45 protein-coding genes, 1 tRNA gene and 1 pseudogene (2 of these 47 only partly in view) are annotated in these 57,671 nt (G+C 65.8%); 26 read left to right on the plus strand and 21 right to left on the minus strand.

Annotated elements, in window-relative coordinates:
• Positions 1-852, minus strand: partial view of an arginase gene (gene rocF, locus QA609_RS13850; protein WP_278303205.1) — the 5' portion only. The gene continues 69 nt to the left of window position 1, outside the view; 852 of the gene's 921 nt are visible here — the first part of the coding sequence; its start codon is at positions 850-852; its stop codon lies off the left edge, out of view.
• Positions 853-948: 96 nt separating this feature from the next.
• Between rocF and QA609_RS13855 the strand changes: the two genes are divergently transcribed.
• From QA609_RS13855 to QA609_RS13865, 3 genes are all read left to right on the plus strand, one after another.
• Positions 949-1,629: a metal-dependent transcriptional regulator gene (locus tag QA609_RS13855; RefSeq protein ID WP_278303206.1), complete on the plus strand. Its 681-nt coding sequence runs from the start codon at positions 949-951 to the stop codon at positions 1,627-1,629.
• Positions 1,630-1,770: 141 nt separating this feature from the next.
• The gene (locus QA609_RS13860) at positions 1,771-2,700 is read left to right on the plus strand and encodes a metal cation transporter (protein WP_278303207.1); all 930 of its coding nucleotides are present in this window, start codon (positions 1,771-1,773) and stop codon (positions 2,698-2,700) included.
• Between the two features lie 146 nt (positions 2,701-2,846).
• The gene (locus tag QA609_RS13865) at positions 2,847-3,380 is read left to right on the plus strand and encodes an Rrf2 family transcriptional regulator (RefSeq protein ID WP_278303208.1); all 534 of its coding nucleotides are present in this window, start codon (positions 2,847-2,849) and stop codon (positions 3,378-3,380) included.
• A gap of 76 nt (positions 3,381-3,456) precedes the next feature.
• Here the strand turns inward: QA609_RS13865 and gyrA are convergent, their stop codons facing one another.
• Both gyrA and gyrB read right to left on the minus strand, forming a co-directional pair.
• The gene (gene gyrA / locus QA609_RS13870; RefSeq protein WP_278303209.1) at positions 3,457-5,943 is read right to left on the minus strand and encodes a DNA gyrase subunit A; all 2,487 of its coding nucleotides are present in this window, start codon (positions 5,941-5,943) and stop codon (positions 3,457-3,459) included.
• 59 nt (positions 5,944-6,002) lie between these two features.
• A complete protein-coding gene (gyrB, locus tag QA609_RS13875) occupies positions 6,003-7,934 on the minus strand; it encodes a DNA topoisomerase (ATP-hydrolyzing) subunit B (protein ID WP_278303210.1) in 1,932 nt (643 codons plus the stop codon).
• Between the two features lie 337 nt (positions 7,935-8,271).
• Between gyrB and QA609_RS13880 the strand changes: the two genes are divergently transcribed.
• The 7 genes from QA609_RS13880 to QA609_RS13910 all read left to right on the plus strand — a co-directional run bounded on the left by QA609_RS13880 (position 8,272) and on the right by QA609_RS13910 (position 17,052).
• A complete protein-coding gene (locus QA609_RS13880) occupies positions 8,272-9,507 on the plus strand; it encodes a divalent metal cation transporter (protein WP_278303211.1) in 1,236 nt (411 codons plus the stop codon).
• 138 nt (positions 9,508-9,645) lie between these two features.
• Entirely contained in the window at positions 9,646-10,425 is a 780-nt protein-coding gene (locus tag QA609_RS13885; RefSeq protein ID WP_278303212.1) for a sulfite exporter TauE/SafE family protein, read from the plus strand.
• 96 nt (positions 10,426-10,521) lie between these two features.
• The gene (locus QA609_RS13890; protein ID WP_278303213.1) at positions 10,522-10,944 is read left to right on the plus strand and encodes a universal stress protein; all 423 of its coding nucleotides are present in this window, start codon (positions 10,522-10,524) and stop codon (positions 10,942-10,944) included.
• Between the two features lie 81 nt (positions 10,945-11,025).
• Positions 11,026-12,273, plus strand: a complete 1,248-nt coding sequence (locus tag QA609_RS13895) for a hypothetical protein (protein ID WP_278303214.1) — start codon at positions 11,026-11,028, stop codon at positions 12,271-12,273.
• Between the two features lie 130 nt (positions 12,274-12,403).
• Positions 12,404-13,453 (plus strand): potassium channel family protein, encoded by a 1,050-nt coding sequence (locus tag QA609_RS13900; protein ID WP_278303215.1) that lies wholly within the window; start codon positions 12,404-12,406, stop codon positions 13,451-13,453.
• 57 nt (positions 13,454-13,510) lie between these two features.
• Entirely contained in the window at positions 13,511-15,964 is a 2,454-nt protein-coding gene (locus QA609_RS13905; protein ID WP_278303216.1) for a DNA topoisomerase VI subunit B, read from the plus strand.
• The gene (locus tag QA609_RS13910; protein WP_278303217.1) at positions 15,961-17,052 is read left to right on the plus strand and encodes a DNA topoisomerase IV subunit A; all 1,092 of its coding nucleotides are present in this window, start codon (positions 15,961-15,963) and stop codon (positions 17,050-17,052) included. The genes QA609_RS13905 and QA609_RS13910 overlap by 4 nt, the downstream gene beginning before the upstream one ends.
• Before the next feature lie 52 nt (positions 17,053-17,104).
• Here QA609_RS13910 and QA609_RS13915 read toward each other — a convergent pair whose 3' ends face one another.
• The 3 genes from QA609_RS13915 to QA609_RS13925 form a co-directional block, all read right to left on the minus strand.
• Positions 17,105-17,980: a zinc-ribbon domain-containing protein gene (locus tag QA609_RS13915; RefSeq protein WP_278303218.1), complete on the minus strand. Its 876-nt coding sequence runs from the start codon at positions 17,978-17,980 to the stop codon at positions 17,105-17,107.
• A gap of 127 nt (positions 17,981-18,107) precedes the next feature.
• Complete coding sequence (locus QA609_RS13920; protein ID WP_278303219.1) at positions 18,108-18,806, minus strand: MBL fold metallo-hydrolase; 699 nt, start codon at positions 18,804-18,806, stop codon at positions 18,108-18,110.
• Between the two features lie 46 nt (positions 18,807-18,852).
• Positions 18,853-19,590, minus strand: a complete 738-nt coding sequence (locus QA609_RS13925; RefSeq protein ID WP_278303220.1) for a fumarylacetoacetate hydrolase family protein — start codon at positions 19,588-19,590, stop codon at positions 18,853-18,855.
• Between the two features lie 160 nt (positions 19,591-19,750).
• On the opposite strand from QA609_RS13925, the gene QA609_RS13930 reads away from it, so the two are divergent.
• The 7 genes from QA609_RS13930 (at position 19,751) to QA609_RS13960 (ending at position 27,346) form a co-directional block, all read left to right on the plus strand.
• Positions 19,751-19,825 (plus strand) — tRNA-Glu (locus QA609_RS13930).
• Between the two features lie 720 nt (positions 19,826-20,545).
• Positions 20,546-21,316 carry an SCO family protein gene (locus QA609_RS13935; RefSeq protein WP_278303221.1) on the plus strand — a complete coding sequence of 257 codons (771 nt, stop codon included), beginning with the start codon at positions 20,546-20,548 and terminating at the stop codon, positions 21,314-21,316.
• Between the two features lie 2 nt (positions 21,317-21,318).
• Positions 21,319-21,858, plus strand: coding sequence for a TlpA disulfide reductase family protein (locus QA609_RS13940; protein WP_278303222.1), 540 nt, complete (start codon positions 21,319-21,321; stop codon positions 21,856-21,858).
• Positions 21,855-22,526 (plus strand): cytochrome c biogenesis protein CcdA, encoded by a 672-nt coding sequence (locus tag QA609_RS13945; protein WP_278303223.1) that lies wholly within the window; start codon positions 21,855-21,857, stop codon positions 22,524-22,526. The genes QA609_RS13940 and QA609_RS13945 overlap by 4 nt, the downstream gene beginning before the upstream one ends.
• Positions 22,527-22,626: 100 nt before the next feature.
• A complete protein-coding gene (locus tag QA609_RS13950; RefSeq protein ID WP_278303224.1) occupies positions 22,627-23,049 on the plus strand; it encodes a universal stress protein in 423 nt (140 codons plus the stop codon).
• Positions 23,050-23,241: 192 nt separating this feature from the next.
• Positions 23,242-26,331 (plus strand): bacterio-opsin activator domain-containing protein, encoded by a 3,090-nt coding sequence (locus QA609_RS13955; protein ID WP_278303225.1) that lies wholly within the window; start codon positions 23,242-23,244, stop codon positions 26,329-26,331.
• A 319-nt stretch (positions 26,332-26,650) separates the two neighbouring features.
• Positions 26,651-27,346, plus strand: coding sequence for a helix-turn-helix domain-containing protein (locus QA609_RS13960; protein WP_278303226.1), 696 nt, complete (start codon positions 26,651-26,653; stop codon positions 27,344-27,346).
• Positions 27,347-27,374: 28 nt separating this feature from the next.
• Here QA609_RS13960 and QA609_RS13965 read toward each other — a convergent pair whose 3' ends face one another.
• Together QA609_RS13965 and QA609_RS13970 are read right to left on the minus strand one after the other, a co-directional pair.
• Positions 27,375-27,566 carry a DUF5786 family protein gene (locus QA609_RS13965; protein ID WP_278303227.1) on the minus strand — a complete coding sequence of 64 codons (192 nt, stop codon included), beginning with the start codon at positions 27,564-27,566 and terminating at the stop codon, positions 27,375-27,377.
• 78 nt (positions 27,567-27,644) lie between these two features.
• Positions 27,645-29,711, minus strand: a complete 2,067-nt coding sequence (locus tag QA609_RS13970; RefSeq protein WP_278303228.1) for a cation:proton antiporter — start codon at positions 29,709-29,711, stop codon at positions 27,645-27,647.
• Positions 29,712-30,399: 688 nt separating this feature from the next.
• On the opposite strand from QA609_RS13970, the gene glmS reads away from it, so the two are divergent.
• The gene (glmS, locus tag QA609_RS13975) at positions 30,400-32,214 is read left to right on the plus strand and encodes a glutamine--fructose-6-phosphate transaminase (isomerizing) (RefSeq protein WP_278303229.1); all 1,815 of its coding nucleotides are present in this window, start codon (positions 30,400-30,402) and stop codon (positions 32,212-32,214) included.
• Positions 32,215-32,247: 33 nt separating this feature from the next.
• Here the strand turns inward: glmS and glmU are convergent, their stop codons facing one another.
• A complete protein-coding gene (glmU, locus tag QA609_RS13980) occupies positions 32,248-33,429 on the minus strand; it encodes a bifunctional sugar-1-phosphate nucleotidylyltransferase/acetyltransferase (RefSeq protein WP_278303230.1) in 1,182 nt (393 codons plus the stop codon).
• Positions 33,430-33,807: 378 nt separating this feature from the next.
• On the opposite strand from glmU, the gene QA609_RS13985 reads away from it, so the two are divergent.
• Entirely contained in the window at positions 33,808-34,017 is a 210-nt protein-coding gene (locus QA609_RS13985) for a hypothetical protein (protein ID WP_278303231.1), read from the plus strand.
• Between the two features lie 39 nt (positions 34,018-34,056).
• On the opposite strand, the gene glmM is transcribed toward QA609_RS13985, so the two are convergent.
• The gene (gene glmM / locus QA609_RS13990) at positions 34,057-35,397 is read right to left on the minus strand and encodes a phosphoglucosamine mutase (RefSeq protein ID WP_278303261.1); all 1,341 of its coding nucleotides are present in this window, start codon (positions 35,395-35,397) and stop codon (positions 34,057-34,059) included.
• A gap of 282 nt (positions 35,398-35,679) precedes the next feature.
• Between glmM and QA609_RS13995 the strand changes: the two genes are divergently transcribed.
• On the plus strand, positions 35,680-35,922 hold the full coding sequence (locus tag QA609_RS13995) for a MarR family transcriptional regulator (protein WP_278303232.1): 243 nt from the start codon (positions 35,680-35,682) through the stop codon (positions 35,920-35,922).
• Between the two features lie 36 nt (positions 35,923-35,958).
• Here the strand turns inward: QA609_RS13995 and QA609_RS14000 are convergent, their stop codons facing one another.
• On the minus strand, positions 35,959-36,969 hold the full coding sequence (locus QA609_RS14000) for a GNAT family N-acetyltransferase (RefSeq protein WP_278303233.1): 1,011 nt from the start codon (positions 36,967-36,969) through the stop codon (positions 35,959-35,961).
• Positions 36,966-38,591, minus strand: a complete 1,626-nt coding sequence (locus QA609_RS14005; protein ID WP_278303234.1) for an alkaline phosphatase family protein — start codon at positions 38,589-38,591, stop codon at positions 36,966-36,968. Before QA609_RS14005 ends, QA609_RS14000 begins: the two co-directional genes overlap by 4 nt.
• Before the next feature lie 237 nt (positions 38,592-38,828).
• Here QA609_RS14005 and QA609_RS14010 point away from each other — a divergent pair, with 237 nt between their 5' ends.
• On the plus strand, positions 38,829-39,983 hold the full coding sequence (locus tag QA609_RS14010) for a DegT/DnrJ/EryC1/StrS family aminotransferase (RefSeq protein ID WP_278303235.1): 1,155 nt from the start codon (positions 38,829-38,831) through the stop codon (positions 39,981-39,983).
• Here QA609_RS14010 and QA609_RS14015 read toward each other — a convergent pair.
• Positions 39,923-41,527, minus strand: coding sequence for a DUF87 domain-containing protein (locus tag QA609_RS14015; protein ID WP_278303236.1), 1,605 nt, complete (start codon positions 41,525-41,527; stop codon positions 39,923-39,925). The two genes, QA609_RS14010 and QA609_RS14015, sit on opposite strands and share 61 nt — an antisense overlap.
• Positions 41,528-42,180: 653 nt before the next feature.
• A complete protein-coding gene (locus QA609_RS14020; RefSeq protein ID WP_278303237.1) occupies positions 42,181-42,978 on the minus strand; it encodes a helix-turn-helix domain-containing protein in 798 nt (265 codons plus the stop codon).
• Between the two features lie 387 nt (positions 42,979-43,365).
• Here QA609_RS14020 and QA609_RS14025 point away from each other — a divergent pair, with 387 nt between their 5' ends.
• Entirely contained in the window at positions 43,366-44,172 is an 807-nt protein-coding gene (locus QA609_RS14025; protein ID WP_278303238.1) for a helix-turn-helix domain-containing protein, read from the plus strand.
• Between the two features lie 526 nt (positions 44,173-44,698).
• On the opposite strand, the pseudogene QA609_RS14030 reads toward QA609_RS14025, so the two are convergent.
• A pseudogene (locus tag QA609_RS14030) lies at positions 44,699-44,908 on the minus strand (RNA-guided endonuclease TnpB family protein); the annotation flags it as partial.
• A 280-nt stretch (positions 44,909-45,188) separates the two neighbouring features.
• Positions 45,189-47,135, minus strand: coding sequence for a DEAD/DEAH box helicase (locus QA609_RS14035; RefSeq protein WP_278303239.1), 1,947 nt, complete (start codon positions 47,133-47,135; stop codon positions 45,189-45,191).
• 101 nt (positions 47,136-47,236) lie between these two features.
• Here QA609_RS14035 and QA609_RS14040 point away from each other — a divergent pair, with 101 nt between their 5' ends.
• Positions 47,237-47,413: a hypothetical protein gene (locus QA609_RS14040; RefSeq protein ID WP_278303240.1), complete on the plus strand. Its 177-nt coding sequence runs from the start codon at positions 47,237-47,239 to the stop codon at positions 47,411-47,413.
• Here the strand turns inward: QA609_RS14040 and QA609_RS14045 are convergent.
• Positions 47,406-48,365 (minus strand): transcription initiation factor IIB, encoded by a 960-nt coding sequence (locus tag QA609_RS14045; RefSeq protein ID WP_278303241.1) that lies wholly within the window; start codon positions 48,363-48,365, stop codon positions 47,406-47,408. The two genes, QA609_RS14040 and QA609_RS14045, sit on opposite strands and share 8 nt — an antisense overlap.
• A gap of 732 nt (positions 48,366-49,097) precedes the next feature.
• On the opposite strand from QA609_RS14045, the gene QA609_RS14050 reads away from it, so the two are divergent.
• Complete coding sequence (locus QA609_RS14050; protein WP_278303242.1) at positions 49,098-49,694, plus strand: ArsR family transcriptional regulator; 597 nt, start codon at positions 49,098-49,100, stop codon at positions 49,692-49,694.
• Positions 49,695-49,998: 304 nt separating this feature from the next.
• On the opposite strand, the gene QA609_RS14055 is transcribed toward QA609_RS14050, so the two are convergent.
• The 3 genes from QA609_RS14055 to QA609_RS14065 form a co-directional block, all read right to left on the minus strand.
• A complete protein-coding gene (locus QA609_RS14055) occupies positions 49,999-51,774 on the minus strand; it encodes a hypothetical protein (RefSeq protein WP_278303243.1) in 1,776 nt (591 codons plus the stop codon).
• A gap of 446 nt (positions 51,775-52,220) precedes the next feature.
• On the minus strand, positions 52,221-53,159 hold the full coding sequence (locus QA609_RS14060) for a hypothetical protein (RefSeq protein WP_278303244.1): 939 nt from the start codon (positions 53,157-53,159) through the stop codon (positions 52,221-52,223).
• 328 nt (positions 53,160-53,487) lie between these two features.
• Positions 53,488-55,284 (minus strand): hypothetical protein, encoded by a 1,797-nt coding sequence (locus tag QA609_RS14065; RefSeq protein ID WP_278303245.1) that lies wholly within the window; start codon positions 55,282-55,284, stop codon positions 53,488-53,490.
• A 364-nt stretch (positions 55,285-55,648) separates the two neighbouring features.
• Between QA609_RS14065 and QA609_RS14070 the strand changes: the two genes are divergently transcribed.
• Entirely contained in the window at positions 55,649-56,968 is a 1,320-nt protein-coding gene (locus QA609_RS14070) for a hypothetical protein (RefSeq protein WP_278303246.1), read from the plus strand.
• Positions 56,969-56,979: 11 nt separating this feature from the next.
• Here QA609_RS14070 and QA609_RS14075 read toward each other — a convergent pair whose 3' ends face one another.
• Positions 56,980-57,144 carry a hypothetical protein gene (locus QA609_RS14075; protein WP_278303247.1) on the minus strand — a complete coding sequence of 55 codons (165 nt, stop codon included), beginning with the start codon at positions 57,142-57,144 and terminating at the stop codon, positions 56,980-56,982.
• 136 nt (positions 57,145-57,280) lie between these two features.
• Here QA609_RS14075 and QA609_RS14080 point away from each other — a divergent pair, with 136 nt between their 5' ends.
• Positions 57,281-57,671, plus strand: partial view of a universal stress protein gene (locus QA609_RS14080; RefSeq protein WP_278303248.1) — the 5' portion only. Its footprint extends 47 nt past the window's final position; 391 of the gene's 438 nt are visible here — the first part of the coding sequence; it begins with the start codon at positions 57,281-57,283; its stop codon lies off the right edge, out of view.

Here is a 57,671-nt window from a genome sequence, read left to right on the forward strand (position 1 = left end):
GTCTAAGATCGGGTTCACCTCGACGACGTCCATCGAGCGAAGGACGTCCTCGCGCCGGTTTCGCGTCGAGACTCGCTCGAGCGCCGAGTGGGCCTCCCGGTAGGTGACGCCGCCACGAACCGGGGTCCCGACGCCGGGGGCCGCCTTCGGATCGAGCCAGTCGAGGTCGAGGCTGACGTGGATCCCGTCGGTCCCGTCGGTCGCGACGTCGAGGGCGTCCTCGACGACGGTCGTGATTCCGCGCTCGTCGATATCGGCCATGGTGAACGCGGTCATCTCGCTGTCGCGGACCCACTCGCGTTCGCGTTCGTCGATGCTGCGGAGGCCGACGTACGCGATCGACTCCTCGCGGAGGTTCGGAGCGCTGGCCCACTCCATCTCGTCGAACGCCCCTCGGCCGAGCACGGCGGCGAGTGGCATTCCGTGGACGTTCCCGCTGGGCGAGGATTCCGGCGTGTTGAGGTCGGCGTGGGCGTCGAACCAGATCGCACCCAGCTCCGCGGTTCTGGAGGCACCGGTCATCGATCCGATCGCGACCGAGTGATCGCCGCCCAACACCAGCGGGAACTCCCCGTCGGCGAGCGTCTCGGCGACTTCGTCGGAGAGCCGCGAGCAGACGTCGCCGACCTCACGAAGGAACTTCGCGTTCCCTTCCCGGGGCTGGTCGGCGTCGGGATCGCGCTCCTCGGCCCGCGGAATGCGTAAATCGCCGGCGTCGACCGGTTCGACCCCCGCCCCCTCGAGTTCGTCGCCCAGTCCGGCGTACCTGATCGCCGACGGCCCCATGTCGACGCCGCGGCGGTTCGCCCCGTAGTCCATCGGCGCGCCGATGATTCGCACTGTCTGTCCCATACGATCCCTTTTCGGAGCAGCGTTTTGTTCGTGCCGGTTCACCGGGAATCTCGAGGGCGATAGCTTTAGGGTTAGACGGCTCGAAAACCGATCGAAATGATGCTGAGCGACGTGATGGAAGACTACCTCAAGGCGATCTACCAGCTCCAGCAGGGGACCGACGATCGAATCAAGACGTCGGCGATCGCCGAGGAGCTGGACGTTACGTCGCCGACCGTTACCAGCATGCTCGAGAAACTCGAGGATCGCGGGCTCGTCGACCGCGAGAAGTACCGCGGCGTCACCCTCTCAGATGAGGGTGAGACGGTCGCACTCGAGGTCGTCCGTCATCACCGGCTGCTCGAGTCCTACCTCACCGAGCATCTGGACTACGACTGGGCGGAGGTCCACGAGGAGGCCGACCGGCTCGAACACCACATCAGCGAGGACTTCGAGGCCCGCGTCGCGGCCGCACTCGACGAGCCGACCGTCGACCCCCACGGCTCGCCGATCCCCAGCGCGGACCTCGAACCGCCCGAACGGTCCGACGGCAAGTCCGTCGCCGAGTTCGACGAGGGCGACGTCGTCGTCGTCGAGGAGGTCGCCGACCGCGACCCGGAGATCCTCTCCTATCTGGCCGACCACGGGATCGAACCCGGAGTCGAACTCGAGATTCTCGAGGTCGCGCCCTTCGGCATGGTGACGGCCCGCTCGAGCACGCACGACGAGCCGGTGTCGATCCCCGAGACGGTCGCCCATCACGTCCGCGTCGCCCGTCCGGTCGAGGCCGAAGGCTAAGTTTCGATTCCGAACCGTAGTCGTCTTGTGACCGACATTTGATTAGCCTCAGTCGAAAGGTGGGGGAGAAAGACATATGATTAGACGCGTCTAAATGGTGTCTAATGAATCAGCGACGCGTCCGGATCGAGGTGTGCCGGTATGGATAACAAGTTGCCGATACACGAGCGAGTCCCGCACTGGCTCCTCGCTATCGCCCCCCTGGTCGTTCTATCGGTCGTGCTCGTCGTGCTGGTCGTCACCTCCCCGTTCGGCAACATCGAGTCGATGGCGGGGGCGAGTACCGTCGATATCCTCTGGATGCTCACTATCATCGGCTTTCTGGCCGGGATCGTCCCGGTCGCGATCGGGATGCTCTGGTTCCCGTTCATCCGCGCGCTGGATTACCGGCTCATCCACGCGTTTCTCGCCCTCTCGGCCGGCGTGCTCGCCTTCATCGCCTTCGAGATGACCGAGGAGGTAATCGACTACGGTGGCGAACTCGAGAGCGCGTCGCTCGCGGCGGTCGCCGCGGTCGGAGGCGTGGCCGCGACGTTCGGGATCATGTACGCGCTTAGCCGGTGGCGCCAGCGAACGGTGGCGACGGGCGCCGAGAAGAGCGGGCTCCACGTCGCCTACCTGGTCGCCGTCGCGCTCGGCCTTCACAGCATCGGCGAGGGGCTGGCGATCGGAACGGCGTTCGTCCTCGGCCAGGGCGAGCTCGTAATGCTCCTGGTGATCGGCTTCGTCATGCACAACATCATGGAGGGTCCGACCGTCGTCGCCGCGGTCGCCCGTGATACGGCGACCCCGCCGCTTCACCACTTCGCCATCATGGGCGTGCTGGCCGGCGGCCCGGTGATCCTGGGCGGCTGGATCGGCAGTCTCGCGGACTCGGCGCTGCTCGCCGTGGTCTTCTACGCGATCGCGATCGGCGCGATCCTGCAGGTGCTGGTCGAGCTCGCCGAACTCATCCGTTTCGACGCCGACACGATCGTGACGCGTCTCAACGCCGTGACGTTCGTCGTCGGCGTCGCGCTCATGTTCGTCCTCGAGGACGTCATCGTGGAGGGGTGGATCCTCCCCGGCTGACCCGTTCGTGGGGCCGCGGCTGCAGCGCCGAATTCCACAGAGGGCGGAAAGGAAACTGATTACTGCATCGGGCAGCTATCCCCTAATCGAGCGAACTACCCGACCCACCCGTCGGGTTTAAGGAAATCAATCACGAAGATTACAGCATGTCATCAATCGAACTCACCCCCAGTCAGAAGAAAATTCTCCGCGCGTTGACGAACCTCCACAAGGAATCCGAGGACGCGATCAAAGGCGAGGATATCGCCGAACAGGTAGACCGCAACCCCGGAACGATTCGTAACCAGATGCAGAGCCTGAAGGCGCTGCAGCTGGTCGAGGGCGTCCCCGGTCCGAAAGGCGGCTACAAGCCGACCGCTGCCGCGTTCGAGGCCCTCGAGATCCAGCAGATGGACGATCCCGCCTCCGTCCCCGTCGAACACGAGGGCGAGCCCCTCGAAGGTATCATCGTCGAGGAGATCGACCTCTCGAGTGTCCACCATCCCGAACTCTGCCGGGCCGAGATCCACATGCAGGGCACCTCCGACGGGATCGAGGAAGGTGACTCGGTCACGGTCGGCCCGACGCCGCTGTCGAAGCTCGTCATCGAGGGGACCCTCGACGGGCGGGACGATACGAACAACATCCTCATCCTGCGCATCGACGACATGATCGCGCCGGCCGAGGAGCCGAACCACTAGCTGACTGGGGATCACGCTCTCGATTCCGCGCTCGATGGTCTCTTTCTCGCCTCCGGAAAACTGAGCCGCGGCGCCGTCAGTTCGCGTCGGCGCGCTCGTTCTCGTCGGCCACGGACGCTGCCGGCAGGACGTCGACGCTCGCGACCGCGTCGCCGTCCTCGACGTCCATGACGATCACGCCCATCGTGTTCCGGCCGACGGTCGACACCTCGTCGACACGGGTGCGGACGATCTGGCCGCGCTCGCTCATCATGACGAGGTGATCGTCGGCGTCGACGGCCTTGACCGTCGCCACGTGTCCGTTCCGGCCGTCGGTCTTGATGTCGATCAGCCCCTTGCCGTAGCGGGACTGGGTCCGGTACTCCGAGAGCGGCGTCCGTTTGCCGTACCCGTTCCGGGTGACGGTCAGCAGCGCGCGCTCGTCGGCCTCGTCGGTCGCGACCAGCCCCGCGACGGCGTCGCCGTCGGTGAGCTTGATCCCGTTGACGCCGCGGGCGTTTCGTCCCATCGCGCGGACCTCGCCCTCGTCGAAGCGGATCGTCATCCCGCCCTCGGTGGCGATTACCAGGTCCTGGGAGCCGTCGGTGACCTCGACGTCGACGAGCTCGTCGCCGTCCTCCAGATCGGCGGCGATGATCCCCGTCGAGCGGATGTTGTCGAACTCCTCGCCGGCGGTTCGCTTGACGTAGCCGTTTCTGGTGACCATCGTCACGTACTCCTCGTCACCGAAGGCGTCGGTGTCGACGATCGCCGTGATATCCTCGCCCGCGTCCAGATCGAGGATGTTGACTGCGGACTTGCCGCGAGCCGTCCGGCCCATCTCGGGGATCTCGTAGGTCTTCAGCTGGTAGACTTTCCCCTGATTGGTAAAGCAAAGCAGGTAGTCGTGGGTGTTCGCGCGAAACACCGTCGAGACGCGGTCGTCGTCCTTGACGTCCGCGCCGATGATCCCCTTCCCGCCCCGACCCTGAGGGTCGAAGTCGTCGATCGGCATCCGCTTGACGTAGTCGTCCTCGGTCATCACGACGACGACCTCCTCCTCCGGAATGAGGTCCTCGTGGGTGACCGTCCCCTGATCCTCGATGATCGAGGTCCGGCGTTCGTCGCCGTACTCGTCTTTGATCTCGCGGAGTTCGTCTTTAATGACCGAGAGCAGTTCGGACTCGCTCTCCAGGATCTCGGTCAGACGTTCGATCTCGGCCTGGACCTCCTCGTACTCCTCGTCGATCTCGGCGGCCTCCATCGACGTGAGACTGCCGAGTTGCATCCGAACGATGTGTTCGGCCTGCTCCTCGGAGAACTCGTAGGCCTCCTGCAGGTTCGTCTTGGCCGCCGAACGATCCTCGCTGTCGCGGATCAGTTCGACGACGTCCTCGGCGTTCTCGACGGCCGTGAGTCGGCCCTCGAGGATGTGGGCTCGGTCCTCGGCCTCCGCGAGGTCGTACTCGCTGCGTCGGCGGACGACCTCGCGGCGGTGGTCGACGTACTCTTGTAGGGTTTCTCTGAGCGAGAGCACCCGGGGTTGGCCGTCGACCAGCGCGAGGTTGATGATGCCGAACGTCTTCTCGAGGTGGCTCTCGAGGAGCTTGTTCTTCACCACGTCGACGTTCGCGCCGCGCTTGAGTTCGATGACGATGCGGACGCCGTCGCGGTCGGACTCGTCGCGCAGGTCGGTGATTCCCTCGAGTTCGCCCTCGGTGACGTCCTCGGCGATTCGCTCGACGAGGCGGGCCTTGTTCTCCTGGAAGGGAAGCTCGGTGACGACGATCCGCTCGCGTCCCGACTGCCACTCCTCGACCTCGAACTCGGCGCGGACTCGAACTCGCCCGCGGCCGGTCTTGTACGCCGAGTAGACGGCGTCGCGGCCGACGATGTTCGCGCCGGTCGGGAAGTCGGGCCCCTTGACGTGGTCCATCAGGTCCTCGACCGTCGCGTCGGGGTTGTCGATCAGCTCGATGGTTGCGTCGACGACTTCGTTCAGGTTGTGCGGCGGGATGTTCGTCGACATCCCGACCGCGATCCCCGAGGAGCCGTTGACCAGCAGGTTGGGAAACGCCGCCGGCAAGACGTCGGGCTCCTGCAGGCGGTCGTCGTAGTTCGCCGAGAAATCGACCGTATCCTTCTCGATGTCCTCGAGGAGTTCCTCGGAAACCGGGGCCATCCGGGCCTCCGTGTACCGGGGTGCGGCGGCCGGGTCGCCGTCCATCGAGCCGAAGTTCCCCTGGCCGTCTACCAGCGGGTAGCGCATCGAGAAGTCCTGGGCCATCCGGACCAGGGTGTCGTAGATCGCGCTGTCGCCGTGGGGGTGGTAGTCACCCATCGTCTCCCCGACGATCGAGGAGGATTTGCGGTGACTGCTGCCCGAGGAGACGCCCAGTTCGTGCATCGCGTACAGGATGCGCCGGTGAACGGGCTTGAGGCCGTCCCGGACGTCGGGAAGCGCCCGCCCCGCGATGACGCTCATCGCGTAGTCGATGTAGCTCTGCTCCATCTCGTCTTCGATCCGGACGGACTCGATCGATGCCGCCTCGATATCCGTCGGATCGGGTACTTCCGAACTCATGCGTGCGTACTCACCGCGTCTCGGTCTCGTCTTCGTGTATTCTCGTGCATTCGATTACCTCAGATATCGATCCACTCGGCTTCGGGAGCGTGGTCCTTGATGAACTGCTTGCGCGGTTCGACGGCGTCGCCCATCAACACGGAGAACATTTTGTCCGCCGCGGCCGCGTCCTCGACCGTGATCTGTTTCAAGATGCGGTTGTCGGGGTTCATCGTCGTCTCCCAGAGCTGTTCGGGGTTCATCTCGCCGAGGCCCTTGAACCGCTGGACCTGGGTCGGAGAGCCGTCACATTTCTCTTCGACGATCTCGTCGCGCTCGGCCTCAGTCATCGCGTCGTAGGTCTCGCCGCGGTAGCGGATACGGTACAGCGGCGGCTGGGTCGCGTAGACGTAGCCGCCCTCGAGCAGCGGTCGCATGTGCCGGTAGAAGAACGTGAGCATCAGGGTGCGGATGTGGGCGCCGTCGACGTCGGCGTCCGTCGCCATGATGATCTTCTTGTACCGGACGTCGTCGATGTCGAACTCGTCGCCGATTCCCGCGCCGATCGCGGTGATCATGTTGCGGATCTCGTCGTTCTCGAGGATGCGATCCAGACGGTGTTTCTCGACGTTGAGAATCTTCCCTTTGATCGGGAGGACGGCCTGGAACTCGGGGTTACGGGCCTGCTTTGCGCTCCCGCCCGCGGAGTCACCCTCCGCGATGAACAGTTCGGCCTCCTCGGGGTCTTTCGTCTGACAGTCCGCGAGCTTGCCGGGGAGGGAGGTCGACTCGAGGGCGGACTTCCGGCGGGTGAGCTCTTCGGCCTTCTGGGCGGCCTTTCGGGCCTTCGCCGCCTCGACGGCCTTGACGACGATCGCCTCGGCGGTGTCGGGATGTTCCTCGAAGTAGGTACCCAGCTGCTCGTGCATCGCGCCCTCGACGATTCCCCTGACCTCGCTGTTGCCGAGTTTCGTCTTCGTCTGGCCCTCGAACTGCGGATCGGGGTGTTTGATCGAGATGACCGCGGTCAGTCCCTCGCGGATGTCCTCGCCCTTGAGGTTGCCGTCGATGTCGCCGAGCAGGTCGTTCTCGTTGCCGTAGTCGTTGATGACCCGGGTCAGTGCGGTCTTGAACCCGGTGAGGTGGGTTCCGCCCTCGCGGGTGTTGATGTTGTTCGCGAAGGCGTGGATCGACCCCTGCAGGTCCTCGGTCGCCTGCATCGCGACCTCGACCTGGATGTTCTGTTCCTCGTCCTCGAAGTAGATGACGTCCTCGTGCATCACCGAGCGCGTCTCGTTGAGATACTCGACGAACTCGCGGATGCCGCCCTCGTACTCGTACGTTTCCTCGATGGCCTCGTCGTCCTCGGTCTCCTGGCGTTCGTCGCGGAGGGTGATGCGAACGCCGGAGTTGAGGAAGGCGAGCTCCCGAAGCCGGTTCGACAGCGTCGAGAACGAAAAGTCCCCGGTCTCGAAGACGCCCGTGTCGGGCCAGAACGTGACCTCCGTCCCGGTCTCCTCGTCGTCGTCCATGTCGCGAACCCGCTCCATGTCGCCGACGGGCTCGCCCGCCTCGAACGCGTGGCGAAAGACCGCGCCGTCGCGTTTGACCTCGGCCTCGAGGCGTTCCGAGAGGGCGTTGACGACGCTGACGCCGACGCCGTGGAGCCCGCCCGACACCTGGTAGGATTTGTTGTCGAACTTCCCGCCCGCGTGGAGAACCGTCAGGATGACCTCGAGTGCGGGGCGCTCGTACTCGTCGTGGGTGTCGACGGGGATCCCGCGGCCGTCGTCGGAGACGGTCACCGAGTCGTCGGCGTTGATGGTGACGGTGATGTCGTCGCAGTGACCGGCGAGGGCCTCGTCGATCGAGTTGTCCACCACCTCGTAGACGAGGTGGTGAAGCCCCCGCGCGTCGGTAGAGCCGATATACATCGCTGGTCGCTTTCGCACAGCCTCCAGGCCCTCGAGGACCTGGATCTGTCCGGCGCCGTACTCGCTTTCCTGGGACATGAGAAACCTGTTTTCGGGTAGCGCCCGGCTGGGTATAAAACTTCGCGTACGCGCGCGAGCGCGACGAGGGACGGGAGCGCAAGACGGGGGCATAACGGGTGTGTGACGGCTATCGCCGGACTGGGAACAGGAGGGCGTTCCGATCGGCGACCGACGGATGGTTGAACGTCTTTAGTATCTTTCCAAACATACGCCATCTCAGGCTGTCTTCTCAAACGAATCCCGCTCGACGGTTCGGGTACAGTGATTCGGAATCCGATCAACGGCGAGCGGTTGTCGGAGAGTCGGTACCGAACGACACTGACTCTCCGGCGCGATTCGGGGCGAGATTCGATCCATGGGACAAACTAGTTCCGTTGTCGACGTGCCGTTCGAGCGGGCGAAGGAAACGGTTCACCAGTACGGGCTCGGCCTCCTGTTCGCAGCGAACATCTTCGGCGCCGGCTCCGTCTACATCCTGACCGAGGCGGGACTCCTGTTCGGATACGGCCTCCTGTGGGTGTTACCCCTCGGTCTCGGCGTCGGGCTCGCGATGCACGAGATGTCCGCACGCCTGGCCGCCGAGGACCGTCCGCTGATGACCTACATCAGGGACGTTCTCGGGGAGCGGACGGCGAAACCGTTCGCGTTCGGGATCTCGTTTATCATGCAGTTCTGGAGCGTAGCCAACTACGCCCTCGCGGGGGCTGCAGTCGTCTACCTCACGCCGCTGTCGAATCTGTACGTCGCGGTCATCGTCTCGGCAGCGCTTGGAATCGCACTGGTCGAACTCCGGGTCTACAGCCGGATCGAAGGCGTGATCGCGGCGCTCGTGTTCGCGATCTTCGCCTCCTATCTCGTCATCGTGGCGAACCTCCAGCCGCCGGCGACGGGTATCGCCAGCGGGTTCGTCCCCGAAATCGTCGGGGATATCGAGTACATGACGATGATCATCGCACTGCTCGGGACGACCGTCTACTACCCGAACTTCTTCATCCAGACGAGCATGCAACACGAGAAAAACTGGGACGTCTCGCGCTACCGACGCGATCACACGGTCGGACTGGCCGCCGTCATCGCGCTCAGCGCGACCGTGATCGTCGCCGCTGCGATCTCGATGCCCGACGCCGACCTGGCGTTTACCACGCCCGCCGAACCCCTGGTCGAGATGATCGGCGAGTGGGTCCTCGGCCTCTTCATCCTCGCGGTCGGTGCCGCCTCCTTCAGCAGCGCCACGGGGACGCTGTTCGCCGCCGGATTCATGGTGCCCCAGTCCTCGGGGATCTCGACCCAGTTCGGCGATCTGCACTTCCGGCGCACCGTCCACTTCCTGATCGGACTCTCGGTCGCCCTGGCGATTCCGATCCTCGCCTTCACCGACTTCACGCCGGTCGATCTGGCGCTGTTGATGCCCGCGGTCAACGGCGTCATCGGACTTCCGCTGACCGCGCTGGCGCTGTTCGCGGCCGTCCGCCGGTACTTCGAGCCGTCGCGGTTCGAGCAGGCGATCTTCCTGGCGGCCGTCGTCGTGCTGTTTCTCACGTCGCTCGTCACGGGCGAAGACCTCGCTCGCTCCGTCCTCGGGTTGCTGTAGCGGGCGAGGACGTTCGGCCGGGACTCCGGCCCGATCCGCCGCTTCTCCCGTCTCTGGCGCCCCATCCCCGCAGTATCGATCGGAGCTGCAATCGGAAGAGTCAGGTCTTCCGAGTTAATCGACCCGACAACGCTCCAGATGCTCGAGTTACCCTTCGGCTTCGCGCTCGCGTTGTTGCTCGTCTGTATCGCCTTCTTCTCCGGAATCGGCATCACCACCATCGGTCCAGGCGGCATCTTCGTGACGATCGCGCTCTACTCGCTGACGCCGCTGCCCTCGAGCCAGGTCGCCGGCACCGCCCACGCGACGTTCATCGTCACCGGGCTGGTCGGCAGCGTCGCCTACCTCTACTCCGGCGAGATGAAAACGGGCGAGAGCCGGGCGATCGCGATCGTGCTCAGCCTCTCGAGCGTCCTCGGCGCCCTGCTCGGCTCCCAGATCAACCCCCTCGTCTCGCGGTCGCTGTTCGGCATCCTGCTCGGCGGCGTCGCGATGACCGTCGGCGGGGTCATCCTCTACCGCGAGCGCCGGGGGTTTACGCCGATCGTCGACGTCGATCCGCTGACTCGAGAGGGGCAGGTCGCACTCGGCGCGCTGGGACTCGTTCTCGGGATCGCGAGCGGACTGCTGGGGATCGGCGGGCCCGTCCTCGCGGTGCCGGCGCTCGTGCTGGTCGGCGTCCCGATGCTGCTTGCCGTCGCGGTCGCACAGGTCCAGTCGATCTTCATCGCCGTGTTCGCGACCGCCGGCTACGCCGTCCAGGGCGACGTTCTCCTCCCGCTGGCGGTCGTTATCGGGACACCGCTGTTGCTCGGGGTCGTCGTCGGCTGGAAGGTCGCCCACGTCGTCGACCCCGCGCGACTGAAGGTCGCGCTGGGCGTCGTCCTGCTCGGCGTCGGCCCCTACCTCGCGCTGTGACCGCTCGAACCCTTGGGGTTCGGGTCGGAGATCACCCCTGTAACCTGTCGATCAGGTAGCAGACTCAAGAGCGTCCCGGCCTAGCCTTCCGGTACCATGCCACCCCGGATTCTCGTTCCGTTCGACGGCTCCGATCACGCGCGGGAGGCTCTCGAGTACGCGATCGAGCTGTTTCCGGACGGCGAGTTCCTCGCGGTGACCGTCGTTGACACCGACTCGATACCGGTGATTCCGAACGCGGCCGACGAATCCGACGACGAGGTCACGGAGATTCTCGAGGAGGCCGACGAGCAACTGAGCGGCGCAGAGCGGATCGCGAGCGAGCGCGGCGTCCCCCTCGAGAAGCGGAGTCGCATCGGCCCGCCGGCCCAGGAGATCATCGACTGCGCCGAGGAGGGCGCGTTCGACCACGTCGTGATGGGGAGTCGCGGTCGGTCGGGCGTGACGCGACTCCTGCTGGGCAGCGTCGCGGAGGTCGTCGTCAGACACTCGTCGGTTCCGGTGACCATCGTTCCCTGACCGAGCGCGCGCGCCGGTCGGTCCGGCGGTGGCCATTGCCGGCCCAACCGACTTCCACCTCGATCCGAAATCACCGGCAGAATGCTTCCGTACGTCGTGTTAGGCGTCGCGGTACTCGTGGCAGCGGTCGGCCTCGAGCGACTCTCCTACCGGGCGCTCGAGCGAAACCCCTCCGTCGCGACCGAGGAGTTCCCCGGAATCGGTCGGGAGCTACTGGGCAAGTTCAGCAGCTTCGACGCCGAACTCGGCTGGGTCCCCCAGCCCAATCGGGAGAAACAGAAGGACACGGGCGACCACCTCCCCGGCGAGGAGGTCCGTAGCGTCGTCACCTACTCGACCGACGAGTACGGTAGCCGCGTCTGTCGTGCGAAAGAGCGGGACGAGGACGCCGACGTGACGGTGTCGACCTACGGCGACTCCTACTGTTTCTGTCGGGAGGTCGACGACGACGAGACGTTCCAGCACTATCTGGCCCAGGAACTCGACACCCACGTCGCCAACTACGGCGGGGGGAACTACGGGTTCGACCAGGCGCTGATGCGGATGAAACGCCAGTACCCCGAGGAGGAGACGGACTACGTCTTCGTGGTCGTTACCGCCTCCTCGATCGCCCGAATCCTCTCGGTGTGGAAACACTACCAGGAGTTCGGCAACATTCTGGCGGTCAAACCCCGCTACACCCTCGAGGACGGCGCCCTGAAACGCATCGACAGCCCGATCGAGGAGAAGGAGGACCTGCTCGACCTCGAGTCGAAGGCCGACTTCCTGCGGGAACACGACTTCCACTACGACCACTGGTTCGAACCCCACCACGCCTCGCGGCCCTACACCGCGGACCTGCTCGACGATACCGAGAACGTCCGCCACGCGCTCTACGAGGCCGGGATCGAACTCGAGAAACGAACCGGCCGAGCGATCCCGGGAGTCGACTTCGACGACGCCAAGACCCGCACCGAACTGCGGATGGAACGGCCCCGGGTTCGCTACCACGAACGGCTGTTCGACACCCACGAGGACCTGTTCGACGCCCTCATCGGGGAGTTCGTCGACTACGCCGACGAGCGGGAGTTCACGCCGGTGTTCGTGATGGTCCAGCAGCTCCGGTACGCGAAGTACGAGGCCGAACACGGCCCGATCTACGGCGACCTGATGGAGCAACTCGATACCGAGTACGACGATCTCGAGACGATCGACATGGCGACTCACCTCTCGGGCGGCGGCGACGTCGAGTCGCTGTACGTCGAGCGCGGTGAGGGCGGCCACTACAGCCCCCAGACCAACAGAAAGATCGCGCAGGTGCTGGCCGACGTCGTCGAGAGCGACCGGTAGCGAAGCCGTCGTCGCCCGGCCGACCGCGGACGAAGACGGCGCGGATGCCGGCGTCCTCGAGCGCGCCGATCGCCCGCCCGTGCAGTCACCGGGCTGTCGTTGACGGGGCTCGAGGACGTACGCCCGGAAAATGCAACCGCTGTATCTCGCGGTCGGACTCGCCGTGCTGGTTACGGTTATCGTCGACATCATCTGGACGACGCTGTGGGTCGACGGCGGTTCGGGGCCGCTGTCGGGTCGGCTGACGACGGGCGTCTGGCGCGGGCTCCGCATCCTGACCCGGGATAACTCCCGTGCGCTGAGCATCGCCGGCCCGCTGATTCTCACGCTGACGCTCGCGATGTGGATCGCGCTGCTGTGGGTCGGCTGGACGTTTCTCTTCGCCGGCGGTGACACCGCGCTCGTCAGCCCCCAGACCGGCGAACCCGCGGACTGGACCGGACACATCTACTACGTCGCCTACACTATGTTCACGAACGGGAACGGGGATTACTCGCCAACCTCTGGCACCTGGGAGATCGCGAGCTCCTTTACCACCGCGACGGGGATGGCCTTCGTCACACTCGGGGTCTCGTACATCCTGACCGTTCTCGGCGCGGTCTCCGAGAAGCGGGCGTTCGCCAACAGCGTCACCGGGCTCGGCGAGCGAAGCGAGGAGTTCGTCCGTGCGGGCTGGACGGACGAGAAGTTCGACGGGCTGGACCTGCCCGTCGAGTCGCTGGCCTCGGATCTCTCCGAACTCGCGGACAAGCACAAGGCGTACCCGATCCTGCACTACTACCACAGCGAGAAGGGCGAACGGGCCTCGGCGATGGCGGTCCCGATCTTCGACGAGGCCATGACGCTGTTTCGCTACGGCGTCGACGACGACGCCCAGCTCGACCCCGCCCTGGTCGAGAACGCCCGCTCGAGCACGGACAGCTACCTCGACACGCTCGAGACGGCCTTCATCGAGCCAGCCGACGAGGTCCCCCCGCAGCCCGACCTCGAGCGACTCCGCGAGGACGACATCCCAACAGTCGACGACGGAGAGTTCGAAGACGCCGTCGCGGAGCTGACCAAGCGCCGACGGAACCTGCTGGGAGTCGTCCGAGCCGACGCGTGGCACTGGCCGCCGATCGGCGACGGCGACTCGGTGCCCCGTCCAGACGACGCCGCCGAGGAGAGCGAGTCGCGGTAGTTCACTTTCACCGCGGTAGCGTACGCCTTTTACCCTCGCCGTTAGTACAGGGAGACGATGACGTCGTTCCAGTCGACACTCGGCGAGGAGTCGGGGATCGCCGAGGAGCTGGCCGAGAGCCAGCAAGCGATCTCCATCGCCGAGTTCTTCGAGAAGAACAAGCACATGCTCGGCTTCGACAGCGGTGCTCGAGGCCTCGTCACGGCCGTCAAAGAAGCCGTCGACAACGCCCTCGACGCCGCCGAGGAGGCCGGTATTCTGCCGGATATCTACGTCGAGATCCAGGAGTCGGGCGACTACTACAAACTGATCGTCGAGGACAACGGCCCCGGGCTGACGAAGGAATCGCTCCCGAAGGTCTTCGGGAAGCTGCTCTACGGCTCTCGCTTTCACGCCCGCGAACAGTCCCGCGGGCAGCAGGGGATCGGTATCTCCGCAGCGGTGCTGTACTCCCAGCTGACCAGCGGGAAACCCGCGAAGATCACCAGCCGAACCCAGGGCTCGAGCGAGGCCGAGTACTTCGAGCTCATCGTCGACACCGACGAGAACGAGCCCGAGATCAGCGTCGAGGAGACCACGAGCTGGGATCGCCCCCACGGTACCCGTATCGAACTCGAGATGGAGGGGAACATGCGCGCCCGCCAGCAGCTCCACGACTACATCAAGCACACGGCGGTCGTCAACCCCCACGCCAGACTCGAGCTCAAGGAACCGAACGCCCACTTCAAGTTCGAGCGCGGAACCGACCAGCTCCCCGAGGAGACCGAGGAGATCCGACCCCACCCCCACGGGGTCGAGCTCGGCACCGTGATCAAGATGCTCTCGGCGACGGACTCCCAAACGATCTCGGGCTTTCTACAGGAGGAGTTTACCCGCGTCGGGAAGAAGACCGCCGACTCGGTGATCGACGCGTTCCGGGACCGCCACTACGGCCGCGAGATGCGCTGGAGTTCTCCCGACGACACCGAAGACGTCGACGTCGGGGCAGCGGTTTCCGAAGCGACCGCGAACAAGGGCGCCGACGCCACGGCCGCCTTCGCCGACGCCATCGCCGACGCCGTCGCGGACCGCGAGCGGATCGCCCACCACGAACTGATCGACCTCGTCGCCGAGGCGGCCGACGCCGTCGAGGACGAACACGGCACCGCCTTCGGCGAGACGGTCCAGGAGAACGCCGGCGGCGCGGTCTGGAGCGCGCTGATCGACGCCCCCGAGGAGACTGCCGACCCCGATGAGAGCGCAGTCGAGGAGTCCCGCCTCGTCACCGACTGTTACGAACTCGCCGACGCCGCAACGAGCACCCGCAAGGACGACGCGGTGATCCACGGCTTCGCGAGCCGGCTCGCCGCGAAGTTCGAGGACGAGGACGACGAACGCCACCGCCTCACTCGTTCGCAGCTTCGCGAGCACGTCGACCGCGCGGCCGACCTCACGGAGGAGTACGACGAAGTGTCCTTCGGCGACACCGCTCGAGAGAACGTGACCGAGGCGGTCTGGGACGTGATGGTGACCGTCCCCGACGACCCACCGCTGGTCCGGGAGCTCTCGGGCGACCGCGACGCGACGAGCGACCTCGTCGACGCGATGCGCGCGACCGACATCATGGCGCCGCCGACGCGGTGTCTCTCGCCGATCACCGACGACCTGATCGAGGCCGGCCTCGAGAAGGAGTTCGACGCCGACTTCTACGCTGCGGCGACCCGGGACGCCGAGGTCCACTCCGGCGACCCGTTCGTCGTCGAGGCCGGAATCGCCTACGGCGGCGAAATTCCGGCCGAGGGCAGCGCCGACGTGCTTCGATTCGCTAACCGCGTTCCGCTGGTCTACCAGCGCGGCGCGTGTGCGACCACCGACGTCGTCAAGTCGATCGGCTGGCGCAACTACGGGCTCGACCAGCCCGGCGGCTCGGGTCTCCCGAACGGCCCCGCCGTCATCATGGTCCACGTCGCCTCGACGAACGTTCCCTTTACGAGCGAGTCGAAAGACGCCGTCGCGAACGTGCCGGCGATCGAGGACGAGATTGAACTCGCGATCCGCGAGGCCGCCCGCGAGCTGAAGAGTTTCCTGAACAAGCGCCGCTCGATGGAGAAACGCCGGAAGAAACAGAACGTCCTCGGGAAGATCCTCCCCGAGATGGCCGAGAAGGTCGCGGAGGTCACGGACCGCGAGGAGCCGGAGATCGACGACGCCATCGCCCGCATCATGAACAACGTGCTCGTCGAGCGTCACTGCGAGGCCAACGGCGACGGCCAGGCCGTCTCCGTGGTCGTCGAGAACCACTCGAGCACGAACGAATCCCTCGAGGTCACCGACATCGTCTCCGCCGAACCCCGCAACCTCTCCGACGGCGCGACCGCCGTCGAGATGGACGGCGAGTGGTTCGTCAAGTGGGAGCCAGAGGTATCGAGCGAGGACGAAGCCGTCCTCGAGTACGAGGTCGACAACGACGCCGCGTTCGACCTCGACGTAAAGGGCGTCGAAAGCGCGAAACTCACCGTCACAGACCAATGAGTGCAGAAAACGACCAGCAGGCCCGAGAACAGCTGCTCGATCTCGCCGCGCAGTTCTACGACCAGTTCGAACTGGGCGAGATCCCCCACATGTCCGTCCCGACGCGGACCAAGAGCAACATCGAGTACGACGAACAGAAGGACGTCTGGGTGTACGGCGACCGCGAGTCGACCCGCTCGGCGAACTCCGTGCGCGGCGCCCGGAAACTGCTCAAGGCGGTCTACACGATCGAATTCCTGGCGAACCAGCTCGAGCAGGATCGCTCGTCGACCCTGCGTGAGCTGTACTATCTCTCGGAGAGCTGGGACAACACGGAGGCCCAGTTCAACGATCAGGACGAGTCCAACGGCCTGATCGAGGACCTGGAGATCGTCTCGGGAGTGACCCGCGAGGACTTCCACATGCGCCCCGAGGAATCCGGCGCGACGATCATGGGACCGTTGCACCTCCGCGAGCAGACCCGCCGCGGCGAGCGCGAGATCCACTGCCAGGAGGACGTCGGCGAAGGGGGGTACCAGATCCCGAACAACCCCGATACGATCGAGTTCCTCGACACCGACGCCGACTTCATTCTGGCCGTCGAGACCGGTGGGATGCGCGACCGGCTCGTCGAGAACGGGTTCGACGAGGAGTACAACGCCCTGATCGTCCACCTCAAGGGTCAGCCCGCACGGGCGACCCGTCGGATCACGAAGCGACTCCACGACGAGCTCGACCTTCCCGTGACGGTGTTCGCCGACGGTGACCCGTGGTCCTACCGGATCTACGGCTCGGTCGCCTACGGCTCGATCAAGTCCGCCCACCTCTCTGAGTACCTCGCGACCCCCGAGGCCCAGTACATCGGCATCCAGCCCGCCGACATCGTCGAGTACGACCTCCCTACGGATCCGCTCTCGGACTCGGACATCAACGCCCTCGAGAGCGAACTCGAGGATCCGCGGTTCCAGACCGACTACTGGGAGGAACAGATCGAGCTCCAGCTCGAGATCGGGAAGAAGTCCGAACAGCAGTCGCTGGCGGCTCGCGGACTCGACTTCGTGACGGAGACGTATCTCCCCGAGCGTCTCAGCGAGATGAACGTCATCTGAGGGAGCCTCGAGCCGAGGCTGGGGGAGATATGACCACCATCTGTGGTGAGATTCAGCGTCGAAGCTCCGTTTCTCGCTCCGTCGAACTCGAGTCCTCGATCGGGATCGTGATCTCCTCGGGTGTCGGCGAGCCGTCGGCTTCCGCGTTCGCACACCGCCTGCAGTAGGCGTTTCGTCCCTCCGACAGCGTCACCGGCACGCCGAGGACGTAGAACCCCTTGCGGTAAACACGCTCGAGGCCGCGACCGACGGGGTCGGCACAGGCTGCACACGGGCGGTCGTAGTCGGTGATCGACCGCTCGTCGACCGTTCTGGCCGAACCGTTCGTCGACGGGGAGCGTCGAAGCCCGAGCCGGCGCCGAACGCCCGGAAACAGCCCCAGTCCGATGGTCGCGAGTCCGATCGCGGCTGCGACCAGAACCGGTGTAATCGTCGAACCCGCGAGGAAGACGGCCGAGCCGAGGAGCGCGAGCGCGGCCGCAAGACAGCCGGCGCCGGCGACCCGGCCTGCGGTCGTCCAGCTCGAGTCGGTGTCCGCTTCGTCGCTGGCCTGTTCGGCCCGCAACACCATTCGCTCGGCGTCGCCGACGTACCGATAGGCGCCGTAGAGGGCGTTGCCCAGCCCCATCGTCCACCAGACGGTCAGCGCCGCAACGACGAGGTGGGCGTCGACGCTCCCGAACGACCGCCGGACCATGACGACGTGGTCGCCGAAGTCGTGCTCGAGCTCCCAGCCGTCTCGCATCGCGGCTGCGACGCGTCGCTCGAGGGCGGGGCGAGCGTTCGGATCCGAGGAGCCGTCCTCGCTGCTGGGACGACCACAGTCCGGACAGAAGTTCATCGACGCCTCGAGTGCCGTCCCGCAGTGAGCGCAGTACAGCCCGCCGGTCGCGACCCGACTCCCTCCTCGCCGACGATCACCGCTCATACTCGAGGGGAGGGCGAGGACGACACTAACTCTTTGGAGCTATCAGTCGTCGGAAACGCTCGAGGGGACGACGAAAACTGCAGATCGGACGGTCGTTTGCTCGGTCGTCGGCGTCTCGCCAACCCGCTTACTCGTCGAGGACGACCGGAACCTGCCGCCTCGCGACGTCGACGACGAACGCCTCGGGATCCGTCTCGAGCGCCTCGAACGTGTTGTAGTGGATCGGAAGGACGAGTCCCGGCCGCATTCGGCCGGCGAGTTCGGCCGCGTCGCGGCGATCCATCGTAAAGGAGCCGCCGATCGGGGGCAGGAAGACGTCGACGGCCAGTTCCTCGTGGACCGGGAGGACGTCGGTGTCGCCGGGCCAGAAGGCGGTGACGCCGTCGATCGTCACGCCGAACCCGCAGCCCTCGCCCTCGCGGTGGTAGGGCTCGCCCTCGTCGTCGGTGTAGGGACCGCCGGGTTCGTTGTACGCCTGGGTCGTATAGAGGTCGAGCGGGCCGAGCACGAACGACTCGTCGCCGCGCACCCGTTCGATCTCGTAGGGGAGCTCCTCGAGCCGTTCGTCGACCCGATCGATCTCGTCGGCGTCGATGGCCTCGTGGGCCACGACGATGGCGTCCTCGTGGGCGACCCGACGGATCCCCTCGGGATCGTAGTGATCGTCGTGGCTCACCAGGATCAGGTCGCCGTCACGGGCGTCGTAGTCGTCGAGCACCCCGTATCGGCCGGGATCGACGTAGACGACGGTGCCCATCTCGCCCTCGAGGCGAACCGTCGCGTAACCGAGCCAGTCGACGTCGACGGCGCCGTATCGAACAGTCATGAACGGGGATTGGCGCGGCGAGGCGAAAAGCGTTGGCGGTGTGCGTTCAGGGACGACGGATCGAGTGCTCGAGCGTCCCCACGCCCTCGACTTCGATCTCGACGTCGTCGCCGTCCTCCAGCGGACCGACCCCTTCTGGGGTTCCCGTCGCGATCACGTCCCCGGGCTCGAGGGTCATGTAGGTCGTGATCTCGGCGATCAGCTCGGGAACCGAGAAGATGAGCTGGTCGAGCGAACCGTCCTGTTTCGTCTCGCCGTTCACGCGGGTCCGGACGGCCGCGTCGTCTGGCACCTCGTCGGGCGTCGCGAGTACCGGTCCCATCGGCGCGGCGCCGTCGAAGGCCTTGCCGCGGATCCAGTTCTGTTCCTCGCGCTGGTCGTCGCGGTTCGAAATGTCGTCGACGCAGGTGTAGCCCTCGACGACGTCCATCGCCTCGCTCTCGGGGACGTGGCGACACTGCTCGCCGATGACGACGCCGAGTTCAGCCTCGTGGTCGATTCGCTCCTTGCCCGCGGGGGCGGTGACGGTGTCGCCGTGGGCCGCCAGCGCGTTCGGCGGCTTCAAGAAGAGCAGCGGTCGGTCCGGAACGTCGTTGCCCATCTCGTCGGCGTGGGCCGCGTAGTTGCGACCGATGCAGACGACCTTCGAGGGCTCGCAGGGCGGGAGGACATCGATGTCGTCGTCCTCGAGCGCGTAGCTCTCGTTTGCGAAGTGGACGTGACCGCTCTCGAGTTCGCCCCGGCGGACGGCTCCGGCGGGGTCCCGGTATCGGACGTATTTCATGGCCGGTCGGTCGTAGCGCGGCTTCAAAAGGGTTGAGATGGCGGCGGGTATCGCAACGGGAGCACGCTCGAGTGAAAGACCGTCGCTGCGTCAGGGTGTGTCACGACGGGCGCGGAACGGAACGTTTTTTACTAGGCCTCGGCAAGCAAAGGATGCGTTGGCTCCGTTGGTGTAGTCCGGCCAATCATTTCGGCCTTTCGAGCCGATGACCTGGGTTCAAATCCCAGACGGAGCACTACAGCGGCCGAGTTTTACGAGAGCGCGAAGCGCGCACGTCTAGGAATTGAATCAGACCAGTCGCGCGCAGCGTAGCGAGCACGTCTGGGCGTGGTTCAAATCCCAGGCGGAGACCTGACTCGCCGGAAAGGCAGTCGCTGGCTCGAGCGAGAACGATGGCGAAAAAGCGGGGACGACGAGTTCAGTAGTAGTAGAACTCGAGTTCGTGACCGCAGTTGTGACACTCGGTTTCCGTGCCGCGAAGACGGTTGGGGGTCGGGCTTCCGACTCCGGACCCGGGCGGGAGGGATGCGTTTACGGTTCCGCTACACTGTGGGCAACCGACACGCACGTCCGGGTTGTTGGATTGTGACATACATCGACGTACTCGGAACTCCGAAATAGTTATCCGAGTCGTAAGCTCCGGCGCGCCGCGGGCACGGTGACGTTTCGCGACGTTTCACGGTCGGGCGTACGATCTGTCGGGCCGCCCTCGGCCAGACTCCCGAACGACCCGGAGAGGGTAGCGAGGCGAGTCGTTGCGACCCGAGGCGGAGTTCAATGAACGGATTAGGTGGCTGTTAGACAGTGACAATCAATGAATGTGGCGGGGGAGTGCGGTGGGAACGGGCGGAGATGTTCGGGCGAGAAAATCGCCGAGCGGGATCGAACCCGTCGATATGTGGGTTTTCACGGGTGAACCAACGAGCATTTGACGCCCCGCTCCTACGACTCGAGTATGAAGCGACGCGCGTATCTGGGAACGCTGGGGGTTGCCGGAATGGGCGGACTGGCGGGGTGTCTGGGCGACCTCCCGGTCGTCGGCAACAGCGAGACGGCGCTGGGCGAGCCCGAGCAGTCGCGGGGCAACCCGTCGCACCCGATCCACGGCGACGAGTTCCCGACGTTTACGCTTCCGGACCCGCACGCGGGGAGGGAGGTCTCGCTCGAGGAGTTCGAGGGCGAGCGCGCGTACCTGTTGACGTTCATCTACACGTCCTGTACCGACGAGTGTGGCGTCCTGACGAACCTGCTCGGACTCGTCCAGGAGGACGCCGCCGAGGAGGGGTACGAGGACGATGTCGCCCTGCTAGCGATGACGTTCGATCCCGAAACCGACAGTCCGGAGGCTCTACAGGAGTACGGCGAGCAGTACGGCGTCGACTACGAGGCCGAAAACTGGCATTTCCTCCGGCCGGAGACCGAGGACGAGGCGATGGAGCTGCTCAACGAGGAGATCGGCGTGCCCGCCCAGATCGGCAACGGGGACGATCACGACGACCACGACGATCACGGAGACGACGAGGAGCACGACGGGGACGACCACGACGACCACGACGGGGACGACAGTCACGACCACGACGACCACGACCAGGAGATCCACTACTACATCGTCTTCCTCGTCAACGAACAGGGGATCGTCGAGCGCTCGTACCCGAACGTGACCGACGACCGCGAGGAGAACCGTCCGCAGGCGATCATCGACGACGTCCGGACGGTGGTCGAGTAACGATGCGGCGTCGGGACGTCCTCGCGGGAGTCGCGAGCGCGGGAACGCTCGCCGGTGCCGGAGCGCTGGCGGTGTACGGCCTGCCGGGCGACGAAGACGAGGAACCCCGACACGACCCCGTCACGATCGACACCGTCGAAGCAGCCGGTAGCAGCGACGGCACGCAGCAGATTCCGGCCGAGGGCTCGGTCACGTTCGTCGACCTGTTCGCGACGACCTGCGGAATCTGCAAGGAACAGATGCCCGCGCTGGGCGAGGCCTACGACCGGGTTGGCGACGACGTCACGTTCGTCTCGATCACCAACGAGAACGAGGACCAGGTCCCCGACGCGGAGCTCGCCGACTGGTGGGACGAGTACGACGGCCACTGGCCGGTCGGTCGAGACGCGACCTCGGACCTGATCGTCCACTACGGTTCGGGGACGCCGATCGGCGTCCTCTTCGATTCGGACGGGGTCGTCCGGTGGGAGGAGTCCGGACGAAAGGAGAGCGACGAGATCGTCTCTCGCATCGAGGACGTTCTCGAGTCCGAGAGCGAATGATCGACGCGGCACTGCTGTCGACGATCGCGTTCGCGCTGACAGCCGGCGTCTTTACGTTCTTCTCGCCGTGTGCGTACCCCCTGCTGCCCGGCTACGTCGGCTTCTACGTGAGTCAGACCGACGCCGAGGAGTCGTCGCTCTCGAGCGCGGTCGGGCGCGGTCTGGTCGCCGGCGCCGGCGTGCTCGCCACGTTCGGCCTCCTGCTCGGCGTCGCGTTCTGGATCGGCCACTCGGTGCTCGCGGACATCACGGTCTTCGAGGCGCTCGTGGGGGTCGCTCTGATCGGCTTCGGAGTGCTCATCGTCTTCGACCGCGCGCCCTCGCTGTCGGTCGCGCTGCCGAAACGCCGGTCCGGGACCCTCGGTTTTGGCCTCTTCGGCGCCGGCTACGCGCTGGCCGCAGCGGGCTGTGTCGCGCCAGTGTTTCTCGGCGTGGTCGCCAGCGCGGCCGCGCTGCCGGCGGCGTCGGGGGCACTAGTGATCGGAACCTACGTCGGGATCGTCGTCCTCCTCATGGTTTCGCTGACGGTCGCGACCGGGATGGGGCTCGCCGCGGGTGCGGGCCGACTGTCGGCCTACGGCGACACGCTCCGACGAGTCGCCGGGGCGGTGATGATCCTCGCCGGTATCGGGCAGCTGTACGTCGCCTTTTTCGTCGACGTACTCTGATTCCGGGCCCCGACTCTGTCTCCGTTTCTCGAGTCGCCAAACTCCCTGGCAACTGCAGGTATGAAACGTATTCGACAGTGTGCCGAATGTCGAGACGACAATGTACCAGGAACTCTTGCTCGCAACCGACGGAAGTGACGGCGCTCGACAGGCAGCCGATCACGCGATCAAACTGGCTCGTCAGATGGATGCCGACCTGCACATCGTCTCGGTCTCCGAGGACGGCCCCCACGCCGAGACGAAGCGCGACCAGATGCGGACCGACCTCGAGGACCAGGCGGCTGAGGCGATCGAACACGCCGAGGAGAAGGCCGCCGGGCACGGGATCGAGGTAAGGGAGACGATCCGCCACGGCGTCCCACACGAAGAGATCGTCGACGCCGCCGAACAACACGGCTCGGACCTGATCGTCGTCGGCACCGTGGGTCGGTCGGGACTCGACCAGCTGATCGTCGGCAGCGTCGCCGAGGAGGTCGTCCGGAACGCGACGGTACCGGTCGTCACGGTCCGAGACGAGAGCTAACGACGACCCCGAAGCGGTCGGTCGAGATCGTAATGGATCGCTACCGCCGACTACGGGATCGATAATTAACTCTGCCGGAGCGCAAGGGGAGTCAACCGTGGTCTCCCGCCAGGCAGACGAATCGCGAGCGATCGTTCGGTCGTTCTCCCGACGCTCGAGTTTCCGGAGAGCCATCAGTTGGGAGGAAGCCCGATGAGCCAAACCGGTTCGACCCTAGAGCCGCTGTGCCGGGTACTCGTCGTCGGCACCTCCGAACCGATCGTCTCGGTTGCGGAGACGGTGACGGCCGGCTTCGATTCCGTCTCGCTGGTCCGGGAGCGAACCGTCTCGAGCGCGATCGCCCGCCTCGGAGCGGTCGACGTCCACTGCGTCGTCTGCGAGTTCGAGCCAGATGGGGAGCCCTCTCCCCTCGAGCGACTCCGCCGAGAGACCGAATCCGGCGATACCGTGCCGATCGTCGCGGTTACCGATGCTCCCGTCGGCGCGCTCGAGGCGGGTGCGACCGACGTCGTCGACCCCGCCGCTCCCGGCCGGGTCGTACTCGCCCGCCTCGAACGCATCGTCCAGGACGAACGGGATCGGCAGGCGGACGGCTCGAACTCGAGAGACCGGTCGATACTCGAGGCTGCCCCGGTCGTGGTATGGACGCTCGAGGCAGACGGCGAGATCGCGTACGCGAACCCGGCGACCGACGCCGAACTCGGCGTTCCCCCGGACGAACTCGAGGGGCGGACGCTGACGTGGGCGGTCCATCCGGACGATCGGAACGACGTTCGCGAGGCGCTCGCGGCGGTCGTCGACGGCCCGTTCGGCGCCTCGGAACGCGTCACGGCCCGAGTCGGTCGGCCCGATCGGACGTGGCGGTCGGCGGAGCTTCAGGCGGTGAACCGGCTCGAGGATCCCCGACTCGGGGGCGTCGTGGTAACCGTCTGCCCGACGAGCGACATCGAGTGGTCGGATCGAGACGCGTCGAGACTCGACCGGATCGCCGATCCAGTCTTCGAAGTCGGCGACGGCTGGGAGCTGCGGTACGCTAATGCCGCGGCGACCGACCTCCTCGAGGGTGATCCGAGTCCAGGAACCCCGCTCGGTGGGTTGCTCCCCGAAGCGCTGCGCGACCCGTTGCTCGAGACCCTTCGAGCAGTTCGGACGGACGATGAGGCGACCATGGTCGAGCTCCCGGCACCCGATCAAGATCGAGGGGTTGCGGTTTGGCTCTCCCCGTCGGCGTCGGGAACCGTCGTCCAGCTGCGCGACCCGGCGCTCCCGTCGGCGGCGACCGAGACTGCGGTTCGACTCGCCGAGTCGGTCGTCGACGCGCTTCCCGACGGGGTCGCGGTCCTCGAGGACGGTGTCGTCGCGCTGGCGAACGCGCGGCTGACGGAGCTGGCCGATACGGACGTCGTCGGCCGGGAACCCTCGGAGCTGTTCGACCGGGAGCTAGCGGAGACGGTTCTCGAGCGCGGTCGAGCGGCCCCGTTCAGGTGGATGGAGCCCGCGTCGGGGACCCTCGCGCTCGGGGATCGTCACTCCGTCGAGGTCGCCGTGATCCCGCTTCCCGACGGCGAGCGAACGCTCTGTCTGATCAGGGAGCGGCGACGGTCGCCGACCGGAGCGCTGCGGACGCTCGAGACCGCGACCGAGTCGATCCGCGAGGCCGAAACCATCTCCGACATCGGGCGAGCGGTCGCCGAGGCCGCAGTCGAACTCTCTGGCGGCGACGTCGCAGGCCTCTACCGACTCGAGGAGCGGACGCTCCGACCGATCGGGGCCACGAGCCGCGACTCGAGGACGGTCGGGCTTCCCGCGGTCGACCGTGCGACGATCCCGGACGACGTCGTTCGCGACGGGGACGGCGGGACGACCCGCGACGCTCGAACGCTCGAGTCGTTCCTCGAGGCCGCCGATCTCCGGGCCGAGCAGGTGCTTACGGTTCCGGTCGGGACGGCGCTGCTGGTCGCGACTACGACGGAGCCGATGGGGTTCGATCCGATCGATCTCGGCCCGCTCGAGACCCTCGCCGAGACCAGTGCGGTCGCGCTCGAGGGGCGGGACGCGACCGCCGAACTGCGCGAGTGTCAGTCGGATCGGACGGCTCTCGAGGCGACCCTCGATCGGCTCGAGCGGATTGGTGCGATCGAGCGGACCCTGCTCGACGCGAGCGACGGAGAGGCGGTGTACCGACGGCTCTGTCGGGGGATTGTGTCCCTCGAGTTCGCCGAGGAATCGAGCGAGTTCGCCTGGATCGGTCCGTCCGGAAACGGTCGCGAACGAGTCGACCCGCAGGCGATCGCCGGAGATGCCGACGTCCGACCCGATCCGCTCGCGGTCCCGCGACCGTCGTCGACCGAGCGGGCCCCGACTCCGGAGACGGTCTGTATCGGCGACCTGACCGAGGCTCCGGACGAACCCTGGCGCGCACGGGCGCTCGAGCGGGGGATCCGATCGGTGCTGAGCGTCCCGCTTCGATCCGGATCGTTCCGGTACGGAACGCTGACCGTCTACTCGACCGAGTTGGAGGCGTTCGACGAGCCGACCCGTCTCGGGATCGAACGACTCGGGGACGTCGGCGGCGCCGTCGTCGACGCGATCGAGACCAGGCGGGCGCTTCGCGGCGAGGCCGTCACCGAACTCGAGTTCGTCCTCCGGGAACCCGACCCTTTAGCGACGATCGCTCACCGGATCGGTCACCTGCTGACGGTTCGATCCGTCGTTCCGCGCTCCACCGGGGGCGAGACCGTGTTCGTGACCGTCCCCGACGGCTCGCTCCCGAGCGTCGACTCGCTCGTCGACCTCGAGGGGATCGAATCGGTGCGGGCGGTCGGAACGATCGGCGAGGATCGGCTGCTCGAGCTCGTCGCCGACGAGCCGTCCATCGCGGTAACCGTCGCCGAGCACGGCGGCGTCGTCCGATCGCTGACGCCGACCGACGACCGGACCCGACTCGTCTTCGAGCTCTCGGGATCGGCCGACGTCCGCGCGTTCGTCGACGCGCTCGAGCGCGGCTGGGAGCTCGAGTTGTTGGCCCGCCGCCAGCGCGAGCGGTCGCCGGCGGACGCGTTCGCGCTCGACTCGGTCCTCCGCGAGCGACTCTCCGAGCGACAGCGGCAGACGCTCGAGGCGGCCTACTACGCCGGCTTCTTCGAGTGGCCCCGGGAGAGCACCGGGGAGGCGGTCGCCGACTCGCTGGGGGTCTCCCAGCCGACGTTCAGTCGTCACGTCAGGGCCGCACAGGCGACACTACTTTTGGTGCTGTTCGAGGAGTTCGACGGTCTCGAGTGAGACGGTCTGCTGTACCGATGTATCGGAGCGACCGCAAGCCGTTCTGCGGTCGCTCTGAACCTGACGGACAGTCCGTATAAGACCGCGACGGCGGTAGACAGGTATTACCGCGAGTAGCATCGGGCTACGCGTCCGGTCGAGTTGCCGTAGACGACAGTCGGCGTCGACGACCGATGAATCAGTATAGCCACGCTTCGGGGGGTCGTGTCGATAGCTAGCCCCCATGGCCATCCGTTCGCGCTCGAATCAGCCATTCGATGACTACGGACCCGGTAACGAGATCTTATCGCTGTCGTCTCTCCGGACGGCGGATGGATCGATGAGCCTCGACCTCGCTGCGGACCCCGACGGCGTCGCCGTTCGAACGCAGGCCGACGGCGGCGTTCTGGCCCAGCTCACCCTCTCGCATCCGGAGCTGGTGTTGCGGCCGACGCTGCGACGCGCACCCGAGATCTCCCTCGAGCCCGAGTACTGGACCGACGCGGGCGGCGACCGAACCCTCCTGTTCGTCACCGCGTCGGGCGCCGAGTTCGGGGCGTTCGAGACCGCCCTCGTGAGCGATCCGACCGTTACCGATCCCGTCCTCGTGGATCGCGCTCCCGATCACCGGAGCTACCGACTCGAGCTCACCGACCGGGCGATCACCCTCGTCGAGGCGACCGCCGCCGTCGGCGGGCGGCTTCGGGGCTGCTCGAGCTGTCGAGAGGGGTGGCGGTTCCGGATCCGCTTTCCCGACCGGAACGCCCTCGTCGCGTTCAACGATCGGTGTCGGGAGCGGGACGTCTCGGTGACCGTCGACCACCTCCGATCGGCCGATGCCGACGGCGGTGGACCGGTCTCGCTCACGGAGAAACAGCGGGAGCTGCTGACAGTCGCCTACGAGGAGGGGTACTTCGACGTCCCCCGGCGGATCTCCCAGGACGAACTCGCCGATCGCCTCGAGGTCTCGAAGTCGGCGATCTCCCAGCGGCTCCGGCGAGCGATCGCACAGCTCTGTGGGTCGGCGTTCGCCTAAAAACGGGGTTTCGAAGCCGATCGGGTCGCTACTCGTCCTCGCTCTCGTCCTCGTCCTTCATCGATCCGAGCTGGGAGACCAGCTGATCGGTCGAGACGTCGGACTCGAACTCGAGCTGTCCGTCGTGGTCGTGTTCGTGGACGCTGACGGCCTCGCCGCCGTCGTCGTCGTCGTCCTGCGGTTGTTGCTGTTCGGACTCGTCGTAGCTACCAAAACCCATGACGGAGTCGAGGGGCGGATGCGGGAAAGACGTGACGGTTCGGAGCTCTCCACGCCGCGAGCCCACGCCGACGGCGCGTTACTTCAGCCGGAGGTACTGTCGGTCGTACTCCGGTTCGCCCTGGCGCGGGTGGATCGTGATGAACGACTCCGGCGGCATATCCGCGAGGCGAGCCGGCAGGTCTCCGAGCTCGTTGTGCCAGCCGACGTCGCCTCGGCGCGGCGAGATCGCAACGATGAGGTCGTCGTCCTCGGTTCGGTCCTCGAGTGCCGGAAGCAGCTTCCCCCAGTCGTCGATCGACTCGAACTCGGCGGTGACGTCCTCCTCGACGAGGCCGAACAGCTGTTCGAACTGATGCGATGCCCCTTCGACGACGATGACGTTCAGCTCGGCCCCGAGGTTCGCCGCGATCCGTTTGACCAGGTGGACGGCCTCGTAGAACCCCTCGTGGTGGTCGGCGCCGATCGGGACGACGACGAAGATCCGCCGCGTCGTGTTGATCGGGTGGCCGAGCCGCGAGATGAGCACCGGAAGCTTCGTTCGCTCGAGCACCTGGTCGATGATGCTCCCGAAGATGCGGTGGCTGAAGCTCTGGGTAGCGTCCCAGCCCATGATGATCTGGTTGGCCTGGACCTCGACGGCGCCCTGGACGATCCCGGAGGCGACGTTGTGGTTGACCCGCGCTTCCGTCTCGATCGGGACCTCCGCGGCGCTGCCCTCGGCCGCGAGCTCGTCGAGTTCGGCTTGAACGTTCGCGATCTGGTCTTCGGGCGTCTGGCTCGTGTCGGGCTGGACGACGGTCATCACGTGAACCGGATTCGTTCCTCCATCGCCTTTGACCACGAACGAGAGCTCTAGCAGCCGCCGCTGGAGTTCCGCGTTGTGCGACAGCGGGAGCAGGATGTTCGGATCCCGCCCGTCGTCGGAGTCGTCCTCGACCTCGCGCTCGAGGGCGAGTCGGTTGGCGGCGCGTTCGGTCATCCACGGACTGACGAGCGCGGTAATCAGCAACAGGAGGACGACCGCGTTGAGGATCGCCTCGCTGAAGAGTCCGGCGTCGAATCCGACGAGCGTGATCGCGAGCGCGGCGGCGGCCTGTCCCGTCGAGAGACCGAAGATGACGCCGCGCTCGTGTTTCGTGTAGTCCTGTATCTCGGCGACCGACCAGGCGGCTGCCCCCTTCGTGACGACCATGATCGTCGTGATGAGCGCGGCGATCTGGAGGGTCTCGGGTCCGGCGAAGATGACTCCGAGATCGACGAGCATCCCGACGTGCAACAGGAAGAAGGGGATGAAGAACGCGTTGCCGACGAACTCGATGCGGTTCATCAGCGTCCCGCCCTGCGGGATAAGCTGGTTCAGCGCCAGTCCGGCGACGAAGGCGCCGAGGATCGGATCCAGGTCGAGGATCTCCGCGAGGCTGGCGGCGGCGAAGATCCCGACCATCACGAACAGGAACTCGAAGTAGCTCTCCTCGCTGAAGTTCTGGAAGAACCACCGGGACGCCGGTGGAACGAGGAACCAGACGCCGGCGAACAGCAGAGCGAGCGAGAGCGCGATGTCGCCGAACAGCAACACCGAGAGCCCGTCCTGAACGGCGCCGGTGACGATCGCAAGCACGACCAGCGCGAGGGTGTCGGTAAAGAGGATCCCGCCGAAGACGGCCGAGACGGCGCGGTTCTTCGTGACGCCGAACCGGTTGACGATGGGGTAGGCGAGCAGGGTGTGGGAGGCGAACACCGCCGAGAGCAACAGCGCCGCCCAGATATCGAGTCCGAGGAAGGCCGTCGTGGCGAGCGTTCCGACCGTAAACGGCAGGAAGAAACTGAGCAGGCCGAACAGGGCGGCGTTCTCGGGCGCCTCCTTGAACCCCCTGAGATCGACCTCGAGTCCCACCGTGAACAGCAGATAGATCAGTCCGACCTCGCCGAGCAGCTCGATCGCATCGGAGTGTTCGACGATGCCGGTCGCACCGGGGCCGATGATCGCCCCGAAGACGACGATGCCGACGATCCCCGGCTGACCGAGTTTCTTGACGAACAGCGGGCCGACGAGAAAGATCAGCATCGCGAGGGCGAAGATCAGAACCGGCTGGTCGAGGGGTAACCCGAATCCGTCGACGACGAAGAGCACGGTCCAGTTCATCGTCGCTGGGCTGTATTCGACGGCGCGTGTAGTAGTCCTATCATCGGATGGAACGCGTTTCGTAGCGGTGTGATTCGAGAGGAGACAATCGTGCGCTGGTGATGGTGTGGCCGGATAATAAAACGCTTGATTCCGGATATCGGTTCCTAACGGCCGATGAGACGGAGAAGAGTTATCGAACCAAACAGCTATTCCGGAATATCGTATTCATTCGGTCGATTATCGGGCGCTGCTCTCTCTGTAGCCAACTCCTTCCCGAGTCCCGAATCTCGGAGCCAGCCCTCGACGCAGTCGCTGGTAGGCGTACGACGTCACTACTGCTCGAAACGAGTACCGACCGACCGGTCGGTCGGGACGCCGGGCGTCGGGACGGTCCATCGGCGGTTCGATCCCGCTCGAGTCGGTCGGTTCCGCCGCGGGACGGTCGTCGTTCGTCCGTCGACGTTCGGGTCGAGTATCCGCCCACTACGGACGCCGGTAGCCCGTCTATAGTAATGGGTTCCGGAGCTCTTAGCCTGCCTCATGTTCACGTACCGTTCGTTCTCCCGAACAGCTTCTTCGGCCGAACAGCCACCGACGGCACGGACACGACGCTCGCGGCCGAGACGCACATGCAAAGAACGAGCTCGCGGCGCGGCGGGATCGCTCTCGAGCGGCGTCGACTACGGCGGGGGACGGTGACTCGCCGATGTGTGGAATCATCGGTCGCGTCGGGGACGGCAACGCGCTGGAGACGCTACTGACGGGCCTCGAGAACCTCGAGTATCGCGGCTACGACTCGGCGGGGGTCGCCGTCCAGAACGGCGCGGGGATCGCCGTCGAGAAGCGATCGGGGAAGGTCGAGGCGCTGATCGATTCGGTCGAGGCCGATCCGCTCGAGGGGCAGGTCGGAATCGGCCATACCCGCTGGAGCACCCACGGGCCGCCGACCGACGAGAACGCCCACCCCCACACCGACGGCACCGAGGACGTCGCGGTCGTCCACAACGGGATCATCGAGAACTACGCCGAGCTCCGCGCGGAGCTGCGCGCGGTCGGCTACGAGTTCACCAGCGACACCGATACCGAGGTCGTCCCCCACCTCATCCAGTACTATCTCGACGGCGGAGCTGACAACGAGACGGCGTTTCGCGAGGCGATCGGCGACCTCGAGGGGAGCTACGCGATCACGGCGATGTTCTCGGGCGAGCACGTCCTCTACGCGGCTCGTCAAGGGTCCCCGCTGGTCGTCGGGGTCGAGGACGGCGAGTACTTCCTCGCGAGCGACGTCCCCGCGTTCCTCGAGTACACCGACAGCGTCGTCTACCTGCGAGACGGCGATGTCGTCGTCGTCGACAGTAACGGCGTCGAGTTCACCGATCTCGAGGGGAACCCCGTCGAGAGAGAGCCCGAAACGGTCGAGTGGGATCCCGAAGAGGCCGGGAAGGGCGAGTTCGACCACTTCATGCTTAAGGAGATCGACGAGCAGCCGACCTCGCTCGCCCAGGCGCTCGAGGGGCGGATCGATCCCGAGAACGGGCGGATCGCGCTGGCCGACTTCGGCCCGGGGACGTTTACGGACGTCTCGAGCGTCCAGCTGGTTGCCTGTGGGACCTCCTATCACGCCGCGCTGTACGGATCGCTCGCACTCAACCAGGCCGGGATCCACGCCACCGCTCTTCTGGCCAACGAGTACAGCATCGCCGCACCCCCCGTCGACGACGAGACGCTCGTGATTGCCGTCACCCAGAGCGGGGAGACTGCGGACACGCTAAACGCCCTGCGACGGGCCAACGCCGGCGGCGCCGAGACCGTTACTGTCACGAACGTCGTCGGCTCGACCGCCGCACGGGAAGCGGACGAGACGCTGTTCATCCGCGCGGGACCGGAGATCGGCGTCGCCGCGACCAAGACGTTCTCCTCGCAGGCCGTGATGCTCACGCTGCTCGCCCAGCGGATCGCCGTCGACCGTCGGGGCGAGCCGTCGGCCGACCTCGAGTCGCTGCTCCCGGCGCTGGCCGCGATGCCCGACGACATCGAGCGCGTGCTCGAACGCTCCGACGCGGCGGCGGTCGCGAGTCGCTACCGCAGCAGTCGGTCGTACTTCTTCATCGGTCGCGGGCTGGGCTACCCGGTCGCGCTCGAGGGGGCACTGAAGTTCAAGGAGATCACCTACGAACACGCCGAGGGGTTCGCCTCGGGGGAACTCAAACACGGACCGCTGGCGCTCGTCACCCCGGAGACCCCGGTGTTCGCGGTCTTCACCGGCCAGGAGGATGCGAAGACGCTGAACAACGCCGAGGAGGCCCAGACCCGCGGCGCGCCGCTGGTCGCCGTCTGTCCGGACGGCCATCCCGCGCTCGAGGTCGCGGACGCCCACCTCGAGATCCCCGATACCGAGCCGGCGCTCGCGGGGCTGCTCGCGAACGTCCAGCTCCAGCTCGTCTCGTACTACGCGGCCGACCTGCTGGGTCGGCCGATCGACAAGCCGAGAAACCTCGCGAAAAGCGTCACCGTCGAGTAAAGCTCCCGAGTCGTTCGCTCGCGGCTCGTCCCGCTATCGGTCCCGTTCGACGACCTCGCCGGGCGACGTCGTCGCGCCGGTATCGAGTTTGAGCCCCGGCGTCAGGCTCGTGTTGATACCCGTCTTCGCGTCGTCGCCGACGACCACGCCGAACTTCCGTCGGTTCGTCGACACCCGGTCACCCTTCACGGTAAACTTCACGCTCCCGCCGTCGTGGCGGAGGTTCGCGACCGTCGTTCCCGCCCCGAAGTTGACGTCGCGGCCGAGGACGCTGTCGCCGACGTAGGAGAGGTGGCCGACCGTCGCTCCGCGGGAGAGGACGCTGTTTTTCACCTCGACGGCGTTGCCGACCTTCGCCCCCTCGTCGATCAGCGTCGCGCCGCGAACGTAGGCGTTCGGCCCGACCGTCGCCCCCGATCGGATCAGGGCCGGCCCCTCGATTACGACGCCAGGTTTGACCGTTGCACCCTCCTCGACGACGACCGCGCCCTCGAGGTGGGCGTCCTCGCTCACGTCGCCCTCGATCCGACCCTCGAGCTCGCCGAGTTTCCACTCGTTGGCCTCGAGCAGTTCCCAGGGTCGGCCGACGTCCATCCAGCGCTCGAGGGTAACTGGCGAGACGGCGAACTGGTCGATAACCTGCGCGACCACGTCGGTGATCTCGTGTTCGCCCCGTTCGCTCGCGGGAACGTCGAGCCACTCGATGGCCTCCTCGGGGAACGCGTAGGCGCCTGCGTTCGCGAGGTTCGTCGGCGGATCGTCCGGTTTCTCGACGATGTCGGTGACGATACCGTCCGTCGTGCTGAGCACGCCGTAGTTACGCGGGTCCTCGACCTCGATCGCACAGATCGCCGGACACTCGTCGAACAGCTCGTCGATCGCGTCCTGGTCGTAGAGATTGTCACCGTTCAGCACGGCGAAGGGCCCCTCGAGGTGGTCGCTGGCGGCGTTGACGGCGTGGGCCGTCCCTGCCTGCTCCTCCTGGACCGCATACGAGATCGGGACACCGCGGTACTCCTCGCCGAAGTATTCTCTAACGGTTTCGGCCTCGTAGCCGATGACGAGGATCACTTCGTCGGCGCCGGCGTCGACGGCGGCGTCGACGGTGTGGGCGGCGAGCGGTCGGTCGGCGACGGGCAACATCGGTTTCGGCACTGACGAGGAGAGCGGTCGGATCCGCGTCCCTTGTCCTGCTGCAAGCACGACAGCTTTCATTACGTCCGCATTGTTCGATACCCCCGATTAATATACGGCCGATAATCGTTCGCCGATTCGGTCGGCCGATTCGACCCGTCGAACGGGGCCGTCGACCGAGTCGAGCGACACCTCCGTCGGTAGACTCCGGGAACGCCCCGAAACCTCGAGCGGACGGGACCGACGCTCGCTCGAGAACGGTTTTATCTCTCGTTAACCGGCCCATTACTGTTCAGAAATGTGTAATTTCTGCGGGTTCAACCCGCGACGCCGTCGATATCGAGAGACGGGTTGGTAACCCCCCTCGAGGGACCGTTCGGAACGGAAAGATCGGACTAAATTTCATCGCGATCGTTATGCTGCCTATATTAAATACCGCTCTGTGATTAGCCGCTGGTGATGTCGACGGAACCAACCGACGCGAAGTGGACGCCGATCTCGTCCGGGCAGCAAACGACCTCGCCGCGGTGTGTCAACTGCGACAACCAGGTGACCCGGCAGTTCGCCCGCGTGTTCGGTGACAATCGGGACGTCGTCCACGCCTGTCCCGAGTGTGCGACCTACCGGGAGATGAAGACCTCCGACTTCATCCCGGAGGAACGACGATAACGACCGTTCTACCGTCTGGTCCCCCGCTGACACCTCCTCCTAGCGCTCCTCGAGCACGTTCGCCGCCTCGGTCGCTCGTTCGACGATTCCAGTCGCGGTCGCGAAGATCGAGTCCGCGTCGGCTTCCGCGCGCGCTTCCGCGGTCACTCTGACGACTGGCTCGGTTCCGCTCGCCCGGATCAGGAACCAGCCGTCGTCGGTCCCGACCCGGACGCCGTCGAGCGTGTCGACATCGTCGTACTCCTCCCCGACGGTCGTCTCGACCGCCTCCATCACGGCCTCCTTCGCCTCGACCTCGATCGACGTCCGGCGGATCGGGTACTGGTCGATCTCGGCGGCGAGCTTCGAGAGCGGCCCCTCCCGCGAGACCAGTTCGGCGAGCTTGCAGGCCGCGAGCGGGGCGTCCGGACAGCGGGTCTCGGTCGGCCAGATCCAGGCGCCGCTGGGCTCGCCGCCGAAGACGACGTCGTCCTCGGTGGTTCGCTCGGCGACGTAGACGTCACCGACCTGCGTTCGGGTCAGGGAGGCCCCGACCGCCGCCAGCGCGTCGTCGACCGCCAGGCTCGTGTCGACGGGCGCTGCGACGCGGTCACCGTCGCCGGCCGCGTTCCGGGCGAAGAGGGCGAGCAGAGCGTCCTTCGGCACGAACTCGCCGGTCTCGTCGACGGCCATCATCCGATCACCGTCGCCGTCGTGGGCGATCCCGAGTTCGGCGTCGGTCTCGGCCATGACGGTCATCAGCGTGCCCAGCGTCTCTCGATTCGGCTCGCTGGGTCGTCCCGGGAACGAACCGTCGGGCTGGCCGTTCAGGGTCCGGACCCGACAGCCCAGGTTCGCGAGAACCGTCGCCGTGACGACGCCCGTTCCGTTGCCGATGTCGACGACCACCTCGAGGGGGTCGTCGAGAGCGACCGCAGCCTCGAGCCGACTCGCATGGTGCTCGCGGACGCCCTCGCGACGTTCCCGTCGCCCCTGGCCGTCCCAGTCGGCTAGCTCGTAGTCGTCTTCACGAACTCGGCGAGAGATCGACTCTCGTTTCTCGGGACCGAACGCCTTTCCTGAGGGCGTCCAGAGCTTGATTCCGTTGTCGGTCTTCGGGTTATGCGAGGCCGTGACGACGATCCCCGCGTCCGCCTCGAGGTGGTCGATCGCCCGGGCGACCGTCGGCGTCGCCTCGACGCCGACCTCGAGGACGTCGGCGCCACACTCCTGGAGTCCCGCAGCGATCGCGTCGACGAGCGTACGGCCGCTGTCGCGAACGTCGCGGCCGACGACGACGCGGTCGTACCCGTCGGAGGCGACCGCACGGCCGACCGAGAGCGCGAGTGCGGCCGTTACGTCCGTTCCGACGGTTCCACGGATACCACTGGTCCCGAACATACGAATCGTGACGGCGGCCCCGGCGTTAATATGTGTCGACTTCCGGATCCCGACCCGGCGCCGTCGGCTTCCGACGGCGGTGTTCGCGGTCGCGTCCCCGTCGAACGAGTCGGTAGCCACCCCCTATCGAATTGAACCGTCGGTATCGTATATACGTTCCCGCGGTGGCCGTCCGGACGGCATGATCACACCCGTTCGAGAGCGAAAGCGTCCCGTTCGTACCGCACCGACGACCGCGTTCGAATTCGAGCGAGCCGGCGAGTCCGGCCGCCGCGACCGCCGATGAGTACGACCGAGCGTGACGTCGAGGCGTCCGTCGTCTCGGAGCTCCCGCCGAGTTCGAAACTCGTCTACAAGGTCCTCGAGTACGAGGGCGCGATGACCCAGGAGGAGATCGCGCTCGAATCGCGGCTCTGTCCCCGGACGGTCAGATACGCGCTGGGAACGCTCACGGACCACGACGTCGTCGACAGTCGGGTCAGCCTCGACGACGCCAGACAGTCGAAGTACTGGATCGAGGAGTAGTTCGTTTCGCGTTCGAAACAATCGGTTTCGGACCGCCTACCGCAGTTTTCTGTAGCGATCGATCAGCAGATCGAGGCCGAACGAGCCCGCCGTGATCGTGTAGTTGGTCTCGAGCCGGGGGTTGAACTTCGCCTTGTAGCGGTTGATGCTCGGTACGCCGGCCCCGACGAGGTCGTAGCGCTCGAGACCCACATGGAGCCCGTCGCGCATGACGTGCCAGTCGAGCAGGTCGTTGATCGGGAGATCGAGTTCGGTGTCGGGCTTCACGCCGCCCTGCCAGCGGTATCGGGTCGTCTGGGACTCGACGACCAGAATGCCGCCGACGAACTCGCCGTCGACCCGGCAGACGTAAGGCCGGATCGCTCCCTCGGGAAGCTCGCGGTGGACCGCCCGTGCGAACTCGGGATTGAGCTGAAACGATCGGCCCTGGCTCTCGTAGCGGGCGGCGACCTGATCGACGATCCGCTCGACGTCGTCGTTATCCCCTTCCTCGACGACGTAGGCGTCGGGGTCGGCGTTGCGAACGTTGTTCCGGGCGTCGCTGCTGAACCGATCGAGCAGGTCGTCCTCGCTGCCCTCGAGGTCGACGACGTAGGTGTACCCCGGCTCGACGTCGTACTCGTTCCAGACGAACGGTCGAACGTCCTCGAACTCCGCGACGACGAACTTGGAGTACTGCGGGGAGAGTTCGCGATCGATCCACTCGAAACAGCCCTCGAGGAACCGCTGGATCCGTCTGTCGGCCTTGCGCTGTTTGAGCTTGTCGACGTTCAACACCGAGGGGCCGAGATAACACGACCACGCCTGAGGAGCCGGCGAGAACGCGCCCGTGATCGGGCCCTTGGTGTACTCGAAGACCGGAAAGATCCCGACGGCCTCCTGGCCCTTGAAGCCGGCGAGCAGGTGCGGCGTCGAGTCGGTGTCCTCGGCCTGCAGACGGACTGCCTCGGCCCGGCTGAACGGGTTCGTCCCGTCGGAGCGCTCGACGTACCGGTTCCACTCGTCGGCGTCGGCCTCCGGATCGAGGGCGGTGATCTCGACGCTCATAGGTATCCGAGATCCGAGAGCCTGTCCTCGACCGCGCCGTCGTCGGTAACGGCGATCGTCGCCGGCTCGTAGGCGGGGTAGTCGGTGACGGCACTCTCGTCGACGATCGGCAGCGCGGTGCCGTCCATGTCGGCGTCGATCGGCACGTCGAACAGCGAACAGATCGTCGGCGCGACGTCGAAGATCGTCGCCCCCTCGAGGTCGGCCGACTCGTCGAACGCCGAGCCGGTTGCGGCCACGATTCCCGTTCGCTTGTGGTTCCACGACTCGCGGGGTCGGGCGAACTCGGCCCCGTCGAGGTCGGCGACGATCGCGTTGTCGAACCCTCTGGGAACCGTGACGATGTCCGGCCCGTTATCCAGGTACGGACCGCTGAAGTACCGCTCCCGCGGTTCGACGGCCTCGAACATCGGCTCTCCGTCGGGAGTTCGCATCGTCGACAGCCGTTCGACGAGCGCCGAGCGGATCGACTCGTACTCCGAGGAGGGAACCGTACCGTTCGGCTCGCGTCCCTCGAGGTTGATCCGGATCCCGAGCTCGCTCTTCGAGCGGACGTAGGCCCGCGACTCGGGGAAGTCGACCTGAGTGCTCGCCGCCCGAAGCAGGTCGTTGGGGACCCGCCTGCCGACTGGCTCCTTCAGACCGACCAGATCGAGCGCGTCGGCGACCCGCTGAGTCGTGATCCCGACCGTCGCGGCGACGTTCATCGCCCGCTCGAGCGGGCCGGCCTCGTGATCGTCGGCGTCGTTCCCGGCGAGCAGGTCGTTCTCCCACGCCCGCGACCAGTCGGGCATCCCCTCGCCGCCCTTTCGCGCGGCGAGCAGGCCCTCGTTTCTGAGGAACTCGTTGACGCGGAACTCGTGGCCCGTCACCCGTCCCATCCCGTGGTCGCTGACGATCAGGACGTTCTCCGGGTCGTGGCGCTCGATGGTCGCCTCGATCTGATGGTCGACCTCGCGGTAGACGGCCTCGACCGCGCGTTTTTCGCCGTCGCGTTCGTGGAAGACCGAGTCGGTCTGCTGGAACTGCAGAAAGCCGAAGTCGGGTTCGAAGCGCCGACAGAGGTAGCGAAACGCCTTCCCCCGCAGCTCGGTCACTCGCTCGTAGGCCTCGATCGACTCGGCGGGTTCGGCCCCGTTCTGTGGGTAGATCCGGTACTCCCCGCAGGCCTTCTCGACGTCCTCGAGGATTCCCTCGGGGTGACAGTCCGGCTCCTCGGGCGCGGTCATCCCCGGGATCAGGGCCCCGTCGAACTCCCGCGCGGGGTGGGTTACGGGGAGGTTGACCACGACGCTCGAGAGCCCGTGCTCGCTCAGCAGCTCCCAGACGGGCCGTTCTCGGACGTGCGTCGAGTTGACGACGGTCCAGTCGTAGCCGTCGAACGAGAGGAAGTCGAACACGCCGTGCTTGCCTGGGTTCTTCCCGGTGTACAGCGACGGCCAGGCACTTGCCGTCCACGGCGGGATCTGGGACTCGAGGGGGCCGCTGGTCCCCGCCTCGAACAGCCGCCGTAACGTCGGCGTCTCCCCCGCCTCGAACAGCGGCTCGAGGATCGGCCGACAGCCGGCGTCGAGCCCGATGACGAGTAGTCGAAGACCGTCTCCGTCGTTCGAACCATCCATAGGCGACTGCTGTGCCCGTCCGGGCTTTGTTATGCAACCACTGGGAGGACTGTAGGCGGTCGCTGTAGCTCGCCGTCGGCAAGCGGTCAAACGCCGTAGTGCGGCTGTAGGACGCGCCTGCTGCCCGAAGCGGTGGCGTATGGCCGACACGACTATACGAGTCGATCGGGTACGCCGTCCGGTATGCTCGAGCAATCGACACCGCCGGCCGACGGGGTCGCTCGAGGGAGCTGATCCGTGGACTCGACGTTACTGCTCTCGCGGGCGCTCGGACGGCCGGACCCGAACGGAGTGCTGTCAACGCTCGAGCAACACGAGCCGGGTCTGACGGCGTACGGGTCGGGAAAGGCGGCCCTCCGCGACGGACTCGCGCCGATCGCCGCCGACGGCGGCAACGTCCTCCTACCGGCGTACCTTCCCGACGGCGTCGCCGAACCGCTGTTCGAACTCGGTCTCGAGCCGCGGTACTACCGGATTCGGCCGGATCTCGGGCCCGACCTGTCCGACGTCGACCGCCGACTCGACGCCGAGACGGTCGCGGGCCTGTCGGTGGAGTACTTCGGCTTTCCGCAGCCGCGGTTCGACGAGTTCGGCGCCCTGCTCGCCGAGTACGGCTGTCAGCACGTCGACGACAACGCCCACGCCTCGCTCAGCCTCCACGAGAACACCCTGCTCGGAACGCGTGGCGACCTCGGCATCACGAGCCTCTGGAAACTCCTCCCGATCCCCGACGGGGCGGTGCTGTACTGCAACAGCGACGCGGCCCGAGCGGGGTTCGAGCCGTCGTCGATCGCCGGAGTCCGCGACCGGATCGACGGCAGCGACTGCCGCTTCGTCGCGAAAGCGCTCGCTGCCGACGTGCTCGAATCGAACGCGCGGCTCCGTCGCTCGGCCGAGGGCCTGCTCGCGAGCCGGGGCGGTAGACCTCCCGTCGCGAGCCCGGGCGATCGGTACGAGGCCGGAAAGCGACCGATGTCGAGGCTTTCCGCGCGAGTCCTCGAGCGCGTCGACGCCCGCGCGATCAGGGCCACTCGGCGGGAGAACTACCGGGCCTGGCTCCGGCTGCTCTCCGATCGCGACGACCTCGAGATCGTCCGCCCCGCCCTTCCGGAGGGGATCTGCCCGCAGGCGGTTCCCGTCCGAACGTCCGAGCCGGATCGGTTGCTCGCCGTCCTCGAGACGGCGGGGATCGCGACGGCCCACACCTGGCCGCGCCTGGCCGAGGCGGTTCGAACGGATCCGACATACGCGACGGCGACGAAACTGGCCGCGGAAACGGTCGCGATCCCGGTCCGCGATCGACCCGATCGCGACGCGTTCGACGCCCTCGCTCAGTCGGCCCGCGTCGGCGACTCGCCCGCCGTCGATCGGAGCCCGTCCTCGAGCCCGTAGGCCCCGTCGGCGGTCCGCTCGAGCACCGATCGCGTTCGCAGCTCCGAGACGAGACTCTGGACCGCGATCGTCGAGCGTTCGACTCGCGTCGCCAGCCGCTCGGTCTCGAGCGGTCCCTCCCGGACGAGCGTCTCGAGTATCTCCTCGCCGGCCTCGAGCGAGCACAGCGACCGGTCGCAGGCCCGCTCGAGGCGGTCGGCGACCCGTTCCTCGTCGAACAGCGCCTCGACGTCGACGTCGTCGGGGTCACGGCTCGCTCCGCTCTCCCCGCTCGCTTCGTCGCCGAACTCGGTGTAGCTGATCTCGCGGCCCGTCTCCGGGTTCTCGAGCTCCGTGACGCGCTCGCGCAGCTGTTCTACCTCCTCGCGCAGTCGATCCCGTTCGTCGGTCCGATCGGCGAGTTTCTCTCCGAGGCGTTCGATTCGCTCCTCGCGGTCTTCGAGTTCGGCCTCGAGTTCGACGACCTCTTCGTGGAGTCGGCGTCGCTCCTCGTCGTTTCCGGGCAGCTGAGACTGAGTCGTCTCGACGCCAGCGACGGCGTCGGCCAACTGCTGGGCCGCCGTCGAGATATCGCGGGCGGACTCGAGCTCGCTCTCGAGGGTCGCGATCCGCTGCTCGCGCTTCTCGAGTTCGGCCTCGAGCTCGTTGACCCGGTCGGCCTCCCGCCGTTCGCGCTCGGAGATCTCCTGGAGGTCGCCGACGAGGGTGTCGGAGACCGACTTCAGGTCGGGTCGCTCGAACTCCTCGAGACCGGGGGTCGCGCCGGCGTCGAACGTGCGCTTGCGCCGGAACTGGACCTTCCGGACGTCGGTCTCGGTCCAGTCGGTCTGGACGAACGCCTGGCCGTCGTCGAGATCCGAGACGCGCTCTTTGTACTCGGTGTCGATGATCCGCCCGACGACCTTCGTGTCGTTGTCCCAGGTCAGTCGGTGCCAGACCAGCCAGTTGGCCTGCGTGATGAAGTCCTTCTTGACGTCCGCGGGGCGCTGGCTGATCCCCAGGATTCCCAGCCCGTGTTTGCGCCCGCGCTTGCCGATCTTGATCAGCAGGTTGCCCGTCTCGCCGACGCCCCCGCCCTCGGGGATGTACTCGTGGACCTCCTCGACCACGAGCAGGAACGGCTTCTTCAGCTTCTTCTCCTTGACGAACAGCTGACGGGCGACCTCCCGCAACAGCTCGTCGGCCGCGTCCTCCTCGAGGTAGCCCGAGACGTCCAGGATGATCGGGACGTTCTCCTCTAAGGCCAGCGTCGCCATCTGCTCGGCGTGTTCGGGACCGATCTGGACGTCACACTCCTCGTCGGCGCCGGCGTGGAGCATCTCGTACTCCTCTTTTAGCCCGTAGTACTCGCCGTCGGTGTCGACGATCAGCAGGGGGAAGCCCGCCTCGAGCAGTTCCTCGGCGATCACCGAGGCGGTGTTGGACTTCCCCGACCCGCTCTTGCCGGTCGCGAACCCGCGACCCGTCAGCAGCTCGATCACCGGCAGCGTCAGCTCCGTGCCGTCGGCGGTCTCGCCGACGAGGACCTCCCGCTGGTCGCTCACCGACCGACCACCCGCGGACGCGACTCGTTCATGGTCACTGTGTTCGAATCCGAGACCTTGAATACTTTCTTCACGTCGGTGGAGCGACGCGACGGGAATCAGTAGTCGATAATACGGTTTCGTTACCCTGATCTAACGTGTAGGTTCGAATTGGTGAACTGTTACAGAGAGCGTGTGAACGCACCGGTGCAAATCTCATCACTCATTTAATCAAAAATAGAATGGGTGTGAAAATGTCGCTCTTTGAGGCCACTCCCAGTTGTCGGTTGAAGCATGGCAGAAAAGCATCTCGACGCCTGTCTCCGAATCGTCTCGGATAGACTCCGTCGAAGAGTCATCTACCGATACGGGAAGAGTCCAACGGCAGGACAACGATCGAAGACTTCAGTGATCAACTGCATAGCAGTGACGCAGCGTCCACCGTTACCCGCCTGGACCGAGACCGACTTGCCATCCAACTAGCCCACAAGCACTTGCCGAAGCTGACCGACCACGGCGTCGTCGAAGTCGATCCCGAAGCGGATAGCGTTCGGTACCAGCCTGACGAGCAGAGCGAGGCGGTACGAGACTCGCTCCCGGTGCGAGTAGTGCAGACGAATTCCTGAATAGCGGTTCCCCTTCCTCCCCGACCAGCCGGTATGCTGTCGTTTCCGTTAGTTCGAATCAATGGTATCGAGTCGCCACGTGAAAATCGCCTTCAGGACCACGACGAGACTGTTCGCGTCACCCTCGCCCCAGATAGCGGTTTCCGAGCGTGGATCGGAGACGCTCGCGCTGTTACCGTTCACGAGCGCGCTCACGAGCGTTTTGCGCCCGTCGACCATCATGAGCCGACCTGCTGACGTGTCCGACCAGACCCACAGCGACTCGAACATCGTCGCACCCGGGATCTCCTCTTGAATCTGCTCCTGGACATCCGACGAGACTCCCGCGAGTTTGATCGAAACACCCCGGTCGGCGGCCTCGCTCAACGCGTCGATCACGTCCTCGGTGAGGAGATCCTCGGTAGTCATGTAGACGATCTCCTCCTCGGCGGTGGTGAAGAACTCCAGAGCTCGATCCGTGACCGCCGCCTGTCCATTAACCGTCCACACTCCCCGTTGCTCGGTTCGCTGTTCGGCCGGCTCGAGTTCGCTCAGTGCCGTCCGGAGAGTATCCGCTCGATGCTGAAAGTCCCGTTCGAACCGTCGACAAGCGGTTTCGGCGGAGATCACCCAGAACTCCTTGGGAGAGGATTGCTGGACGTCGACGAGTCCCCACTCGCGTAACTCGTCGACGGCATCGTACACGCGAGTGCGTGGTACCTCCGACACCTGGCTCACGTCTCTGGCCGTCCCCGTACCGAGGCTGGCGAGCGCGACGAACGTCCGCGCGGCGTAGGTACTCAGCCCGAACCGTTCGAGTTGCTCGGTCGCGGCGGTCTCCGGCTCTTTGGATGGATTACTACTCATCGAGATACCAGCTCTGGATCAGTACGAACCCGGCCACGCAAGGTGGCCGGACCGGCACGCAGCAGTAAGGTGGTTGGGACACAGCACTGGACTGCGTACCGGTCTAGAAGTCAGCCGTCGTGCCGTATATCCTTTTTGTGATTAATCGGGTGACTTCTCGATTTTATATTGTCTTCGATTGCCCTCTCTTGAATCGTCTTATCCGACTGTAGTCACTGAGATAGTTACAACAAAACGAACGGGCTGTGAGATGCCGCGAATTCGCTCGGTTAGCGACCGATTCACGGTCTATTGGTATGAGCCGTCATAACAGGAGTGACAATGCCTATCCGTTCTGGAACCCAACAGTCGGGTGAGTTTCCGGGGCTTCCCGGAAGGTTGGGACACATGGATACAAATGAAAGCGTGGAGGAAGCGATCGGGCTCCTTCAACAACTCGGGTTGAAAGAATACGAGGCGCGGTGCTTCGTCGGTCTCTCCCGTCTACGTTCGGGGACGGCAAAGACACTCAGCGAGATGACCGAGGTTCCCCGAACACGGGTGTACGATGCGGTCCGAGTGCTGGAATCCCAGGGGCTTGTCGAAGTCCAACACTCGAGCCCACAGGAGTTTCGAGCCGTCTCCCTCGAGGAGGCGACCGAAACGCTTCGTGACCAGTACGAAGCGCGCGTCGAGCGACTCGAGAACGCGCTCGACACGATCGACATCGTCGACGAGGGCGATGACACCCCTATCCAGCAAGTCTGGTCACTGTCCGGCCAGAACGGGATCGAAAACCGAACGGATCAACTCATCGAGGAAGCGACCGACGAGGTCGTGCTCGTCATCGGCGACGAGTCGCTCCTGACAGATGATCTCGCCGACTCCCTCAACGAGGTGGTCAGTAACGGCGTCACGCTGATCATTGGTGCGCTGACGGAGCCGTTAGAAGACCAGATTCAAACGAAGGTTCCGGACGCCACAACGTTCATCACGGGCCTGGAGTGGCTACACAGCGAAAACGCAACCGAAGACGAGACGGCCATTGGTCGGTTATTGCTGATCGATCGATCGACGATCCTAGTGAGTTCGATCACGTCTGGCTCGAAGGAGGAACAGGCGATATTTGGCGAAGGGTTCGGGAACGGACTTGTCGTGATCGCTCGTCGACTCATGGCCCAAGGACTGGTGCCCGCTCACGACCCTGGACAGTAATCCCACAGAACCACTGTTGGTTCAGCTGTCACTGCAATTCGGTCCGGTCTCGCTCTCGATCGTCAGTAACCCGTGGGCAGTCATCGAGAAGCTGAATGGTGAGATATTCGCCGTTGTCGACGGTGACGCGACAGCGATTATAGATAAACGAGAGACGACCACCGATTCGCGGTTCGCCGTTAGACCGCGAGTCGAAGAGTGCGTCTAACGCGTCCGGATTGATGACATGGGTTAGTGGCGGCATCGACCTAGGTTGACGACCGTTTACAGCGCTCACTGCGCGGACGATAGCGGTGGTCACCGACTCGTCCACTCCCACCTCATATTCCATACCGCCAGTTAGGGCTCTCGGATAAAAAACCCGTAGGGTTTTAACCCAGATAATCAAAACATGCTGGTACCGATCCCAATCGAGAACAGCGTATTTTGGAGGTCCCGGTTTGCTGCGTCAATCGTTGTAGCCAGCACGACGTTTATGACATCCTCCGCGCCCTGAAGGGCGCGGTTTCCTCCGTGGGAGTCTCGGCTATGCCGATTCCCCGGAGGCACCCTTCCCGTTGTGGTGGACGGTACTCGGGTTTGTGCGCTGTTCGTTGGGACTTTCGTGAGAGCATGGTGGCTCCGACCAGTTGTGGTCGTCCCACTTGAACCGCACGGGCCGTGCCATCGGCCTGGCTGACTGTTCTGTGTGCCGCTTCAGGAACGTTTCTGACGCTGTAAGGTCGCGATGCCCATCAGAACGCGAAGCGTTCTGAGGACGCCGTGAACGGCGGGACTCTCTCGCTGCTAAAAGGTAGCCGGCCAGCACGCGGACCGCATCGGTCCGAGCCTCGACGGGGGATCGACGGATCGACCAGCACGTCCGCCTCGAGTTCGCGGACCCGGTCGAGGACGACCTCGTGAGGGCGGCCCTCGAGAACGGCGTCGTGATCCTCGGAGTCGAGTCCGTCGACCAGGTCGAGGACAGGACCGTCGAGCAGGCCGTCATCGAGGCCGAATCCGGATGAGTCCTCGAGCTACTCCTCGTCTGCTGTCTCGGCCGAGTCGACGTTCTGCTCGCGAACCGTGATCCCCTTCCGACCCAGGTGCTGGAGCTGTCGGCGAGCGAAGTCCTCCTCGCGGGTCCCTCGAGTAGCGAGCACGTAGACGAGCGCCCCGCCCGCGGGTCGCATCGTCCGCCCGGCCCGCTGGGTGCCCTGGCGGCGCGACCCCCCGAGCCCGGAGGCGACGATCGCCATGTCCGCCGTCGGGAGGTCGATCCCCTCGTCGCCGACCCGGGAGATCACCAGCAGATCCCGCTCGTTCCGGCGGAACTCCTCGAGCAGTCGACGCCGTTCGTGGTGAGGCGTCTCCCCGCTGAGGAACGGGACGTCGAGCGCGTCGGCGATCTCCCGGCCCTGCTCGAGGTAGTCGACGAAGACCAGCGACTTCGCGCCGGGATGCGAGGAGAGCAGGTACCGTACCTCGTCGATCTTCCCCCGGTTGCGGGCGGCGATGCGGTACTTCTCGCGGCCCTCCGCCGAGCCGTAGGCGTTCCCCTGCTCCTCGTCGCCCCACGGTACGTAGCGGATCTCGAGTTCGGGTTCGGCGACGAAGCCCGCCTCGAACAGCGCCTCCCAGTCGGTGCCGATCGGCGGCCCCACGAGGGTGAAGATCTCTTTTTGTCGATCGTCTTCCCGGATCGGGCTCGCCGACAGCCCGAGGCGGTGGCGGGACTGAAGGTGCGTGCTGCGCCGGTAGATGTCCGAGGGGACGTGCTGGCACTCGTCGAACACGACGAGCCCCCACTCGCGGTCGTCGAACAGCGAGCGGTGGCGATCCATCCCCGCGATCTGATAGGTGGCGATCGTCACCGGGCGCACGTTCTTCTGGCCGCCGTGGTACTGCCCGATCTGGTGGGGCTCGAGCGAGGTGTACTCCTCGATCGTCTCGGCCCACTGACGCGCCAGGTCGCGGCTCGGCACGAGGACGAGGGTCTCGCCGCCGACGTGAGCCATCGCGCCCATCGCCGCGACGGTCTTCCCGCTGCCCGGCGGCCCGACGAACACGCCCTCGCCGGCCTCGGCGAAGCGGTCGACCCACTCGTGTTGGTACTCGCGCAGCGAGACCTCGAGGTCGATCTCGAGTTCCTCGCCGGACTCGAGCTCGCGGTGGTCCTGAACCGGGTAGCCCGCCTCGTAGAGGATCCGTTTGATCGCGGCCTCGGCTCCCTCGCGGACCCAGTCCTCGGTCTCGGAGATGGGGGCGTGGACGTGTTCCTCGTCGAGTTTCTGGCGGGCGACGTTGCCCATGATCTCCGGCGTCTGGGCCTCGAGCACGGTGTAGCCCTCCTCGTGGGTCGCCAGCCGGAACTGGTGGGCCCGATCCCACTGGCTCTCGACCCACTCCTCGAGGGCCTCGTTGCGCTGGCCGAGCGCCTGACGCATCGTTCGAGCCAGCTCCTCGAAGGAGTCGTGGGGCGTGCTCCAGACGTCCTCCGGTCGGACGACGTAGCGGTACCCCTGTTCGCCGTTGCCGTCGGCGAGGTGGGCGAACTGCGAGAGCTGCGCCCGCGTGAACTGGTCGGGCCGATCGACGACGATCTCGCGGCGCTTCGGAAACACGACGACGCGCTCGCGATCGGTGAGGTCCTCGAGCTCGCTGGGGTACCAGACGACGGGATCCGTCGACACCGAGAGGCGCTCGAGGTCGCCTCGGTCGGCGAGGGTCTCGAGTCGTTCGCTCGCCTCCTCGTGGGGAATCTCGAGGGCGCGGGCGACGGCGGCCGCGGTGAGCACGGGCGAGCCCTCGCGCTGGGAGGCGTCGTGGAACTCGGCGATCGTCGGCTCCTCGTCTTCGGGGGGCGTCGGTTCCCCGTCGACCGCTCGCTCGAGGGCGTCCTCGTCCTCGCCCCCGTCGGTCGGCTCGTCCGTCACCTCGCGCTCGGTACCGTCGTCGGCGTCGGTCGAGGAGTGGTCGGTCACTGACGGCCCGTAGCGGGAGTACGGGTAAACCGGTTACGTTCGGGACTCCGAGAGTGCTGTCCCCCACACTATATGCGGATCGACACCGTAACACACGCCGCATGTTCCGCGCGATTCTCCCCGAGGGACAGATCGTCTGCGAACGGTACGACCGAATCGACAGCGGTCTCGAGCTGTACAACGGCGACGACGAGTTCGTCGCGTTCGTCCCCTACGCCAACCTGCACGCGCTGCTCGACGACGACGTCTACAGCGAGAACGAGCGGTCGATCATGTAGCCGGCTGCTGGTCGATCGCCTCAAGCTGCTCGCGGTACCTGTTTCTGACCGTGACGACGGTCGTCTGTGCGGTGTCGGCGACCGCGCGCTGGGGGATCGTTTCCTCGCAGAGCAGCCCCGCGGCGTAGATCGCCGCGGCCGCAAACCCCGTCGGCGACTTCCCCGAGTGCAGTCCCTGCGTGGTCGTCTCGTCGATGATCTCGATCGCCTTCGATTCGACGTGGGTGTCCACGTCGAGCTCCGAACAGAAGCGAGGGACGAACTGACGGGGGTTCGTCGGCTCGAGGTTGATGTCGAGCTCGTCGGCGATGTACCGGTAGGTACGGCCGATCTCGCGCTGATCGACCCGGGAGACGGCGGTGACCTCCTCCAGGCTGCGCGGAATATCCTCCTTGCGACACGCCGTGTACAGCGCGCTGGTCGCCACGCCCTCGATCGACCGCCCCCGGATGAGATCCTGCTCGAGAGCCTGCCGGTAGATGACGCTCGCCGTCTCCTTGACCGGCTTTGGCACTCCGAGGGCGCTGACCATCCGATCGATCTCCGAGAGCGCGTACTTGAGGTTCCGCTCGCCGGCGTTTTTCGTCCGGATACGCTCCTGCCAGACTCGAAGGCGGTGGAGCTGGCCGTGTTTGTCCGCCGACATCGAGTGGCCGTTCGCGTCGCGGTTGCGCCAGTCGATCGTCGTCGTCAGCCCGCGATCGTGCATCGACTGGGTCAGGGGCGCGCCGACCCTGGAGAGTTCGTCGTGCTCCTGGGCGTTGAACGCCCGCCACTCCGGCCCGTAGTCGATCGGGTCCTCGGTCAGGACGAGCCCACACTCCGCACAGACCCGCTCGCCGCGGTCCGGATCGTGAACAATCGTCTCGGTCTCACAGTCGGGACACAGGGCCACCTCCCGACTTCGTGACTCCGATTCGGCTCTGGCGTGATCGACGATGGACCGCGTCATCAGTATCGAGAACCCATTCCGACACTGTAAGGGGGTCACATGGTTTCGGGAGAAACCGAGACTTACTGATTCGTGTCCGATAACGCCGTCGAGTGAACGAGCGATGACCGACGCCGTCGTCCCGTTTCCACCCGACTGAGGAAACGGAACTCGAGTCGAGAGTGGCGTCCGACGCCACCCGTTCGGTGGTGGTCCCCTCGGCGGAGCCGTCTCCGAGACGTGAGCGAGAACGCCGAAGATGCGTCGATTCTATCGTTTCAGCGAGGACATAAGGTAAATCTCACGTTCATCGTGTAACCCCCGTTTGCGGGTTCGAACCGTCGACTGAGTTTATAGCCTTGCAGTCGAAAGCCTCGATCCAGTGTCGTGTTACCGACCCGTCCGTCCTCGTCGCCGGCTCGCTCACCGCAGCCGTACGTGGTCACTACGCGTCGCCAATCGGTCGATACCGCGATCGGTCGATCGGCGGAATCGGCTCTCGAGCGGTCGGTCTCGCCTCCCCTCGTTGTTACGAACCGGAAGCCGGTCCGTAGCGCCTTTGCAGGCGGTGCGAAACGTGGTTGTGCTTAAGAGAATCACTGTTGGCGTACAACCTGGTGTGTCAATCGTGATCGCAACGTCGCTTTCGAAGCTGCAGCGGTCGCTGTCGGCCGAACAGTCCGACCGCTACAAATACCGGTTCCGAACGAAGTCCGCGGGAGCCGAACGTACAGGTGGGGGAGGCGTTCCATAATGTCGTCGATCGACAGCTCGCTTCCCGACGAAATCGCATCGGTTACCGATACCGACGACGACGGTCGACTCTCGAAAGACGTCATCTTCGAGCTCCTGAAAAACCGGCGCCGAAGGGAGGTCCTGGCGTATCTTCTCGAGGCCGACGAGACCGTTACCCTCGGCGAACTCGCCGAGCAGATCGCCGCCTGGGAGAACGATACGGACGTCAACGCGTTGAGCTCCGACCAGCGAAAGCGGGTGTACGTCGCGCTGTATCAGACGCATCTGCCGAAGATGGACGACGCCGGAATCGTCGAGTACGACCAGGATCGGGGGCTCATCACGCTGGCGGACAACGCCGATCTGCTCATGATGTATCTCGACACCGATACCCACCAGCAAGACCGGTGGGACCGGTGGTACGCCCTACTGAGCCTCGTCGGAATCGTCGTCGTCGCCGCGGCGACGATCGGGCTCCCGCCGCTCGCCGCCGTTCCGACGATAGCCCTGGCCGGGGCGGTCGTCGGCGCGTTCTCCCTGTTGACGGTCGTCCACGCCGTCACGAACCGGCAGGCCGAACGGACCGTCAACGGCAAACTCTCTCGAATCGAGTGAGCCTGCGGTCTCCGGTCGGCGACCGTCGCCCGAAACCCGCAGCGGCCACCGATGGCTCGGCCGCCGAGCTGAAAGCGGCCTCGAGCGTCGGCGAACGCTCGAGAAGGACTTTTATTTATCTAGCTCGTAGTGACGCTTGGCTCCCAGAACCGCCATCCAGTACCGGAACAGTTCGCGTGCCAGCTGCTGTTCCTGGCGTGGGAGCCGTCTTCTAACCGAGCAACGATTCGACGAGTGGCGACGCCGCGCGGACGTCGCGAACCGCCGCCGTCGCTACCGGCCGGAACGGGCCGCAGTCAGCCGCTCACTGATCGCGAGCGTTGTACTGCACGTCGACGGCCGCGTCGCCGGCGAGCTGGAACGCCGTGATCTCGCCCTCGAACCAGTAGGCGTCCTGCCAGTCGGAGACGGTGCCCCGAACGGTCGCCCCCTCGATGACGTCCTCGTCGTCGATCGAGGCGTCCCGGTACTCCGATTTGACGACCGTGCCGTCGACCGTAAAGGAGTACACGCTCGGCGCGTCGGTCTCGGTGCCGTCGATCACCAGCGCGTGGGGGAGCAACTCGCTGTCGCCGTACTCGTCGGGGTCGATCTCCTCGCCGTCGACGGAGACTCGAGCCTCGCCCTCGGAGAACGTGACGTCGGCGAGCGTCCCCGAGAACCGGAACGTTCGGCTCCCGTCGGTCACGGAGTCCTGCACGGTCGAGCCGGAGCTCTGGATCTCCTCGTCGTCGGCCTCGATCGTCCCGTCGACCGTGATCTCGTAGCTCGCGGGCTCGCCGGTGCCCTCGAGCTCGAGGACGTGGGGCAGTTCGGGGCCGTACTCGTCGGGATCGATCTCCTCGCCGTCGAGGATCACGGTGGCGGGTCCGTCGACGGTGATGCTCTCTACGTCGCCGTCGAACCGGAAGGCGTCGATCCAGTCGGCGACGCTGCCGTGGACCGTCCCGTCCTCGATCTCGAGGCCGTCGTCGATCGTCGCGCCCTCGTCGGTCGAGGGGACGACCTCGCCGTCGACGACGAACTCGTAGCGGGTCGCGTCCGACGCGTCGCCCTCGAAGCGGATTCGGTTCGGAAGTTCGGGTTCGTCCTCGTCTTCCTCCTCGTCGTCAGTTGAGGGTCTTGATCCCTGGCTGGCGCCGGCCGCGGCCTCCTCCGCGCTCGTCGGAACGCCGTCGGGAACCGAGAGGTCCGGATCGTTGGTGACCTCGCCGGTCTGGACCTGACCCTGTGTATCGCCGCTGTAGGAGCCCGATCGGAAGTCGATCGTCCCACCCTCGTGGGTGAGCAACGCCGCGGCGTACGGGCCGGCGGCGAACTGCGAGTCTTCGATCGTGACCGGTCCCGGCGACCACGCCCAGACGGGTCGGCCGTGCTGTTCGGTGTAGCCACCCCAGCCCCCGTTTGCCGTGGAGTAGTCGGTGTCGTCGTTGTACGCGACGCAGTCGACGATCTCGTCCGCGGCGCTCGCACACCGGAACGTCGCCACACCGTTGTTCTTGCCGTAACAGGACTCGAAGCGGACGCTGCCGCCGTTGGCCGTGTTCGAACAGTAGAAGCCGTTGTTCGGCCAGCCCTGAACGTTACAGTGTCGGAACGTGACGTCGGCGTTGCTGTCGCGGTGCAGGAAGATCGCGCCGGGTCCGTGGACGAAGCTCTCGCCGCTCTTGTTCGCTCCGTCGCCGAGGTAGAGGTTCTCGACGAGGACGTCACCGGAAGGAACGTTGATCGTCATCGCAAAGTCACCACCCTGGTAGAGTCCCGAGAAGCCGACGTTCCGGATCGTCGCGTCGGCGCCGGTGACGTTCAGCAGGATCCCGTTTCCGTTCGAGACGTCGATCAGCGTGTTCTCGAAGGTCTCTCCCTCGCCGATCTGGATCGTCTGTCCGCTGGCCTCGATGACGTCGTAGTCATCGTCGGCGCTCGCGACGCCCGCGAAGGCCGCCGCGGCGGTCGTCGTCCCGGCCAGCTTCAGGTAGGACCGTCGATCCAGTAATCCGGGATTACCGTTCGTTTCCGACGGCTCGTCGCCGTCACCGCCAAATCGCTCCGCATCCAGTACCGAAGGTTCGCGTGCCATTGCAATCGAGTAATTCCGTACTACCCGTATAAAGTTTCTCCTCTAGTTCGCATAAAATTAACAGACACTAAATCGGCGGTGGCGATTAGTTACGTAGATTTTCTATTTTATGCCACGGAATATTATATACACAAACACTCGACGGCTCTCGAGTAATCGCTGATTACCGGGCTCTGACGTTCGATCGGATCACCGATCGTCCGAAATAAGGAACAGTTATTCCGGCCGGCACCCCGGATCGCGCTCGAGTCGCGGACGAAAGACGGATCGACAGGAGAAAAACGGCGGGTGGAGGGCCCGGCGAAGGGCCGTGTCAGCGGCGGACTGCGTCGGCGAAGAACCGCATCGGCGGAGGGCTGCATCAGCGGAGGACCGCAGCGGAGGGCTGCGTCAGCGGGGCAGTTCGCGGTGGCGCGGTGGAGGGCAGCGCCAGCGGGGATCGATCGTTACTCGCTCGCGGCTTCCTCGGCGCTCGTCGGGACGCCCTCGGGCACGAAGGCCTCGGGGTCGGTGCCGACGTCGTCGTCGAACCGGACGCTCGAGCCGTCGTGTTCGGCGACGCCGGCAGCGTCGTCGTAGTCGGTGTCGCTGACGACGACTTCCGTCCCGTTCCCGTTCGCGCCCGCGTCGATCGCCGTGTTCGCGCCGTTCATCTCGAGCTGGCAGCCCTCGACCTCGACGGTGCCGGGCGCCCACGCCCAGATGCCACGCCCCTCGAACCCCTCCTCGTCGACGAGGACGCTCGAGTTCGTCACCCGGCTGCCCTCGGTCGCGAGGCGGTAGTGGGAGACGTAACAGTTCGCGGCGAAACAGCCGTCGATGTGAACGGTGCCGCCGCCGGCGTTACCGGGCGCGGAGGCGTAGATCGCGTTGTCCGCGAACCCCTGGATGTTGAGGTTCCGGAAGTCGATGTGACCGGAGTGGTCGGGGTTGACCCAGAAGCCGGTCTGTCCGTGGCCGGTGCCGGACGCGTTCTGCGAGTCGGAGCCGTCGCCGAGGTAGACGTTCTCGACGGTGCTCGTCGCCCCGCCGGTGTCGGCGACGCCGAACGTCGCGGAGCCGGCGCCGGAGGTGTTCTCGCCGTGGAAGCCGACGTTTCGGATCGTCCAGTCGCTCCCCTCGGCGATGACGGTGATGTCACCTCCGGTGGTCATGTCGATCAGCTTGTTCTCCCAGGTCTCGCCGTCGCTGATCGTGACGGTCTGGCCTTCGGCTTCGATAACCTCGTACTGCTCGTCGGCGGCGGCGGCGCCCGTTGCACCAACCGAGACCGCTGCCGTTGCAACCGCTGCGAGAGACTGCACGTAGCTCCGACGGGTTAAGGACGTGTTACCGCCTGTATTCGTCGCGTTACTCGCATCGGTTGTACGGGGTTGCTGCGCCATACAGTTTCGTAACCCGGCCTTACGGGACATAAACCTTTTCTTGTCATCTTGGGTTAAATTTACAGATTATATTGTACACGTTACCTATTCAGACAGAATGTAGAGCGGTTCCGTTACGAACATACGAAAGTCGGTCGAGGGTATCGGTCTCGCAGCGACGACAGTGAAGGCGTGGTTTCGGGGACGGCGTCGACCTCATCGCTCGAGTAACCACGACCTTCGTCGGCGAAATCCGTATTTGTCTATGATCGTTCGTGAACAAGACGCTATTACCAGCTCGAAGCCGGCAGTCCGACGGGACGACGACCGTGACTCACTCGCGGTCGACCTACTCGTCGTCCTCACCCGCGACCGCGTACATCCGGAAGTCGTCGTTGGAGATCACCCGGTCAGCTGACGGATCGTACTCGAGCCCGCGATAGGCCGTCTCCTCGTATCGAAGCCCCTGGTAGACGTCAAACTCGCGGGTCTCGTCGAACGAGGAGACGACGAGGTAGTGATCCGCATCGTTGTACGCGCCGCTGTAGTTCCCGTCGTTGAACGCCTCGGCGTCGAGTTCGCCGCTGGCCGCGGTGCCCGCGGTCAGCGACTCCTCACCCTCGAGTCCGTTGATGCCGTGATCGAGCCGGTACGGGTCGTAACCGATCCCCGCGTACGGCGTGTCGTCGGCGCCGCGGTCCATCCCGACCTCGTAGCCGTTGAACGTCGCTTCGGGGACGTGCTGGCCGGGACTGTAGATGATCGGCGAGGCGTAGACGGTCATCAGTCCGAGCACGAGACAGCCACCGAGCACCACCGCCGCGACGGCGTTCGCACCGGGCCTCGAGACGAATCGGGAGAGCCCGCCTACCCCGTGTGCGATGGCAACCCCGGCGAGGATCGTCAGCAGGACGTAGATAAAGCCCATCTGCCGGAACGCCATGTTGGGCGTCCCGAGGAAGTAGAGGAGGAACATTCCGCCGAGCGGGACAAGCGCGGCGGTGAAGTACGTGACGAGCGACCGTCCCTCCGCGTCCAGTCTCGTCCGGCCGATCACGGCAAGCAGCAGGAACAGCCCGACGACGAGTCCGATCAGGGCGGCGTCGAGAAACATCGTGACGAACAGCTCCGCGAGGCTGCCGCCGATCTCGGTGAGCGACCCGCCCTGCTGGTCGATCTCCTCGCCTCCGCCGACGTCGGCCGCGAAGATGCCCGTGACGAACCCCTCGACGGCGTCGCGGAACCGCTGGTTGGTCACCGCCCAGAGGCCGAAGATCGTCCCGAGGACGACCGTCTGGGTGTGCAGCGTCGGCTGCTCGAGCATCGGGTGATCGGTGTAGCGCCTGCGAGCGAGGTACTGGACGCCGCTTACGGCCGCGACGAAGACGACGACGTTGACCATCTGCTGGGGGTGGACCAGCAGGAGGGCGATCGCCGAGAGGTACACCAGGATGCTAAACGGAGAGACGCCGAGCGGAAGCCGCTCGATCGTCGCGCGCCGACGGAGGAACGCGACGACCGCGAAGACGACGACGGGAACGAGAAACAGCGCGTTCGAGTTGGTGTGGACACCCATATGGGTCGCGACGTTGTTGATCGGCAACACCATCCAGGAGACGATCCCCGCGACACCGACCGCGAGCGCGTTTCCGCTCAGATCCCGCACGGCGAGGGGGACGAAGATCAGGAACGGAACGAACACCACCACCAGCGCGAACAGCAGTCCGCGCTCGATCGGGATCCCGCCGAGGAAGTAGAAGATCGCGCCCAGCGAGTGGACGGCCGGGTAGAACAGCTCGTGGGCCGCCATCTCCCCCTCGACGATGTCCCTGGTCCAGCCCAGATGCGAGAGGGCGTCGCCCATCCCGTAGAAGTAGTAGCCTCGGATCACCGGTAGGCTCACTATCGACGTCACCGTCGCGGCGCCGAGCCCGATCCCGATCGCCTGCTGGCGGCCGTAACAGGCCAGGCTCGCGCTGACAGCGATCGCGAGCGCCAGCGCGAACGCGATCCAGACCGCCGTCGGCGTCCCGGTGTAGACCGACGACTCGTAGGTGGTCGCGGGTGCGTCGCGGGCGAGCGCGATCCCTGCGGCGAGCGCGAGAAAGCCGACGGCGAAGAGCCAGTCGAGCGCCGATCGGTTCATAGGCTGGCGGTCCGACGTCTCCTCGATCGTGTCTCGATACACATGTCCTGCCGCGAGCGACGTCGACGGCGGGGTTTGTTATAGGGAACCTACAGATATTCCGGCTCCGACGCCCGTTCGAGCCCGTCTGTAGCCCGAGAGTTGAAGCTGACGCGACGATCGATCGAAACCCCTCGACCGACGACGTCCGTCGAGAGCCCGGCTCGACGGCGCGTTCACCGGATCGTCGCCTCCGGCGACGAGTATGCCGACCCTGTCCGGATCGGACGAACGGCTACGGTCCGATTTCTCCGGTTGCGGACGATCAACGACGCTGATGCTTTTTGTGCGCCCTCGGCGTGCTCTGGGAGAGACGAGCCACTACATGAGTGCTATCATCATCGAACGGCCGACCGTCGACGGGCGAACCCTCGAGTGTGAGGCCCGCGCCACGCCCGACCTCGAGCGGTTCCTGACCGGCGAGCCGTTCCGAACCGAGTACGACGTGCCGATCGCCGAAGTCCCCGAGGGGATCCTCGCGATCCCCGTCCTCGCGCAGGTCTGTCCCGTCGCGTGGGCCAACGGCGCCGACGTCTACGTCGAGGCGGTCGACGCGACGTTCGCCCGCGCGCTCGAGGACGTGAGGCAAACCCTCTGTGGGATGTACGACTTCCTCGAGGGCGGTACCCTCTACGCGCGGCGCACGATCGATCCCGACCCGTCGGCGGACGGCGAGGGTGACAGCGAGAGCGGCCTGCTGTTTACGGGGGGCGTCGACTCGACGTGTTCGTACGTCTGCCACCGCGAGGAGGAGCCGACGCTGATCAGCATCCGCGGCTGGACGATCACGCCCGATCCCGCCGACGACGAGAAGTGGCGCCACCTCACGGACCGCGTCGAGTCGTTCGCCGCCGAACGGGGCCTCGAGACGGCCTTCCTCGAGTCGAACATGCTTTCGTTCCTCGATCATCCGATGCTACTGGCTCACTACAAACGCCACGTCGACGGCGCCTGGTACAGCTCCGTCGGCCACGGGCTCGGCCTGCTCGGGCTCTGTGCCCCGCTGGCTTACGCGCGCGGGATGACGAACCTCTACGTCGCCGCCACCCACTGGGACGGAATCGATCTCGAGTGGGGTTCCCGTCCCGACATCGACGACAACGTCCGAATGGACGGCACTCGGTGTCACCACGACTGTTACGAGCTCACCCGCCAGGAACGGCTCGACGCCATCGCCGACTACGTCGCGAGCGACGCCCCCGGTCTCGAGCTCCAGACCTGCAACGTCCGAATGGACGGCAACTGCGGACGCTGCGAGAAGTGTTACCGGACCGCCGTTGGCCTCCGGCTCGCGGGGCTCGACCCGACCGACCATGGCTACCCCTTCGCCGACCACGAGTACGAGCGACTCCGGGTCGCCCTCGAGGGCGGCGAGTGGGTGCTTGGCCAGGACGAGCGCTACATGTGGGAAGACATCCGCGAGCGCGCCCGCGAAACCGAGCCCGAGTCGGCGACCGAACGGGCGTTCTTCGAGTGGCTCGAGACGGCCGATCTCGCAGAACTCGTCTCGGAGTCGGGGCCGCCGCTGTCCCACCGGCTCCTCCACGCGGGTGCCCGAAACGCGCCCAGCAGCGTCTACAACAGGCTGTATCCGGCCTGGACGGCCGCCAGGACAGGACTTCGACTGGTTCGATCCGATCGATGACGGGGTTCCGCTCAGGGGAACACTCGATCGGCGATCGAGAGCTCGCCGTAAGTGAGCCGGACCCAGGAACAGACGAGCGCGAGGCCGATCGCTAGCCTGACGAGCCACAGTTCGACGCTGGCGAGCAGTGACGGTTCGAGGGCGTCGGCTACGACCACGAGCGACGGGAGGGCCACGGACACGTCGTCCAGGCGACCGGGCCGGAGCGGTTCGTCGACAAGGTGCTCGCGTTCCTCGAGGGCTCGAGGTGGGGTCCCGGCGCGTCGCGTCGCCGGCCCAACGCTGATTTCCGTCGAGGTGGAACGCGAGGCCGTGTACGATCGCGTACTGCTGGCTACCGACGGGAGCGACAACGCCGAGCTGGCTGCTCAACGGGCGATCGAGATGGCAGACTGCCACGACGCCGCGTTGCACGTCCTCTACGTTGCGGAGAAGACGACGGAGGATCCGGCCCGGAAGGGCGTCGAGGAGAAGATCGCCGAGGAGCTGAACAGGGGCGAGAGCGTTACCGAGGACGTCGAGACGCGGGCTACAGAGAACGGAATCGAGGTCGAGACGACCGTCGAACCCGGCGTGCCGCGGACGATGATCGAGAACTACGCCGCCGACCGCGAGATCGGACTGGTCGTCCTCGGCTCGACGGGTGCCTCCGGCGTGACAGAGAAGCTGGTCGGCACGGTCGCAAAGTACGTCGTCAACGAGG

The sequence above is a fragment of the Natronococcus sp. A-GB7 genome, assembly GCF_029688865.1.
Classification (GTDB): Archaea; Halobacteriota; Halobacteria; order Halobacteriales; family Natrialbaceae; genus Natronococcus.

What these genes read in the sequence shown, in the direction of transcription:
- glmS (WP_278303229.1), top strand. Translation starts at nt 30,400, where the DNA reads ATGTGTGGAATCATCGGTCGCGTCGGGGACGGCAACGCGCTGGAGACG.
- QA609_RS13965 (WP_278303227.1), bottom strand. Translation starts at nt 27,566, where the DNA reads ATGGGTTTTGGTAGCTACGACGAGTCCGAACAGCAACAACCGCAGGAC.
- gyrB (WP_278303210.1), bottom strand. Translation starts at nt 7,934, where the DNA reads ATGTCCCAGGAAAGCGAGTACGGCGCCGGACAGATCCAGGTCCTCGAG.
- QA609_RS14045 (WP_278303241.1), bottom strand. Translation starts at nt 48,365, where the DNA reads ATGACGCGGTCCATCGTCGATCACGCCAGAGCCGAATCGGAGTCACGA.
- QA609_RS13945 (WP_278303223.1), top strand. Translation starts at nt 21,855, where the DNA reads ATGATCGACGCGGCACTGCTGTCGACGATCGCGTTCGCGCTGACAGCC.
- gyrA (WP_278303209.1), bottom strand. Translation starts at nt 5,943, where the DNA reads ATGAGTTCGGAAGTACCCGATCCGACGGATATCGAGGCGGCATCGATC.
- glmM (WP_278303261.1), bottom strand. Translation starts at nt 35,397, where the DNA reads ATGTTCGGGACCAGTGGTATCCGTGGAACCGTCGGAACGGACGTAACG.
- QA609_RS13900 (WP_278303215.1), top strand. Translation starts at nt 12,404, where the DNA reads ATGCAACCGCTGTATCTCGCGGTCGGACTCGCCGTGCTGGTTACGGTT.
- QA609_RS13920 (WP_278303219.1), bottom strand. Translation starts at nt 18,806, where the DNA reads ATGACTGTTCGATACGGCGCCGTCGACGTCGACTGGCTCGGTTACGCG.
- QA609_RS14065 (WP_278303245.1), bottom strand. Translation starts at nt 55,284, where the DNA reads ATGAACCGATCGGCGCTCGACTGGCTCTTCGCCGTCGGCTTTCTCGCG.
- QA609_RS13960 (WP_278303226.1), top strand. Translation starts at nt 26,651, where the DNA reads ATGAGCCTCGACCTCGCTGCGGACCCCGACGGCGTCGCCGTTCGAACG.
- QA609_RS13890 (WP_278303213.1), top strand. Translation starts at nt 10,522, where the DNA reads ATGCCACCCCGGATTCTCGTTCCGTTCGACGGCTCCGATCACGCGCGG.
- QA609_RS14055 (WP_278303243.1), bottom strand. Translation starts at nt 51,774, where the DNA reads ATGGCACGCGAACCTTCGGTACTGGATGCGGAGCGATTTGGCGGTGAC.
- QA609_RS14025 (WP_278303238.1), top strand. Translation starts at nt 43,366, where the DNA reads ATGGATACAAATGAAAGCGTGGAGGAAGCGATCGGGCTCCTTCAACAA.
- QA609_RS13915 (WP_278303218.1), bottom strand. Translation starts at nt 17,980, where the DNA reads ATGAGCGGTGATCGTCGGCGAGGAGGGAGTCGGGTCGCGACCGGCGGG.
- QA609_RS13925 (WP_278303220.1), bottom strand. Translation starts at nt 19,590, where the DNA reads ATGAAATACGTCCGATACCGGGACCCCGCCGGAGCCGTCCGCCGGGGC.
- QA609_RS13885 (WP_278303212.1), top strand. Translation starts at nt 9,646, where the DNA reads ATGCTCGAGTTACCCTTCGGCTTCGCGCTCGCGTTGTTGCTCGTCTGT.
- QA609_RS14060 (WP_278303244.1), bottom strand. Translation starts at nt 53,159, where the DNA reads ATGGCGCAGCAACCCCGTACAACCGATGCGAGTAACGCGACGAATACA.
- QA609_RS13880 (WP_278303211.1), top strand. Translation starts at nt 8,272, where the DNA reads ATGGGACAAACTAGTTCCGTTGTCGACGTGCCGTTCGAGCGGGCGAAG.
- QA609_RS13895 (WP_278303214.1), top strand. Translation starts at nt 11,026, where the DNA reads ATGCTTCCGTACGTCGTGTTAGGCGTCGCGGTACTCGTGGCAGCGGTC.
- QA609_RS13910 (WP_278303217.1), top strand. Translation starts at nt 15,961, where the DNA reads ATGAGTGCAGAAAACGACCAGCAGGCCCGAGAACAGCTGCTCGATCTC.
- QA609_RS13855 (WP_278303206.1), top strand. Translation starts at nt 949, where the DNA reads ATGATGCTGAGCGACGTGATGGAAGACTACCTCAAGGCGATCTACCAG.
- QA609_RS14070 (WP_278303246.1), top strand. Translation starts at nt 55,649, where the DNA reads ATGAGTGCTATCATCATCGAACGGCCGACCGTCGACGGGCGAACCCTC.
- QA609_RS13935 (WP_278303221.1), top strand. Translation starts at nt 20,546, where the DNA reads ATGAAGCGACGCGCGTATCTGGGAACGCTGGGGGTTGCCGGAATGGGC.
- QA609_RS13970 (WP_278303228.1), bottom strand. Translation starts at nt 29,711, where the DNA reads ATGAACTGGACCGTGCTCTTCGTCGTCGACGGATTCGGGTTACCCCTC.
- QA609_RS13940 (WP_278303222.1), top strand. Translation starts at nt 21,319, where the DNA reads ATGCGGCGTCGGGACGTCCTCGCGGGAGTCGCGAGCGCGGGAACGCTC.
- QA609_RS13955 (WP_278303225.1), top strand. Translation starts at nt 23,242, where the DNA reads ATGAGCCAAACCGGTTCGACCCTAGAGCCGCTGTGCCGGGTACTCGTC.
- QA609_RS14040 (WP_278303240.1), top strand. Translation starts at nt 47,237, where the DNA reads ATGTTCCGCGCGATTCTCCCCGAGGGACAGATCGTCTGCGAACGGTAC.
- glmU (WP_278303230.1), bottom strand. Translation starts at nt 33,429, where the DNA reads ATGAAAGCTGTCGTGCTTGCAGCAGGACAAGGGACGCGGATCCGACCG.
- QA609_RS13985 (WP_278303231.1), top strand. Translation starts at nt 33,808, where the DNA reads ATGTCGACGGAACCAACCGACGCGAAGTGGACGCCGATCTCGTCCGGG.
- QA609_RS13995 (WP_278303232.1), top strand. Translation starts at nt 35,680, where the DNA reads ATGAGTACGACCGAGCGTGACGTCGAGGCGTCCGTCGTCTCGGAGCTC.
- QA609_RS14005 (WP_278303234.1), bottom strand. Translation starts at nt 38,591, where the DNA reads ATGGATGGTTCGAACGACGGAGACGGTCTTCGACTACTCGTCATCGGG.
- QA609_RS14050 (WP_278303242.1), top strand. Translation starts at nt 49,098, where the DNA reads ATGTCGTCGATCGACAGCTCGCTTCCCGACGAAATCGCATCGGTTACC.
- QA609_RS13865 (WP_278303208.1), top strand. Translation starts at nt 2,847, where the DNA reads ATGTCATCAATCGAACTCACCCCCAGTCAGAAGAAAATTCTCCGCGCG.
- QA609_RS13950 (WP_278303224.1), top strand. Translation starts at nt 22,627, where the DNA reads ATGTACCAGGAACTCTTGCTCGCAACCGACGGAAGTGACGGCGCTCGA.
- QA609_RS14000 (WP_278303233.1), bottom strand. Translation starts at nt 36,969, where the DNA reads ATGAGCGTCGAGATCACCGCCCTCGATCCGGAGGCCGACGCCGACGAG.
- QA609_RS13905 (WP_278303216.1), top strand. Translation starts at nt 13,511, where the DNA reads ATGACGTCGTTCCAGTCGACACTCGGCGAGGAGTCGGGGATCGCCGAG.
- QA609_RS13860 (WP_278303207.1), top strand. Translation starts at nt 1,771, where the DNA reads ATGGATAACAAGTTGCCGATACACGAGCGAGTCCCGCACTGGCTCCTC.
- QA609_RS14020 (WP_278303237.1), bottom strand. Translation starts at nt 42,978, where the DNA reads ATGAGTAGTAATCCATCCAAAGAGCCGGAGACCGCCGCGACCGAGCAA.